This is a genomic window from Streptomyces sp. NPDC053367 (genome assembly GCF_044545925.1).
GTDB lineage: Bacteria > Actinomycetota > Actinomycetes > Streptomycetales > Streptomycetaceae > Streptomyces.
In genome coordinates this window covers 893,420-950,905 of sequence record NZ_JBITYN010000001.1, presented here as the reverse complement: position 1 = coordinate 950,905, position 57,486 = coordinate 893,420, and the positions used below count along the sequence as shown (strand labels likewise).

At 72.1% G+C, this 57,486-nt stretch carries 49 protein-coding genes and 2 tRNA genes (2 of these 51 only partly in view); 43 read left to right on the top strand and 8 right to left on the bottom strand.

The window, feature by feature from the left end; all coding sequences use genetic code 11:
* From obgE to ACIGXJ_RS04360, 8 genes are all read left to right on the top strand, one after another.
* Positions 1 to 793, top strand: partial view of a GTPase ObgE gene (gene obgE, locus ACIGXJ_RS04395; RefSeq protein ID WP_399641469.1) — the 3' portion only. 653 nt of this gene lie to the left of the window's left edge; only the last 793 of its 1,446 coding nucleotides appear in the window; its start codon lies beyond the left edge, outside the window; it ends in the stop codon at positions 791 to 793.
* Positions 794 to 1,312: 519 nt separating this feature from the next.
* A complete protein-coding gene (locus ACIGXJ_RS04390) occupies positions 1,313 to 2,812 on the top strand; it encodes an SDR family NAD(P)-dependent oxidoreductase (RefSeq protein ID WP_399641466.1) in 1,500 nt (499 codons plus the stop codon).
* Positions 2,813 to 3,010: 198 nt separating this feature from the next.
* Complete coding sequence (locus tag ACIGXJ_RS04385) at positions 3,011 to 5,191, top strand: hypothetical protein (RefSeq protein ID WP_399641465.1); 2,181 nt, start codon at positions 3,011 to 3,013, stop codon at positions 5,189 to 5,191.
* A 367-nt stretch (positions 5,192 to 5,558) separates the two neighbouring features.
* On the top strand, positions 5,559 to 6,686 hold the full coding sequence (gene proB, locus ACIGXJ_RS04380; protein WP_399641463.1) for a glutamate 5-kinase: 1,128 nt from the start codon (positions 5,559 to 5,561) through the stop codon (positions 6,684 to 6,686).
* Positions 6,687 to 6,882: 196 nt separating this feature from the next.
* On the top strand, positions 6,883 to 7,320 hold the full coding sequence (locus ACIGXJ_RS04375; RefSeq protein WP_399642140.1) for a hypothetical protein: 438 nt from the start codon (positions 6,883 to 6,885) through the stop codon (positions 7,318 to 7,320).
* A gap of 127 nt (positions 7,321 to 7,447) precedes the next feature.
* On the top strand, positions 7,448 to 8,734 hold the full coding sequence (locus ACIGXJ_RS04370; RefSeq protein WP_399641461.1) for a glutamate-5-semialdehyde dehydrogenase: 1,287 nt from the start codon (positions 7,448 to 7,450) through the stop codon (positions 8,732 to 8,734).
* Positions 8,735 to 8,839: 105 nt separating this feature from the next.
* Positions 8,840 to 9,505 (top strand): hypothetical protein, encoded by a 666-nt coding sequence (locus tag ACIGXJ_RS04365; RefSeq protein WP_399641459.1) that lies wholly within the window; start codon positions 8,840 to 8,842, stop codon positions 9,503 to 9,505.
* Positions 9,506 to 10,120: 615 nt separating this feature from the next.
* Complete coding sequence (locus ACIGXJ_RS04360) at positions 10,121 to 11,194, top strand: hypothetical protein (RefSeq protein ID WP_399641457.1); 1,074 nt, start codon at positions 10,121 to 10,123, stop codon at positions 11,192 to 11,194.
* A gap of 73 nt (positions 11,195 to 11,267) precedes the next feature.
* Here the strand turns inward: ACIGXJ_RS04360 and ACIGXJ_RS04355 are convergent, their stop codons facing one another.
* Positions 11,268 to 12,458 (bottom strand): M48 family metalloprotease, encoded by a 1,191-nt coding sequence (locus ACIGXJ_RS04355; RefSeq protein WP_399641455.1) that lies wholly within the window; start codon positions 12,456 to 12,458, stop codon positions 11,268 to 11,270.
* 130 nt (positions 12,459 to 12,588) lie between these two features.
* On the opposite strand from ACIGXJ_RS04355, the gene ACIGXJ_RS04350 reads away from it, so the two are divergent.
* The 7 genes from ACIGXJ_RS04350 to ACIGXJ_RS04320 all read left to right on the top strand — a co-directional run bounded on the left by ACIGXJ_RS04350 (position 12,589) and on the right by ACIGXJ_RS04320 (position 17,106).
* Entirely contained in the window at positions 12,589 to 12,750 is a 162-nt protein-coding gene (locus ACIGXJ_RS04350; protein WP_399641453.1) for a hypothetical protein, read from the top strand.
* 164 nt (positions 12,751 to 12,914) lie between these two features.
* Positions 12,915 to 13,079: a hypothetical protein gene (locus ACIGXJ_RS04345; RefSeq protein WP_399641451.1), complete on the top strand. Its 165-nt coding sequence runs from the start codon at positions 12,915 to 12,917 to the stop codon at positions 13,077 to 13,079.
* Positions 13,080 to 13,158: 79 nt separating this feature from the next.
* Entirely contained in the window at positions 13,159 to 13,863 is a 705-nt protein-coding gene (gene nadD / locus ACIGXJ_RS04340; RefSeq protein WP_399641449.1) for a nicotinate-nucleotide adenylyltransferase, read from the top strand.
* 16 nt (positions 13,864 to 13,879) lie between these two features.
* Positions 13,880 to 15,712: a LytR C-terminal domain-containing protein gene (locus ACIGXJ_RS04335; protein ID WP_399641447.1), complete on the top strand. Its 1,833-nt coding sequence runs from the start codon at positions 13,880 to 13,882 to the stop codon at positions 15,710 to 15,712.
* 101 nt (positions 15,713 to 15,813) lie between these two features.
* Entirely contained in the window at positions 15,814 to 16,260 is a 447-nt protein-coding gene (rsfS, locus tag ACIGXJ_RS04330; RefSeq protein ID WP_399641445.1) for a ribosome silencing factor, read from the top strand.
* On the top strand, positions 16,257 to 16,928 hold the full coding sequence (locus ACIGXJ_RS04325; RefSeq protein WP_399641443.1) for a histidine phosphatase family protein: 672 nt from the start codon (positions 16,257 to 16,259) through the stop codon (positions 16,926 to 16,928). The genes rsfS and ACIGXJ_RS04325 overlap by 4 nt, the downstream gene beginning before the upstream one ends.
* Positions 16,929 to 17,033: 105 nt before the next feature.
* Positions 17,034 to 17,106: transfer RNA gene (locus ACIGXJ_RS04320), tRNA-Ala, on the top strand.
* A gap of 72 nt (positions 17,107 to 17,178) precedes the next feature.
* Here the strand turns inward: ACIGXJ_RS04320 and ACIGXJ_RS04315 are convergent.
* Entirely contained in the window at positions 17,179 to 18,033 is an 855-nt protein-coding gene (locus tag ACIGXJ_RS04315) for a helix-turn-helix transcriptional regulator (RefSeq protein WP_399641441.1), read from the bottom strand.
* A 231-nt stretch (positions 18,034 to 18,264) separates the two neighbouring features.
* On the opposite strand from ACIGXJ_RS04315, the gene ACIGXJ_RS04310 reads away from it, so the two are divergent.
* The 4 genes from ACIGXJ_RS04310 to ACIGXJ_RS04295 all read left to right on the top strand — a co-directional run bounded on the left by ACIGXJ_RS04310 (position 18,265) and on the right by ACIGXJ_RS04295 (position 20,352).
* Entirely contained in the window at positions 18,265 to 19,629 is a 1,365-nt protein-coding gene (locus ACIGXJ_RS04310; protein ID WP_399642139.1) for an MFS transporter, read from the top strand.
* A gap of 69 nt (positions 19,630 to 19,698) precedes the next feature.
* Positions 19,699 to 19,875, top strand: coding sequence for a hypothetical protein (locus ACIGXJ_RS04305; protein WP_399641439.1), 177 nt, complete (start codon positions 19,699 to 19,701; stop codon positions 19,873 to 19,875).
* A gap of 3 nt (positions 19,876 to 19,878) precedes the next feature.
* On the top strand, positions 19,879 to 20,112 hold the full coding sequence (locus ACIGXJ_RS04300) for a hypothetical protein (RefSeq protein WP_003976229.1): 234 nt from the start codon (positions 19,879 to 19,881) through the stop codon (positions 20,110 to 20,112).
* Between the two features lie 167 nt (positions 20,113 to 20,279).
* Positions 20,280 to 20,352 (top strand) — tRNA-Ala (locus ACIGXJ_RS04295).
* 59 nt (positions 20,353 to 20,411) lie between these two features.
* On the opposite strand, the gene ACIGXJ_RS04290 is transcribed toward ACIGXJ_RS04295, so the two are convergent.
* Both ACIGXJ_RS04290 and ACIGXJ_RS04285 read right to left on the bottom strand, forming a co-directional pair.
* A complete protein-coding gene (locus ACIGXJ_RS04290) occupies positions 20,412 to 22,025 on the bottom strand; it encodes an NADH-ubiquinone oxidoreductase-F iron-sulfur binding region domain-containing protein (RefSeq protein WP_399641437.1) in 1,614 nt (537 codons plus the stop codon).
* Entirely contained in the window at positions 22,022 to 23,302 is a 1,281-nt protein-coding gene (locus ACIGXJ_RS04285; RefSeq protein ID WP_399641435.1) for a cytochrome b/b6 domain-containing protein, read from the bottom strand. Before ACIGXJ_RS04285 ends, ACIGXJ_RS04290 begins: the two co-directional genes overlap by 4 nt.
* A 401-nt stretch (positions 23,303 to 23,703) precedes the next feature.
* Here ACIGXJ_RS04285 and leuS point away from each other — a divergent pair, with 401 nt between their 5' ends.
* From leuS to ACIGXJ_RS04240, 9 genes are all read left to right on the top strand, one after another.
* On the top strand, positions 23,704 to 26,586 hold the full coding sequence (gene leuS / locus ACIGXJ_RS04280) for a leucine--tRNA ligase (RefSeq protein WP_399641433.1): 2,883 nt from the start codon (positions 23,704 to 23,706) through the stop codon (positions 26,584 to 26,586).
* 434 nt (positions 26,587 to 27,020) lie between these two features.
* On the top strand, positions 27,021 to 27,779 hold the full coding sequence (locus ACIGXJ_RS04275; protein ID WP_399641431.1) for a hypothetical protein: 759 nt from the start codon (positions 27,021 to 27,023) through the stop codon (positions 27,777 to 27,779).
* Between the two features lie 71 nt (positions 27,780 to 27,850).
* Entirely contained in the window at positions 27,851 to 28,696 is an 846-nt protein-coding gene (locus tag ACIGXJ_RS04270) for a DegV family protein (protein WP_399641429.1), read from the top strand.
* Positions 28,697 to 28,881: 185 nt separating this feature from the next.
* The gene (locus ACIGXJ_RS04265; RefSeq protein ID WP_399641427.1) at positions 28,882 to 30,027 is read left to right on the top strand and encodes a helix-hairpin-helix domain-containing protein; all 1,146 of its coding nucleotides are present in this window, start codon (positions 28,882 to 28,884) and stop codon (positions 30,025 to 30,027) included.
* Positions 30,024 to 32,684: a ComEC/Rec2 family competence protein gene (locus ACIGXJ_RS04260; protein WP_399641426.1), complete on the top strand. Its 2,661-nt coding sequence runs from the start codon at positions 30,024 to 30,026 to the stop codon at positions 32,682 to 32,684. The genes ACIGXJ_RS04265 and ACIGXJ_RS04260 overlap by 4 nt, the downstream gene beginning before the upstream one ends.
* Positions 32,685 to 32,688: 4 nt before the next feature.
* A complete protein-coding gene (locus ACIGXJ_RS04255; protein WP_399641424.1) occupies positions 32,689 to 33,522 on the top strand; it encodes an arylamine N-acetyltransferase in 834 nt (277 codons plus the stop codon).
* Positions 33,523 to 33,638: 116 nt separating this feature from the next.
* Entirely contained in the window at positions 33,639 to 33,884 is a 246-nt protein-coding gene (locus ACIGXJ_RS04250; protein ID WP_399641422.1) for a hypothetical protein, read from the top strand.
* 104 nt (positions 33,885 to 33,988) lie between these two features.
* Complete coding sequence (gene holA, locus ACIGXJ_RS04245) at positions 33,989 to 34,975, top strand: DNA polymerase III subunit delta (RefSeq protein ID WP_399641421.1); 987 nt, start codon at positions 33,989 to 33,991, stop codon at positions 34,973 to 34,975.
* Between the two features lie 412 nt (positions 34,976 to 35,387).
* Positions 35,388 to 35,783, top strand: coding sequence for a nuclear transport factor 2 family protein (locus ACIGXJ_RS04240; protein ID WP_399641420.1), 396 nt, complete (start codon positions 35,388 to 35,390; stop codon positions 35,781 to 35,783).
* A 255-nt stretch (positions 35,784 to 36,038) separates the two neighbouring features.
* Here the strand turns inward: ACIGXJ_RS04240 and rpsT are convergent, their stop codons facing one another.
* Positions 36,039 to 36,305 (bottom strand): 30S ribosomal protein S20, encoded by a 267-nt coding sequence (gene rpsT / locus ACIGXJ_RS04235; RefSeq protein ID WP_399641418.1) that lies wholly within the window; start codon positions 36,303 to 36,305, stop codon positions 36,039 to 36,041.
* Between the two features lie 238 nt (positions 36,306 to 36,543).
* On the opposite strand from rpsT, the gene lepA reads away from it, so the two are divergent.
* The 5 genes from lepA (at position 36,544) to ACIGXJ_RS04210 (ending at position 44,615) form a co-directional block, all read left to right on the top strand.
* Complete coding sequence (lepA, locus tag ACIGXJ_RS04230) at positions 36,544 to 38,412, top strand: translation elongation factor 4 (RefSeq protein WP_399641416.1); 1,869 nt, start codon at positions 36,544 to 36,546, stop codon at positions 38,410 to 38,412.
* A gap of 236 nt (positions 38,413 to 38,648) precedes the next feature.
* Positions 38,649 to 40,523 (top strand): AMP-dependent synthetase/ligase, encoded by a 1,875-nt coding sequence (locus ACIGXJ_RS04225; protein ID WP_399641414.1) that lies wholly within the window; start codon positions 38,649 to 38,651, stop codon positions 40,521 to 40,523.
* Between the two features lie 245 nt (positions 40,524 to 40,768).
* On the top strand, positions 40,769 to 42,577 hold the full coding sequence (locus ACIGXJ_RS04220; protein WP_399641412.1) for a SpoIIE family protein phosphatase: 1,809 nt from the start codon (positions 40,769 to 40,771) through the stop codon (positions 42,575 to 42,577).
* A 130-nt stretch (positions 42,578 to 42,707) separates the two neighbouring features.
* Complete coding sequence (gene hemW, locus ACIGXJ_RS04215; protein WP_399641410.1) at positions 42,708 to 43,940, top strand: radical SAM family heme chaperone HemW; 1,233 nt, start codon at positions 42,708 to 42,710, stop codon at positions 43,938 to 43,940.
* A 102-nt stretch (positions 43,941 to 44,042) separates the two neighbouring features.
* A complete protein-coding gene (locus ACIGXJ_RS04210) occupies positions 44,043 to 44,615 on the top strand; it encodes a Uma2 family endonuclease (RefSeq protein ID WP_399641408.1) in 573 nt (190 codons plus the stop codon).
* Here ACIGXJ_RS04210 and ACIGXJ_RS04205 read toward each other — a convergent pair.
* Both ACIGXJ_RS04205 and ACIGXJ_RS04200 read right to left on the bottom strand, forming a co-directional pair.
* Positions 44,599 to 45,405 carry a DUF3097 domain-containing protein gene (locus ACIGXJ_RS04205; RefSeq protein ID WP_399641406.1) on the bottom strand — a complete coding sequence of 269 codons (807 nt, stop codon included), beginning with the start codon at positions 45,403 to 45,405 and terminating at the stop codon, positions 44,599 to 44,601. The two genes, ACIGXJ_RS04210 and ACIGXJ_RS04205, sit on opposite strands and share 17 nt — an antisense overlap.
* Positions 45,406 to 45,437: 32 nt before the next feature.
* Positions 45,438 to 46,169, bottom strand: a complete 732-nt coding sequence (locus ACIGXJ_RS04200) for an MBL fold metallo-hydrolase (RefSeq protein ID WP_399641404.1) — start codon at positions 46,167 to 46,169, stop codon at positions 45,438 to 45,440.
* A 160-nt stretch (positions 46,170 to 46,329) separates the two neighbouring features.
* On the opposite strand from ACIGXJ_RS04200, the gene hrcA reads away from it, so the two are divergent.
* The 10 genes from hrcA to ACIGXJ_RS04150 all read left to right on the top strand — a co-directional run bounded on the left by hrcA (position 46,330) and on the right by ACIGXJ_RS04150 (position 57,441).
* Positions 46,330 to 47,346, top strand: coding sequence for a heat-inducible transcriptional repressor HrcA (hrcA, locus tag ACIGXJ_RS04195; protein ID WP_399641402.1), 1,017 nt, complete (start codon positions 46,330 to 46,332; stop codon positions 47,344 to 47,346).
* Positions 47,347 to 48,486 carry a molecular chaperone DnaJ gene (gene dnaJ / locus ACIGXJ_RS04190; RefSeq protein ID WP_399641400.1) on the top strand — a complete coding sequence of 380 codons (1,140 nt, stop codon included), beginning with the start codon at positions 47,347 to 47,349 and terminating at the stop codon, positions 48,484 to 48,486.
* Between the two features lie 226 nt (positions 48,487 to 48,712).
* Positions 48,713 to 49,801 carry a nitronate monooxygenase gene (locus tag ACIGXJ_RS04185; protein ID WP_399641398.1) on the top strand — a complete coding sequence of 363 codons (1,089 nt, stop codon included), beginning with the start codon at positions 48,713 to 48,715 and terminating at the stop codon, positions 49,799 to 49,801.
* Positions 49,798 to 50,535, top strand: a complete 738-nt coding sequence (locus ACIGXJ_RS04180) for a 16S rRNA (uracil(1498)-N(3))-methyltransferase (protein ID WP_399641396.1) — start codon at positions 49,798 to 49,800, stop codon at positions 50,533 to 50,535. Before ACIGXJ_RS04185 ends, ACIGXJ_RS04180 begins: the two co-directional genes overlap by 4 nt.
* A 78-nt stretch (positions 50,536 to 50,613) precedes the next feature.
* Positions 50,614 to 51,006 carry a VOC family protein gene (locus ACIGXJ_RS04175; RefSeq protein WP_399641394.1) on the top strand — a complete coding sequence of 131 codons (393 nt, stop codon included), beginning with the start codon at positions 50,614 to 50,616 and terminating at the stop codon, positions 51,004 to 51,006.
* 240 nt (positions 51,007 to 51,246) lie between these two features.
* Positions 51,247 to 51,786 (top strand): hypothetical protein, encoded by a 540-nt coding sequence (locus ACIGXJ_RS04170; protein WP_399641392.1) that lies wholly within the window; start codon positions 51,247 to 51,249, stop codon positions 51,784 to 51,786.
* Between the two features lie 46 nt (positions 51,787 to 51,832).
* Entirely contained in the window at positions 51,833 to 55,042 is a 3,210-nt protein-coding gene (locus ACIGXJ_RS04165; protein ID WP_399641391.1) for a S41 family peptidase, read from the top strand.
* 97 nt (positions 55,043 to 55,139) lie between these two features.
* Positions 55,140 to 55,493 carry a histidine triad nucleotide-binding protein gene (locus ACIGXJ_RS04160; protein WP_399641389.1) on the top strand — a complete coding sequence of 118 codons (354 nt, stop codon included), beginning with the start codon at positions 55,140 to 55,142 and terminating at the stop codon, positions 55,491 to 55,493.
* A 6-nt stretch (positions 55,494 to 55,499) separates the two neighbouring features.
* A complete protein-coding gene (locus ACIGXJ_RS04155; protein ID WP_399641387.1) occupies positions 55,500 to 56,405 on the top strand; it encodes a ribonuclease Z in 906 nt (301 codons plus the stop codon).
* Between the two features lie 46 nt (positions 56,406 to 56,451).
* Entirely contained in the window at positions 56,452 to 57,441 is a 990-nt protein-coding gene (locus ACIGXJ_RS04150; protein ID WP_399641385.1) for an adenosine deaminase, read from the top strand.
* On the opposite strand, the gene ACIGXJ_RS04145 is transcribed toward ACIGXJ_RS04150, so the two are convergent.
* Positions 57,438 to 57,486, bottom strand: the 3' end of a protein-coding gene (locus tag ACIGXJ_RS04145; RefSeq protein ID WP_399641383.1) for an MFS transporter. Its footprint extends 1,142 nt past the window's final position; only the last 49 of its 1,191 coding nucleotides appear in the window; its start codon lies off the right edge, out of view; the stop codon is at positions 57,438 to 57,440. The genes ACIGXJ_RS04150 and ACIGXJ_RS04145 overlap by 4 nt on opposite strands.

Here is a 57,486-nt window from a genome sequence, read left to right as displayed (position 1 = left end):
GGGCGCCAGCCAGGGCAAGGGCCTGGGCCTGGAGTTCCTGCGGCACGTGGAGCGCTGCTCGGTGCTGGTGCACGTGCTGGACACCGCGACGCTGGAGTCCGACCGCGACCCGGTCTCCGACCTGGACGTCATCGAGGCGGAGCTCAGGCAGTACGGCGGGCTGGACAACCGGCCGCGGATCGTCGTGCTGAACAAGATCGACGTGCCGGACGGCAAGGACCTCGCCGAGATGGTGCGGCCGGACCTGGAGTCGCGCGGCTACCGCGTCTTCGAGGTCTCCGCGGTCGCGCACATCGGCCTGAAGGAGCTGTCCTTCGCGCTGGCCGACCTGGTCGGCCGGGCGCGTGCCGCGAAGCCCAAGGAAGAGGCGACCCGGATCGTCATCCGGCCCAAGGCCGTGGACGACGCGGGCTTCACCGTCGTACGCGAAGAGGTCGGCGGCGAGCCGCTGTTCCGGGTGCGCGGCGAGAAGCCGGAGCGCTGGGTGCGGCAGACCGACTTCAACAACGACGAGGCCGTCGGTTACCTCGCCGACCGGCTCAACCGCCTCGGTGTCGAGGAGGAGCTGATGAAGGCCGGTGCCCGCTCGGGCGACGGCGTCGCCATCGGTCCCGAGGACAACGCGGTCGTCTTCGACTGGGAGCCGTCGGTCATGGCCGGCGCCGAGATGCTGGGCCGGCGCGGTGAGGACCACCGCCTCGACACGGCGCGGCCCGCGGCGCAGCGGCGCCGGGACAAGCAGGCCGAACGCGACGAGGCGCAGCAGGAGTTCGACGACTTCGAGCCCTTCTAGAGGCCTCGGCGTGTCGGGCGGTCCGCGTTCTGCGCGGGCCGCCCGTTTTCGTCGCCCGGACCGGCCGCGGGGGGACGCGGACGGGCCCGGCGTGCGGTGCGGGTCGGGTGAGCCGTACGGGCGACGTGGACCTGTGAGCCGTACGGGCGACTTCCCGGTCGGCGGGGGCGTCGTACGAGAAGTCGAATGCGGTGGAATCGAGTTGCAGAATTCCGCGGGAATCGCCCGTACGGGCGCGCCGCGTTCTCGGCATGTACGCAACGAACCGGTGCGGTATATGAAGAACACCTGCACCGGGGCGCCATGGAGTGAAGATCCGTTTCCGCCAAGGGGAGTGGAGTAACTCACAGGAATTCCATGGCCTTCGCTCGGTAATGATCCGCCGGACCGTCAATCGCCGTGAGCCCAAGGTGAATGGCAGGTTGCGTGTGCATATGAGCTGAAGGACACCCGCCTTGCATCGCGGTGACGGAGAGTGGGACGATTTCGAAGTCCCTGTCGCCCCGAGGTAGGTCACCTGTGTCCCAGCCGCTAGCCAAACCCCGTACGACCGCCGTCATCCTCGCCGGTGGTACCGGTCAGCGCGTGGGTCTGTCGATCCCCAAGCAGCTGTTGAAGATCGCCGGCAAGGCGGTCATCGAGCACACCCTGACCTCCTTCGAGAAGGCGGATTCCGTCGACGACGTCATCGTGCTGATGGCGCCCGGCTATGTGCCCGACGTCGAGCGGATCGTCGCCAAGGCCGGCTTCCGGAAAGTCCGCCGGATCATCGAGGGCGGCGCCACCCGCAACGAGACCACCGAGCGCGCCATCGCGGCCCTGGGCGAGGGGCTGGCCGAGGGCGAGGACCTCAACGTCCTGTTCCACGACGCCGTACGCCCGCTGCTGTCACAGCGCGTCATCGACGACTGTGTCGCCGCGCTGGAGCGCTACCAGGCCGTCGACGTCGCGATCCCGTCCGCGGACACGATCATCGTGACGCGTACGCACGGCGAGGACGGCGAGTTCATCACCGAGATCCCGGACCGTTCCCGGCTGCGCCGCGGCCAGACCCCGCAGGCGTTCAAGCTGTCCACGATCCGCCACGCCTACGAGATCGCCGCGGGGGACCCGCACTTCCAGGCCACCGACGACTGCTCCGTCGTACTGAAATATCTGCCGGACGTGCCCATCCACGTCGTGGCGGGTGACGAGTACAACATGAAGGTCACCCAGCCCGTCGACGTCTTCATCGCCGACAAGCTCTTCCAGCTCGGCTCCACCGCCGCGCCCGAGCCGACCGGCGAGGACGCCTACCGCGAACTGCTGACCGGCAAGACCGTCGTCGTCTTCGGCGGTTCCTACGGCATCGGCAGGGACATCGCCGAGCTCGCCGGGTCCTACGGCGCCCAGGTGTACGCGCTCGGCCGCTCCACCACCGGCACCCATGTGGAGAACCCCGAGGAGGTGGACGACGCGCTGTCCAAGGCGTACGCCGAGACCGGGCGCGTCGACTACGTCGTCAACACCGCGGGCGTCCTGCGCATCGGCAAACTCGCCGAGACCGACAACGCCGCCATTCAGGAGGCCCTGCGGGTGAACTATCTCGCCCCGGTGCAGATCGCGCGGTCGGCGTACAAATACCTCGCCGAGACCAAGGGGCAGCTGCTGCTGTACACCTCCAGCAGTTACACCCGCGGCCGCGCCGAATACAGCCTGTACTCCTCCACCAAGGCGGCCATGGTGAATCTCACCCAGGCGCTGGCGGACGAGTGGGCCGTGGACGGCGTCCGGGTCAACTGCATCAACCCCGAGCGCACCGCCACGCCGATGCGGACGAAGGCTTTCGGGCAGGAGCCGGCGGACAGTCTGCTGTCCCCCGAGGCCGTCGCCCGCACCTCCCTCGACGTGCTGCTGTCCGAGCTCACGGGGCATGTCATCGACGTCCGGCAGCAGGATCCGACGGCCGCCGCGGGCAAGGCCTCCGGCTTCGAGCAGGCGCTGGCCAGCGTCCTCGATCGCCAGGACGGCGTGGCATAATCGAGATCAATTAGCCTTCTTTCATTTCAGGCCTCTGTGATGTCCGTTCGGGAGTCGTTCGGAAAGCATTCGCAGGGGCCTGAATCCGTAAATTTCGGGAAAGTCCACCTCATGTTTTTCCGATTTTACGGAGGCCGGCGGAAGTCGGTCGACGGACGCAGGATTTTTACAACAGGTACCCCACAGAGCAGGTTCTCCGTGATAACCACCGCTATTCGCGTAGCCCGGGTCGGCAGCGCGGCCGAGCTGGCCGCAGCGGTCCTCCTGACGCTGGCCTTCCCGGCACTGATGGTGGCCGCGCTCGTGCCGAGCGTGCCCGCCTTCGTCGCCGCGGCCGCCGTGACGTACCTGGCGGACCACTATCTGCACCGCAAGGGCAGCTATCTGGTCAACCGGCTCAGCAAGGTGCGCGCGGGTCTGTCGATCCGGTTCCTGATCCGGCAGCTGCTCCTCGTCCTGCTGCTGTCCCGGCTGGACCTGTCGGACAGTGTGATCTTCTACAGCACGGTCGCCTGCTTCATCGCGTTCTACGGCCTCCAGGCCCCGCACGGCGCCCTGGTCACCCTGATCCGCAACCGCCGCCGGCTGCCGGTCGCCACCCGCAACGTCGACCTCGCCTCGCGCATCCGCATCCCCGACGCCCCGCCGCGCGTCCTGCTGCACCGCTCCGCGGAGAAGGTGCTCCACCTCGACCTGTTCGCGGTCGTCGGGATACTGCTCGCCGCGGGCACCGGGAACACCACGGTCGGCGTCATCGGCATCGTCCTCACGCTGGTGCTGGCCGCCGCCTACGACCTCGCCCTCGCGCCGTACGTGCGCGGCGAAAGGATCCCGCCGAACGCCGAGAAGGTGCTGGCCGCCGTCGACGACTGGCTGCGCGAGTACCGGCCCGGGACGGTGCTGTACTTCTCCGGCTCCAAGGACTCCGCCTACCAGGTCAACATGTGGCTGGAGACCATGGAGCAGCTGGACTCCACCCCGCTGATCATCCTGCGTGAGCGCACGATAATGGAGCGTCTCGCGCCCACCACCGTGCCCGTGATCTGCGTGCCCGGCGGGGTTCATCTGATGAACATGGACCTGTCGAGCGTGCGGGTCGCGCTGTACGCGGCGAACGTCGGCAAGAACATCCACATGCTCCGCGTGCCCACCATGAAGCACGTCTTCATCGGGCACGGCGACAGCGACAAGATCGCCAGCGTCAACCCCTTCAGCAAGGTCTACGACGAGGTGTGGACCGCCGGACGAGCGGGCCGCGACCGCTATGCCATAGCGGATGTCGGCGTACGCGACGACGACATCGTCGAGGTCGGCCGCCCCCAGCTCGCGCCCATCCGGACCCGGCAGGGCGTGCCGGACGGCCGTATGCCCACCGTCCTGTACGCACCCACCTGGGAGGGCTGGGACGACAACCCCGGCAACACCTCGCTCGTGCTGGCCGGCGAGAACATCGTCAGGGCGCTCGTGCAGGCCGACCCGCCGGTCCGCGTCCTGTACAAGCCGCACCCCTTCACCGGCATGGTCAGCCCCCAGGCCAAGGCCGCCCACCAGCGCATCACCGCCCTCGTCGAGCAGGCCGCCGCCGAGCGCGCGGCGGCCCTCGCCGTCGACGCCGCCGCGGAGGCCACCGCGGAGGCGCAGGCGCACGCGCGTGCCGAGCTGGCCCGCATCGAGGCCCGCCTCGCCGAGCTGACCGGCTCCACCGAGGCCCGCGACGAGGCCGAGGCCACGCGGGACGGACTCGTCGACGTCGAGCGGCACCAGGAGATCGCCCGGCTGCGCACCGAGTGGAACGCCGCGTACTGGAGATCCTTCCCCGCCTGGGAGCACCGGGTCATCTCGGGCGCCGAGCCGCCTCTGTACGACTGCTTCAACGTCTCCGACGCGATGGTCTCCGACATCTCCTCCGTCGTCTCCGACTTCATCGCCAGCGGCAAGCCGTACGCCGTCACCGACTCGGCGGGGCTCGGCGCGGAGGAGTTCAAGCGGCAGAACACCGCCGTGCGGGCCGCGGTGATCCTCTCCAACAGCGCCGCCGAGCTGGGCGCCCTGCTGGACGCCGTACGCGATCCGGCGGCGGACCCGCTGGCCGAGGAGCGGGCCGAGCTCAAGCGGTACCTGCTCGGACCGGACGAGCCGAGGTCCATCGACCGGTTCAACACCGCCGTGGCGAACCTCGCGCTGAAGGCGGAGAGCCGGAACCTGGGACAGACCGCTCGGGCCGCCGGTGCGGGGGCGGATGTCGAGGCCGGCGCTGAGGTCGACGCCGAGGCCGAGGTCGAGGCCGGGGCTGCGGCCGGGGTCGACGCCGAGGTGGTGACGGAGATGGCCGATGTCCTTCCCGGGCAGCCGGAGGGACAGGGGCCGGTGGCCGGCTGAGGCGGGCTGGTCCCTCGCGCGGCTCGGACTCGGGCTGAGGTGGCGCGGGTTGCGCGGGTTGCGCGCCTGTGGGCCGGTCGGGGGTGGTGCGGGCTCGGTCGGGGGTGGTGCGGGCTCGCTGTGGGGGCCTAGGGCTCGGCTGCGGGCCGGCCGGGGGCGGCCGTAGGTTGGATACGGGCCGACGGCGGTATGCGGGCCGAACGTGCGTGGTCGGCGGGCTGGAACGCGCGTCGTCGGCGGGCTGGACGGTGTGTCGGCTGCCGTCGCCTGGTGGTTTCGCAGGGTGGAACTCCCGCGCGTGCGTCGTTCCCCTTCGCGTACATTGCGGGCGGAGTGATCCAAGAGCTGTGAGGGGACGGAAAAGCGAGTGTCAGGGGCAAGGCAGGCCGTGCGCGAGGCCCACAGGATCGTCGTCAAGGTGGGCTCCTCCTCGCTGACCACCGCCTCCGGCGGGCTCGACGCCGACCGGGTCGACGCGCTCGTCGACGTCCTCGCCAAGAGCCGCAGCGGGGGTGAGAAGGAGATCGTGCTGGTCTCCTCCGGTGCCATCGCCGCCGGGCTCGCCCCGCTGGGACTGCGCCGCCGGCCCAAGGACCTCGCGCGGCAGCAGGCCGCCGCCAGCGTCGGCCAGGGCCTGCTGGTCGCCCGGTACACCGCCTCCTGCGCCCGCTACGGCATCCGCGTCGGCCAGGTGCTGCTCACCTCCGACGACATGAGCCGTCGCGCCCACCACCGCAACGCCTCCCGCACCCTGGACAAGCTCCTGGCGATGGGCGCGCTGCCCATCGTCAACGAGAACGACACCGTCGCCACGGACGAGATCCGCTTCGGCGACAACGACCGGCTGGCCGCCCTCGTGGCCCACCTGGTGCGCGCCGACCTGCTGGTGCTGCTGTCCGACGTGGACGGGGTGTACGACGGCGACCCGAGCAAGCCCGGCACCTCGCGGATCGCCGAGGTGCGCGGGCCCGCCGACCTGGAGCACGTCGAGATCGGCAGCGCGGGCAAGGCCGGCGTCGGCACCGGCGGCATGGTCACCAAGGTGGAGGCGGCCCGCATCGCCGCCGCGGCCGGCATCCCCGTCGTCCTCACCAGCGCCGTCCACGCCGCCGACGCCCTCACCGGGCAGGACACCGGCACCTACTTCCACCCCACCGGCAAGCGCTCCGCCGACCGGCTGCTGTGGCTCCAGCACGCCTCCGCCCCGCAGGGCGCGCTCACCCTCGACGACGGGGCCGTACGGGCCGTCGTACAGGGCCGCAAGTCGCTGCTGCCGGCCGGTATCGCCGCCGTCGAGGGCGACTTCAGCGCCGGTGACCCGGTCGAGCTGCGCGACGGGCGCGGACACGCGGTCGCCCGCGGGCTCGTCAACTTCGACGCCAAGGAGATCCCCCGTCTGATCGGCCGGTCCACGCACGAGCTGGCGGCCGAGCTGGGACCGGCGTACGAACGCGAGGTCGTACACAGGGACGACCTCGTCGTCCTGCACCCGTAAAAGAGCCGAATCCTCCGCCCCCGGCGGGGGACGTTCCGCAAAACCGCCCCACAGAGGCTTGCGGCCTGCTCAACTTTGTGTGAGGGACGCGTTCCGGGAGCAGTTTCGCCCGGGCGCGGCATGGGCCCGTCGGGCGAAGCCCGGTCGTTTCCGGGCGGCCCCGGCACTGCGGAGTAAGGAGGCCGTCGTGAGACGAGTGCGCCCTGGGGCGGCGGCGTCCCGCGCGGCCGGCGAGGAGCGCGCCCTGACCAGCGTGGCGGCGGGCGACCGGTACGAGGGGGAGCAGGCCGACCTGCCCAGGCTGTGGCACGTCACCCTCAGCGTCTCCGGCGAACCCGCCCCGCTGAAGGAGGTGCGCAGGGCGCTGGAGCAGCTCGCCCACGATCACCCCTTTCTGCTGACCAGCCGGTACGCCGACGACCACGCCGAGATCCGGTACTGGGAAGAGGCCCGCGATCTGCACGACGCCGCGGCGGTCGCGCTGCGCCTGTGGGGCGAGCACCGGCAGACCGCGGGGTTGCCGCCCTGGGAGATCGTGGGGCTCGAGGTCATCGACCGGGACACGTACCACCAGCGGATCTCGGAGGGATACGGGCCGCGGCCGGCCACGCCGGTGGGAGTGCACCCCTACTGACCCCGACAGGGTTCGCGAGACCGATGCGACGGCGCCCGGGGGCGCTGGGGCACATCCGGCGCGGACCCGTGTCTCGGGCTGTGGGACATCACGTGGAAGGGCGCTCGCGGCGCACTACCCTTTCTGCATGACCACGCTCTCCCCGTACGACTCCATGTCCCCGGTCACCCAGGCCGCCTACCGGGCCAAGGCCGCCGCCGCCACGCTCGCGCCGCTGCCGCGGGCGGACAAGGACGACGCGCTGCTCGCCGTCGCGGACGCGCTGGAGGTCCGCACGAGCGAGATCGTCGAGGCCAACGCCCTGGACCTCGCCAAGGCCCGTGAGAACGGCATGAGCGAGGGCATGATCGACCGGCTCACCCTCACCCCGGAGCGGGTGCGGGCCATCGCCGCCGACGTGCGCGACGTCGCCGCCCTGCCCGACCCGGTCGGCGAGGTCGTCCGCGGCTCCACCCTCCCCAACGGCATCGACCTGCGCCAGGTCCGCGTACCCCTCGGTGTCGTCGGCATCATCTACGAGGGCCGCCCCAACGTCACCGTCGACGCCGCCGCCCTGTGCCTGAAGTCCGGCAACGCCGTCCTGCTGCGCGGCTCGTCCTCGGCGTACCAGTCGAACACCGCCCTGGTGCGCGTCCTGCGCGACGCCGTGGGCGGGGCCGGGCTGCCCGCCGACGCCATCCAGCTGGTGCCCGGCGAGAGCCGCGACAGCGTACGCGAGCTGATGCGCGCCCGCGGCCTGGTCGACGTGCTGATCCCGCGCGGCGGCGCGTCCCTGATCAACACCGTCGTCCAGGAGTCCGTCGTCCCGGTCATCGAGACCGGCACCGGCAACTGCCACGTCTACGTCGACGCCCAGGCCGACCTCGACATGGCCGTCGACATCCTGATCAACTCCAAGGCCCAGCGCGTCGGCGTCTGCAACGCCGCCGAGACCCTCCTGGTCCACCAGGACATCGCCGCCGAGTTCCTGCCGCGCGCCCTGGACGCCCTCGCCGACGCCGGGGTGACCGTGCACGCCGACGAGCGCGTCATGGCCTACGCCAAGGACTCCCGCGCCACCGTCGTCGAGGCCACCGCGGAGGACTGGGAGACCGAGTACCTGTCCTACGACATCGCCGCCGCGGTCGTCGACTCGCTCGACCGGGCCGTGGAGCACATCCGGCTGTGGACCTCCGGCCACACCGAGGCCATCGTCACCACCTCGCAGCAGGCCGCCCGCCGCTTCACCCAGTTGGTCGACTCCACCACGGTCGCCGTGAACGCCTCCACGCGCTTCACCGACGGCGGCCAGTTCGGCTTCGGCGCGGAGATCGGCATCTCCACCCAGAAGCTGCACGCCCGTGGCCCGATGGGCCTGCCGGAGCTCACCAGCACGAAGTACATCGTGACCGGCGACGGACACGTACGGCGCTGATCGGGGCACATCCCTCTGCGCCCGGGCGGACCCGTCCGGGCGCATCGGGACGGACCCGTCCGGGCGCATCAGGACCGCGGAGAATTTCCGTACCGTCTGCCCAAAATGACCCCCCAGGTCTACTCTGGACCCGTGCCGGAGGACGTGGGGGGCACGCCGTTTCCCGACGGCTGGGAGCCCGACGACGACCACGACCGCGGGGTGTCGGACGAAGAGTTCGCCTCCGTGGTCTTCGACGAGGCCTTCGTGCAGGCGGCCGAGGTACATGAGCCGTCCGCCGTCGAACGCCTCCTGGCCGCCGCGCAGGCCAGAGCCGAGGCATCCGAGGCCGAGGCCGCTCGCCGAGCCCATGGCGGCAGCGAGCACTACGACGACGCCTACGGTTACGGCTACGGCCCCGACGGCCGGCCCTACCGCACCGGATTCGGCCATGATCCGGACCTCGACGATCTGGACGACCCGGACATCCTCGACGGCCGCCACGGCTTCGCCGGGCCCTTCGGCCGCTACGCCCGCTGGCACCGGCCCGTCGCCTGGGTGCTCGCGCTGGTGATGGGCATCGGCATGGTCGTCCTGGCCTTCGCGGCCGTCTACCGGGGTGCCTCCTCCGGCCGCCAGGACCAGGTCCCGCCACCCGCCACCACCGAGCTGGACCAAGGCGGCGCGCTCCCCCGCCTGGACCAGGGCGGTGCGGCCCCACCGTCCGTGTCCCCGCCCACTTCCACCGAGCCGTCCCGGCCGGCCGTGTCGCTGGCCCCGCGCACACCCTGACCTTCGCCCTCCACAGGGTTGGGCCGGCCGGTGGTCGCCGGCCCAGGGCTCGTCGGAGCCTGGCCGTGTGGGCCGGCGGGAGTCGTCGGGGGCTGTCGGGCACCCATCCACGGACCTCTGTGTCCTGTTCAAGGCCGTCCGGAGGGCGTCCGAGGGCCCGTCTGGCGGCCGTCTGGGGGTTTTCCGGGCTCTCGCGCAGCCGTCCGGGTTTCCGGTCGGCGGACGGTCGTCCTGGCGTCCTCGTGCTGGGGCGCCGAACAGCGGGGTGGGCCTGGGGACGTCGGACGCGGGGTGGGCCTGGGGGCGTCGGACGCGGGGTGGGCCTGGGGGCCTCGGACAGCGGGGTGGGCCTGGGGACGTCGGACAGCGGGGTGGGCCTGGAGGCGCCGAACAGCGGGTGGGCCTGGGCGCTCGGGCCCTCGCGCAGGGGCCGTCTGACGTCTCCCTGGCATGACCCCGTCCGGGTCCCGCCGTCGTCCGCCCGACCGCCCTTGCGAGCCCCGCGCGGGGCCTGCGCGAGCGGCCGTCCGGGCCGGGCAGACCCGATGAGGAGCTGTCAAAAGTTGTCGTGTACCTGGGCGTTTACCGGGCCTCCCGGAGACCTACCCTGAAGGTATGGGAGGGCCTGGAGAGCCACCGGAGGGGACACCCGACGGCGCCCCCGGCGGTGCGGACGACGAGTACCGGTCCGTCGTGTTCGACGAGTCCTTCGTCCGTGCTGCCCGCCTTCAGGAGTTCTCCGCCCAGGAGCGCATGGCCGACCACGCGCCCGCCGTGCGCAGCCGCCCCCCACTGCGCCGCGGGCTGCCCCGGCAGGCGCTCTTTCTCGTCCTGCTGATCGCCCTCGCCTTCGGCACCGCGATCTACATGGGGGTACGGCACCCCTACCAGGCGTCCCGCGCCGCCTCCCGGCCCACCGAGCCGCTGCGGATGACGGTCGTGCCGCTCGCCCCGCACGGCAAGGTCCCCGGCTCCGCCGACCCCGCGGAGCTGTTCGCCCGCAGCCCCGCCGCCCCCTACCGCGTCGGCGCGGAGGGCATCCCGCTGCCGGCCTCCCGGCGCACGGCGAACTTCTCCGACAGCCAGGTCGTCACCGCCCTGACCACTGCCAAGGACTACATCGTCCGCTCCTCCCTGTATCCCGAGGTGATCACCGGGCAGCAGGTCCGCCCGGTGCGCGTGCTCCTGGCTCCCGACCAACTGGCCCAATTCGACGCTAGCTTCGACCATCCTTCCGCCGACGGTCTGCACGCCCCCACCGGCTGGCTGATCCGCTTCGACCCCTCCGACACCGAGCTCGCCGACCGCGGAATCCGGGTCCGTGGCACACTCCACGCCGTCGAGGCCGACTCGTCCACGCTGGAGGTCACCGCCGACCACACCTTCGTCTACGCCCTGCGACCCGCCGGTGCCGGGGCCGGCGCCCAGGCGTCGCTGTTCACCGTGCGGCGTGAGCTGCGCTTTCGCTTCGACCGCGACGACCTGCGGCTGCACCAGGCCCACCTGGCCCTCTCCTCCGTCCAGGCCGGGCCGCTGTCCTGCGCCGAGGACTCCACCAACCACCTGCGCCCGCTCCTGGCCGGCCAGACGGCCAAGCAGGGCGGCCCGGCGGGGACCAACCCGTACACCAACGGCGGGACCGCCGCGCTGTGCGGGACGCTGGCGGACGAGGCGCAGCCGAAGGTGTGAGGGCAGAGGCGGAGGACGGGAGCCTCGGCCCCTCCGGCCGAGAGAGGGTGCCGGGTGCCCGGAGGGTTCCGGGTCAGTTGTCGTCGCGCGGGCGCTCGTCCCGCGGGGGCTGGTCCTTCGGAGGTGTGCCGTTCGGAGGTGTGCCGTTCGGAGGGGCGTCGCTCGGCGGGGTGTCGTTCGGCGGGGTGTCCGAGGGACCGTTCGCTCCGGCGGAGCCGGGGCTCGCGCCGAAGCCGCCGAAGCCCCGCCGCACCCGGCTGCCGAGGTCCCCGGCCCCGCCGGCTATGTCGGTGACCAGCTTCATCAGGGGATCCCGGGAGTTCCGCACGTGCCCGGCGTAGTGCGCCGCCGACTCGCGGAAGGAGTCGGAGACCGAGGTGTCCTTGTCCTCGCTGCGCCGCGGGTAGTGGCCGTCCATGATCCGCTGGTAGTCGCGGCTGGCGGCCCACTTCTTCAGCTCGGCCGCGCGCACGGTGGCGAACGGGTGGGAGCGCGGCAGCACGTTGAGGATCTTCAGCACCGAGTCGCGCAGGTCACCGCCCGCCTCGTACTCCTCGGCCTGCTCCAGGAACGCGTCCACGTTCATCTCGTGCAGGTGGTTGCCGCCCGCGAGCTTCATCAGGCCGCGCATCGACGCACGCAGGTCCTGGCCCACCAGCAGCCCGGCCCGGTCGGCGGACAGCTCGGACTTGCGGAACCACTCCCGCAGCGCCGTCACGATCGCCATGACCGCCACATTGCCCAGCGGGATCCACGCCACCCGCAGCGCGAGGTTGGTCAGGAACAGCAGCACGGTCCGGTAGACGGAGTGCCCGGACAGGGCGTGGCCGACCTCATGGCCGATCACCGCCCGCATCTCCTCCTCGTCGAGCAGCTCGACGAGGCCGGTGGTGACCACGATGATCGGCTCGTCCAGGCCGATGCACATCGCGTTGGGCTGCGGGTCCTGGTTGACGTACATCGGCGGGACCTTCTCCAGGTCCAGGATGTAACAGGCGTCCCGCAGCATGTCGTTGAGGTGCGCGAACTGCCGGTCGGAGACCCGTACCGAGTCGGACAGGAACAGCAGCCTCAGGCTCCGCTCGGGCAGCAGCCCGCTGAGTGCCTTGAAGACGGTGTCGAATCCGCTCAGCTTGCGCAGCGCCACCAGCGCGGAGCGGTCCGCGGGGTGCTCGTACGCACGCGAGGAGATCTCCGGAAAGCGCCTGCGCTGCCTGCTGGGCACCTGCTCGTGCCCGGTGTGCTGGTGGCCGTCGTCGGACATGTCTTCCCCCATGTGCGTATGAGTGCCGTGCTCTGGAGCGCTGTGCCGTGCCCTCCGCGCCCCCCGGGGCCGGGCCCAGCCTAGGCCGGGTTACCGTGGACGGGCAGTACAGCGAACGGAGTGCAGCGCCATGGAGCACAATCCCGCAGCCGCCTGGCTCGCCCAGGCCGCCGTTGCCGCAGAGCAGCAGGGAGCGGGAAATCTGCTCCGGGTCGTACTGATCGTGATGGTCGTGGGCTGTGTGTTGACCGCGTGGCTGCTGCTTCGCGGCTACAAGAGGAAAGACGACTGACGGCGGCGCCGAGTTCCTCTCCGAGCCCCGTACGACCCCGACCTTTCACCTAGGGGTTCCCCCGGACGTCCCCAACGGCGGAGTCGGCGTGAGCCGCGTGGAGCCGCCCGCTTACGATGGGCCGACATCTTTATCCCGCCCACACCGGATAGGTCCTGCCGAAGATGAGCTTCCACAGCGCTGCTGCCCAGTTGGTCACCCTCGCCGCCGAGGGCGAGGAGCACGGTGGCAACCACGAAAGCATCAACCCCCTGGTCACCGGAGGCGGCGCGTTCATCATCCTGCTGCTTCTGCTCTGGGTCACCACCCGCTTCAACCGCGACCGCTGAACCCGGTACGAGCCCGCAGCACGGGCAGCGGGGAACCGTCGGCCGGCGCCCACAGGCCGGGCCGGTAGGGTCTGCACGCATGGGAGAGCAGGACATGCCTACCGGTCCGGCGCATGAAGCGGCCGACGCCCCGGACGCCCGGCACCGCCCGGCGCAGGCACGCATAGACGGCCCCGGGCAGGGCCCGGCCCGCACCGGCAAGCGCCGGCTCGGCGTCATGGGCGGAACCTTCGACCCGATCCACCACGGCCACCTCGTGGCGGCCAGCGAGGTCGCGGCCCAGTTCCACCTGGACGAGGTGGTGTTCGTCCCCACCGGCCAGCCCTGGCAGAAGTCCCACCGCACGGTCTCCGCCGCCGAGGACCGCTATCTGATGACGGTCATCGCGACCGCCGAGAACCCGCAGTTCTCCGTCAGCCGCATCGACATCGACCGCGGCGGCCCCACGTACACCGTGGACACGCTGCGCGACCTGCGCGCGCTCAACCCGGACACGGACCTGTTCTTCATCACCGGCGCCGACGCCCTCGGCCAGATCCTCACCTGGCGCGACACGGAGGAACTGTTCTCCCTCGCGCACTTCATCGGCGTCACCCGCCCCGGCCACCACCTGGCGGACCCCGGACTGCCGGAGGGCGGCGTCTCCTTCGTCGAGGTCCCCGCCCTCGCCATCTCCTCCACGGACTGCCGTGCGAGAGTCGCCAAGGGCGACCCGGTCTGGTATCTGGTGCCGGACGGAGTCGTGCGCTACATCGCCAAACGAGAGCTGTACCGCGGCGAGTGAGCCGAGAGGGGCACCGGTGAACGACCGATACGACGCTGGCCACGGGGGCGACCAGTACGAGCTCGTCGGCTACGACGAGTACGGCCGACCTGTGTACCAGCAGGTCGCCCAGCCGCAGCAGGCACCCGGAGGGGCCTACGACCCCTACGGCCGGCAGGGCTACGGCTACGACCCGTACGCGACCGGCACCCAGCAGCCGGTCCCCCCGTACGACGCCTACGACACCGGCGACCAGCAGCCAGCCCCCTCCTACGACCCGTACGACCCCTATGGCACGGGCACGGGCACGGCACCCGGAGCCGCCTACGACCCGTACGGCCGGACCGCGCCCGAGGCCAGGCAGCCCCGCGTCGCGGAGCAGACCGCCTACATCCCGCAGCAGGCGGCCCCCGCCCACGAGCCGCAGGCCCCCGCCCACCAGGACCACACCGGCACCTGGGGCGGCCAGGACGGCGGCGCCTGGGGCGACGCCCAGGGCCAGGCGCCCCAGAGTGAGCGCGACGACGACCGCGACTACCGCGGTGAGCGCGACGACGACCGCGACTACCGCGGTGAGCGCGACGACGACCGCGACTACCGCACCGAACAGTTCGCCTTCGTGGAGGAGCCCGACGGTGACTCCGAGGACGTCATCGACTGGCTGAAGTTCACCGAGAACCGCACCGAGCGCCGCGAGGAGGCCAAGCGCCGCGCCCGCAGCCGGGTCGTCGCACTCGTCGTCGTGCTCGCGCTGGTCGCGGCCGGCGGCGTCGGCTACCTCTGGTACGCCGGGAAACTCCCCGGCCTGTCCTCGTCGGACACCGACAGCGGCGGCGGCACCTCCGTGGCCGCCCAGCAGCGCGACGTCGTCGTCCTGCACCTGCACGACACCAAGAAGGGCGGCACCTCCACGGCGCTGCTCGTCGACAACACCACCACCAAGCAGGGCACCACCGTCCTGCTGCCCAACTCCCTCGCCCTCACCGCGGACGACGGCACCGCGACCACACTCGCGAAGTCGGTCGACGACGACGGCTCCTCCGGCACCCGAGAGGCACTGGACACCGTCCTCGGCACCCGGATCCAGGGCACCTGGCGTCTGGACACGCCCTTCCTGCAGAACCTCGTCGACCTGGTCGGCGACATCGACATCGACACCGACACCGACGTGCCCGACCCGGCCGCGAAGTCGAAGAAGGCGCCCCCGCTCGTCCACAAGGGCGAGAACCAGACCCTCAGCGGCAAGATGGCCGTCGCCTACGCCACCTACCGCGCGTCCGGCGAGGACGACAACGCCCAGCTCCAGCGGTTCGGGCAGGTCATGCAGGGCGTGCTGCGCAAGATGTCGTCCGACCCGCAGGGCGCGACCGTCACCGTGCAGACGCTGGCCCAGATCCTCGACCCGTCGCTTACGGACAAGGACCTCGGCACCTTCCTGGCCAGGCTGGCCGACCTGGCCAAGGGCGGCGACTACAAGACGGCGCTGCTGCCCGTCCAGGCCGACGGCACGCTGAACGCCGAGGCCAGCGCCGGTGTGGTCAAGGACATCCTGGGCGGCACCGCGAAGAGCCCCGCCGAGGGCGCCGCCGTCCGCGTGTCCGTGCGGAACGCCACCGGCACGAAGGACCGCACCGAGAAGGCCCGCGTCGTGCTGCTGAACGGCGGTTTCACCTTCCTCGACGCCGGCTCGGCCACCGGCACCGAGTCCGAGTCCCGGGTCGTCTACGCCGACGCCGCCGACAAGGAGGACGCCACCGAGGTCGCCAAGACGCTCGGCCTGCCCGCAGGCTCCGTCACCAAGGGCGAGGTGTCCTCGAACGCGGACGTCACCGTGATCCTCGGCGAGGACTACACACCGGCGTCCCCCTAGGCGCCGGCCGGCCGGAGCGGTGCCCGGTTTATTCGCGTGGGGTGCCGTCGGCGGTCCGTGAGACCCTTGAGGTCCAGTGACCGCCGACGGAAAGCCATGTAGTGACCGCCACTGACCGCTCTCTCGAGCTCATCACCACCGCCGCGCAGGCGGCAGCCGACAAGCTCGCCCACGACGTCATCGCCTATGACGTCAGCGACGTGCTGTCGATCACGGACGCCTTCCTGCTGGCGTCCGCACCCAACGACCGCCAGGTCAAGTCGATCGTCGACGAGATCGAGGAACGCCTCCAGAAGGAACTCGGCGCCAAGCCGGTGCGCCGCGAGGGCGACCGCGAGTCCCGCTGGATCCTGCTCGACTACGTCGACATCGTCGTCCACGTGCAGCACAGCGAGGAGCGCGTCTTCTACGCCCTGGAGCGGCTGTGGAAGGACTGCCCCGAGCTCGAGCTGCCCGAGGACGCCAAGGCCACCCGCGGCAAGGCCGCGGAGCACGCCAAGTCGCAGGCCGCCGAGGAAGCGGCCGAAGCGGGTGGTGAGTGGCGATGACCACACCGGGTGCCGGGTCCGACCGGACGCCCGGTCGCGGCCGCCGCATCATCCTCTGGCGGCACGGCCAGACCTCCTGGAACGTGGAGCGCCGCTTCCAGGGCACCACGGACGTCGACCTCACCGAGACCGGCGTGGCCCAGGCCCGCCGCGCCGCCCGGCTGCTCGCCTCCCTGCGCCCCGACGCGATCGTCTCCTCCGACCTCAGGCGGGCCGCGGACACGGCCGCCGAGCTCGCCGCGCTCACCGGCCTGGACGTCTCCCGCGACGAGGCGCTGCGCGAGACGTACGCGGGCGTCTGGCAGGGCCTGACGCACGACGAGATCATCGCCCGGCACGGCGAGGAGTACGCCGCCTGGAAGCGCGGTGAGCCGGTCCGCCGCGGCGGCGGCGAACTGGAGACCGAGGTCGCCGACCGGGCCGCCCCCGTCGTGCTGCGGCACGCCGAGAAGCTGCCCGAGGACGGCACCCTCGTCGTCGTCAGTCACGGCGGCACCATCCGGACCACCATCGGCCGCCTGCTCGGCCTGGAGGCCCACAACTGGGAGAGCCTGGGCGGGCTCTCCAACTGCTGCTGGTCCGTCCTCGGCGAGGGCGCCCGCGGCTGGCGCCTGCTCGAGCACAACGCCGGCACCCTGCCCGAGCCGGTCCTCGGCGACGACGACTGAGCCCGCGCACCACGGCCCGCGACCCCGCCGGGACCCGGATTTCACTTTCCGGCAGGTCGCAGGCTAAAGTTCTTCTTGTTCGCCCCGCCGAGCGGGAAGAAACAAGGGGCTATAGCTCAGTTGGTAGAGCGCCTGCATGGCATGCAGGAGGTCAGGAGTTCAATTCTCCTTAGCTCCACAGAACGACACTCTGTCGAGTTGTCAAAGAGCAGTGATGAGGATCCCGTCCCCGGTCAGGGGGCGGGATTTTTCATTGCCGCGCGAGCGGCTCCCGACGGCACCGCTCCCGCAGCACCGCCATCCCGCGCACCGTCTCCTCGTCCTCCGGCGTGTAGACGACGATCCGGCACTCCGGCACCCCGTCGATCGACAGCGACTGCGACGTCATCCGCAACTCGCCCACCAGCTCGTGCCGGAACGTCTTCACACGGCGCCCGGGCAGCTGCACGTCGCCGGACTCCCACAGCCGCGCGAAGAGCGGGCTGACCGCCGACAGCCGGCGTATGAACTCCTCCCAGGCCGGCTCCCCGATGTGTGTCCCGTACGCCGCGCGCAGGGTGGCCACCATGACCGGCAGCTCCTCCTCGCGGAACAGCACCGGGCAGGTCTCCTCCGGCTCCTGGAAGAGGGTCCACAGCGCGTTGGGTGTCGCGGGGAGCCGCCGGTCGGCGAAGAACAGGTCGAGGTAGGCGGCGTTGGTCGCCAGGACGTCGTAGCGCGCGTTGTAGACCACCGCGGGGCGTGGGTCGAGCGCGTCGAGGATGCCCTGGATCTCCGGGCCGACCGCCCGCACGACAGCCCCCGCCGCGGGTACGTACGGCACTTCGGCGAGGTGGTACAGATGCTCCCGCTCCGGCGCGTCCAGCCGCAGCGTGCGCGCGACGGCGTCCAGGACCTGCGCGGAGGCGTTGATCGGACGCCCCTGCTCCAGCCACGTGTACCAGGTCACCCCGACCCCCGAGAGCTGGGCGACCTCCTCGCGGCGCAGCCCCGGAGTGCGGCGCCGCAGGCCCGGCGGCATCCCCACGTCGGCCGGGGTCACCCGGGCGCGCCTGCTGCGCAGAAAGGCGGCCAGCTCGGGCCGGCGGCGCTGTGCGGTCGCCATGTCGTCACGTCCCCCCAGTCGTCACGTGTTCATCGTCGGCGGCGGTCGCCGGCGTTTCCAGGTGCTGTCAGTACCAGCATCGGCGGGCTCTCGGCACCCGTATCGGAGCGGCGTCAGGCTCCAGGCATGACGACGACTCCTCGTACGGGCCCGACTCCGGCGCCCGTCTCAAGTCCTGTGGCCAGTAAAGCGCCTGGCACTGACAACGGGTCCCGGTCGCTGCTCGCGGTGGTGCTCGCGGCCATGTTCATGGCGCTGCTCGACGTCTTCATCGTGAACGTGGCCGCCCCGACCGTCGGTTCCGACCTGGACGCCTCGGGTGCCGAGCTCCAGCTGGTGATCGCCGGCTACACCATCACCTACTCCGTGCTGCTCATCACCGGTGCCCGGCTCGGCGACCGGCTGGGCCACGGCCGGGTCCATCTGGCGGGGCTCGCGCTGTTCACGGCCGCCTCGCTGGCCTGCGGCCTGGCGCAGGGGGCCGGTCAGCTGATCGTGTTCCGGCTCGTGCAGGGTGCCGGGTCGGCGCTGATGATCCCGCAGGTGCTCAGCCTCATCCAGCGCACCTTCACCGGCGAGGCCCGGGTGCGGGCACTCGGCGCCTACTCGGCCGTCCTCGCGGTCGGCGCGGCGTCCGGCCAGATCGTCGGCGGCGTCCTGGTCAGCGCCGACCTGTTCGGCACCGGCTGGCGGCCGGTGTTCCTGGTGAACGTGCCGGTGGGCGTCGCGCTGCTGGTCATCGGCCGGCGTGTGCTGCCGAGCGGTGGGGCACCGGCCGCGGAGCGGGCCCGGCCGCTCGACGTGCCCGGGCTGGTGCTGCTCGGCGCGGCGGTGTCGCTGTTCACGGTGCCGCTCGTGCTCGGCCAGGAGCTGGACTGGCCGTGGTGGTCCTGGCTGTCGCTCGGCGCCTCGGTGGTGGTCTTCGCGCTGTTCTGCGGCTACGAGGCGCGGCTCGCGCGGCGCGGCGGAGCCCCGCTGATCGCGCCCCGGGTTCTGCGGCATCAGGGTATGGCCCTGGTCGTCGTACGGATCCTGGCGGTGATGGCCGTCAACGCCGGGTTCCTGTTCATCCTCACCCTGCATCTGCAGGGCGGCCTCGGGCAGAGCGCCCTGCGGACCGGGCTCACCTTCGCGCCGACCGCCGTCGTCTTCGGCGTGGTCGGGCTGACGTGGAGCAAGTGGCCGGCCTCCTGGCAGCGGGTGCTGGTACCGGCGGGGTTCGGGCTCGCCACGACGGCGCTGGTCGGGGTCGGCTGGGCGCTCGAGGGCGGCGGCGACGGGGGAGTGGCGGTGTTCGGGGCGTACGGCGCGCTGGGCGTGGGGCTCGCGCTCGCTTACAGCCCGACCCTGACGCGGGCGCTGGCCACGGTGCGGCCGCAGGACGCCGCGGACGCCAGCGGGCTGCTGGCCACCGTCACTCAGCTCGGGCAGCTGATCGGGGTCGCGGCCTTCGGCACACTGTTCCTCAACCGGCTTGAGTCGCTCGGGGCCCCGGGGGCGTATACCTCTGCGCAGGCGCTGTGGGTCGGCATGTGCGCGCTGGCCGGGACGGCATTGGTGGGTGCCGTGTCCGGACTGGTACCACGGCGTCGCTGACCGTATTGGTCCGGCCGTGGCAGAATCAAACGGCCGGAAGGGGGCGCGGCCCGACGGGAGGGAGTAGCGATGCCTGCGAGCATCCTCGAGGAGGTCGGCCACCTCCTCGGCGAAGCAGCGTTGACACGGAACACAGCCACCCGGCTCAGCTGCCCTTCCTGCGGTTCCGCGCATGTCGCCCAAGTGCTCGGCGACAACGGCGGGATCTCCTACGTGTGCACGGCCTGCGGCCACAGCTGGAGCTGATCGATGGGTGCACACAGGCGGAAGTGCGACTGGTGCGGCAGCGGTACGCCGATCGTCCGGGACATGGAACCGGTGAACCCCGACTACCAGTACTGGTGCGAGGAATGCGCGCGGGCGCTGATCATAAAAGGCGACCCGATCGAGACCTACCGCGAGCTGGAGGGCGAGCCGATCTACGGCCGGCTCCTGGAGGAGCACTGCACCCTCAAGCGGTTCTACTCGTTCGTCACGGCCTGACGCCGGACCCGGCGGTCCCGCGTCGGGCCCCTGCGTCATACCGGACATCCGGTGATCCAGTGGTGCAGGGCGGAAACGATTTTTGTTCCGCCGGGAGGACCGTGTAATGTTCTCTGTGTCGCCGCGAGGGGGCCCGAGAGGGAAACGAAGCGGACGACACACCGCAAGGGGCTATAGCTCAGTTGGTAGAGCGCCTGCATGGCATGCAGGAGGTCAGGAGTTCAATTCTCCTTAGCTCCACAGACAAGATCCCGCCGGACCGATCGGTCCGGCGGGATCTTTCGTTTCCGCTACGGCGCTCAGCGCCCGAGGGCGCGCCGGCCGCGGCCCTGCGACAGCACCGGCAGGGTGTTGCGGGCCGGCGGCTGCGCGCGCGTGTCCTCCTCGATCCGCAGCGCCAGCGCCGGGCAGCGGCGTACCGCGCGCAGCGCCTTCGCCTCGGCGTAGCGGGGCACCGCGGCCTGGGCGACGGTGGGGAAGCCGTCCGCGCCCAGCTCGAAGACCTCCGGCAGGATGTCCGCGCACAGGCCGTGGCCCCGGCACAGCGTCCAGTCGACGTAGATCTTCTGGCGGCTGGGACCGCTCTCCTGGGCCTCGCCGCCGCCCGGGATGCCCGTGGGGGCCCTGCCGCCCTCGAAGAGCGGCAGAACGCCGTGCACGGGCCGTCCGCAGCCGTTGCCGAGGACATGCGCGGCGAGGTCGTCGGTGAACGCCTTGATGGTCGACTCCAGGAACATCGCCGAGCCGTCCGGGTGCGAGCACGCACCGCGCCTCTTCACGTTCCTGGCGACCTGCTTCACCGCCTCCAGCGCCGCCGGGCCGCCGCCGCTCAGGATGTCCTCCAGCCCGCGCGCGGCGGCGGGCAGTCCGAGGTAGCAGGGGCCGCACTGGCCGGCGCTCTCCTCCGCGAGCCACTGCGCGACCCGCAGCGACTCGCCCAGGGCGCAGGTCTCCTGACTGATCGGCAGGATCGCACCGGCGCCCAGTGAACCGCCCACCGCTTCCAGGGAGTTGCGGGAGACGATCGCCTCGTTCACGGTCGCCGCGTCGATCCACTTGCCGTGGTAGCCGCCGGTCAGCACCCCCTGCGGCACCGGCGGGGCGCCAGCCAGCTGCAGGACGTAGCGCAGCGGCACACCCGTGGGGACCTCGATCACCATCGGCCGCGCGACCGCGCCGGAGACCGTCAGCATGACCGTGCCCGGCTCGTCGTACAGGCCCGTATTGCCGTACCGCTCCGGGCCGATGCGGGCGGCGATGGCCAGCTGGGCGAACGTCTCGGCGTTCGACAGCAGGGTCGGCGCGCCGCCGACGCCGCTCTGCGAGGCGCTGATCTTGCGGCCGGGCGGGATCGCCGGGCCGCCGTCGATGGAGCGGATCAGCGAGGCCGCGGCACCGGTGACCATGCGCACCGGATTGCGCTGCACGCGCGCGCGTAGAGCCGATCTTCGCCCGTTGCTCAGGCCGCGCTCGGCGAGCGCGGCCTCCATCGAGCGCTGGGTGGACTCGCGGGTGACCCCGATGACGAGCGTGCGGGCGCCGAGCGCCTCGGCGCACAGCAGCGCGCCGTCCAGGATCAGATGCGGGGCACGGTTGATCAGCACCGTGTCCTTGCGGCAGGCCGGTTCGTCCTCACTGCCGTTGACGACGACGACCGGCCTGACGCCGCGGCGGATCGCCGACTCGGCGACCGACCGCAGCTTCTTGTGGAAGGGGAAACCCGCGCCTCCGCGGCCCCTGAGGTTGATGCGTTCGGCGAGCTGGGCGAGCTGCTCGCCGGCCATCGGTTCGAGCGGCCCGTGCACCTTCAGGTGCATGGGCAGGTCGAGCCGTTCGACAAGGTCGAAGCCAGACGTGAGCTGCGGAAGTCCGACGACGCGGACTTCCGGGACGTCGGGCAGGGCCTCGTTCACTTAAAGCCTCCGGAAGGCGTGTTCCAAGGTTCGCCCGAACCCGGTGCCTCGTAGTCGTAGGAGGCACCGGGGAATGGTTCAGTGGCGGGACCGCTGTTGTACGTGTCACTCGGGTTGTACGTGCCGTACAGGGGGTTTGACTCAGTGGTGTCGTACACATCACTCGAACCGTAGGTTTCGGCGCCCGAATTGCCATAGGTGGGGACGGTGTATCCCGTGTCGGCGAGCGGGTCGTACGCCGACGGCGGGGCCTCGCCGACCGGCGGCGGCGACGGGATCGGCCAGGAGCCGGAGGTCGAGGAGGGGCCGTCCGTGTGCGGAAGGGACTGGGTGCTCTGGAAGTCGGGCAGGTCCATCCGCGCGGTCTCGTCGGCCGTGAACGACTGTCCCGCGCGGGGGCGCCGCGACACCGCGCGGTAGGCGGCCGCGAAGCCGCCCGCGGGCTCGGCGGGAGCCTCGTGGGAGCCGGCCGCCGTGCGCCGGCCGACGCCTGCCGGGTAACCGGCCTCGGTGTTCCTCCCGTATCCGGGCAGCGCGGAGTCCGCCGCCCTGCCGCGGTCGTCCGCCGGTTCCTCACGGCCGGGCCTGTCCTCCGTGCCGAGCAGCGCGGTGATCCGGTCGGCGACCCTGCGCTTGACCGGGCGGGGCGCGGAACGCAGGGCCAGGGCGGCGATCACGGCCACCAGGGACAGGCCGTAGAGGAAGACGAAGACCGGCTTCGCCTCGCGTCCGGCGTACAGACCGTGCAGCAGGGCGGCGCACCAGGCCGGGTAGGCGAGCATGTGCATGGCCCGCCAGCGTGCGGCGACCGGGGCGGGGGAGGCGAAGGCGCCGCGCAGGGCGCCGGTGACGCCCACGAAGATCATCAGCAGGCCGGCCAGGCTGCCCAGGCCGATCAGCCCCGCGCTGCCGGTGACGCCGAGCGAGAAGGGGATCACCGCGGCGACCAGTTCGACGTGGTCGAGGGCGATCTTGGTCGTGATGTGCAGCAACAGGAAGGCGATCGAGGCGACCGCGGTGGTCCGGTGCACCGCCTGGCCGACGATCCGCTGGCGCGTGTTCAGGAAGATCCGGTCCTGGGCGACCAGGCCCCAGATGACCGAGCAGCTCAGTGACACCAGGGACAGGACTCCGGCGCCGAAATTCAGGAAGTCCCGGAACGCGTCACCGCCGACCAGCACGAGCAGGGGTATGAGGATCAGAGCGGCAGCCGTCGCCGCTCCATAGGCCGAGCGGCCGGGTTGGGGGAGCGAGGCGGACTTACGTCGAGGGTTCATGGGGGCAACTCCGAGCGGTTCGGGAAAGCGGTCCCGCCGACGCACTCTAGGTCGCGCCATACCGGCGAGTACGAGGTTTGAGTTATTGCGCTGTTATCAAATGACAATGGGCTCGTTGTGATGCCCCTTAGTGGCTGTTACGCGAAGTAACCATTGACCGATGTTCAACGCCCGCCGTGGAACGCCCGCCGTGGAACGCCGTCGCGGGCCGCTCGACCGCTGCGGTACCCTGACGCCATGCGTGCCGTACGCCTTCTGCTTAGCGAGCCGCGCTGATCAGTCCCGGCCACGGGTGAACGGAGTGGCCGGAATCGGCGCGGCGTCCCCTCCTGTGCGAGGGGATTTTTCGTTTCCCGAGTGACACGCCGCTGGCAGAGACGATCGATGGAGCTTTGAGGATCATGAGCGAGACGAACCCCGCTGCCGCCCCCGGCATGACGGCGGATGCCGCGCCGCACCGCTACACGGCCGCCATGGCCGCGGACATCGAGGCACGCTGGCAGGACTTCTGGGACGCCGACGGCACCTACGAGGCGCCGAACCCGAGCGGTGACCTGGCGGGCGACCCCGAGCTGGTCGCCAAGCCCAAGAAGTTCATCATGGACATGTTCCCCTACCCCTCCGGTGCCGGCCTGCACGTGGGCCACCCCCTGGGGTACATCGCCACCGACGTCACCGCCCGCTTCCAGCGGATGACCGGCCACAACGTCCTGCACACCCTGGGCTTCGACGCCTTCGGCCTGCCCGCCGAGCAGCACGCCGTCCAGACCGGCGAGCACCCTCGGATCACCACCGAGGCGGCCATCAACAACATGAAGTCCCAGCTGCGCCGGCTGGGCCTGGGCCACGACAAGCGCCGGTCGTTCGCCACGATCGACCCGGACTACTACAAGTGGACCCAGTGGATCTTCCTGCAGATCTTCAACTCCTGGTACGACGACGAGGCCCGCAAGGCCCGCCCGATCGCCGAGCTGATCGCCCGGTTCGAGTCCGGTGAGCGTCCCGTACCCGGCCACACGCGCGCGTGGAACGAGCTGACCGCCGCCGAGCGCGCCGACGTCCTGGGCGAGTTCCGCCTGGCCTACGCCTCCGAGTCCCCGGTCAACTGGTGCCCCGGCCTGGGCACCGTACTGGCCAACGAGGAAGTCACCGCCGACGGCCGCTCCGAGCGCGGCAACTACCCCGTGTTCAAGGCCAAGCTGCGCCAGTGGAACATGCGCATCACCGCCTACGCGGACCGCCTGCTGGAGGACCTGGAGGAGCTGGACTGGCCCGAGGCCATCAAGCTGCAGCAGCGCAACTGGATCGGCCGCTCCGAGGGCGCCCGCGTCGACTTCCCGATCGACGGCGAGCGCATCACCGTCTTCACCACCCGCCCCGACACCCTGTTCGGCGCGACGTACATGGTGCTGGCGCCCGAGCACCCGCTGGTCGACAAGTTCACCCCGGACGCCTGGCCCGAGGGCACCCACCAGGTGTGGACCGGCGGTCACGCCACCCCCGCCGACGCCGTCGCGGCCTACCGCGCGCAGGCCGCCTCCAAGTCCGACGTCGAGCGCCAGGCCGAGGCCAAGGACAAGACCGGCGTCTTCATCGGCGCGTACGCCACCAACCCGGTCAACGGCCGGCCGATCCCCGTCTTCATCGCCGACTACGTCCTGATGGGCTACGGCACCGGCGCCATCATGGCCGTCCCCGGCCACGACACCCGCGACTTCGAGTTCGCGCGCGCCTTCGAGCTGCCGATCCAGTGCGTCGTCGAGCCGACCGACGGCCGCGGCACCGACACCTCCACGTGGGACGACGCCTTCGTCTCCTACGAGGCCAAGATCGTCAACTCCTCCGGCGCGGACGTCTCCCTGGACGGCCTGGGCGTCGTCGAGGCCAAGGCCCGCATCACCGAATGGCTGGAGCGCGAGGGCATCGGCGAGGGCACCGTCAACTTCCGCCTGCGCGACTGGCTGTTCAGCCGCCAGCGCTACTGGGGCGAGCCCTTCCCGATCGTCTACGACGAGGACGGCGTCGCCCACGCCCTGCCCGAGTCGATGCTGCCGCTGGAGCTGCCCGAGGTCGAGGACTACTCCCCCCGTACCTTCGACCCGGACGACGCCGACACCAAGCCCGAGACGCCGCTGTCGCGCAACGAGGACTGGGTCAACGTCACCCTGGACCTGGGCGACGGGCCGAAGAAGTACCGCCGCGAGACCAACACCATGCCCAACTGGGCCGGTTCCTGCTGGTACGAGTTCCGCTACCTGGACCCGCACAACGACCAGAAGCTGGTCGACCCCGCCATCGAGCAGTACTGGATGGGCCCGCGCGCGGGCCGGCCGCACGGCGGCGTCGACCTGTACGTCGGCGGCGCCGAGCACGCGGTGCTGCACCTGCTGTACGCGCGCTTCTGGTCGAAGATCCTGTTCGACCTGGGCCACGTCTCCTCGGCCGAGCCGTTCCACAAGCTGTTCAACCAGGGCATGATCCAGGCCTACGTCTACCGCGACAGCCGGGGCATCGCCGTGCCGGCCGCCGAGGTGGAGGAGCGCGACGGCGCGTTCTACTACCAGGGCGAGAAGGTCTCCCGCCTGCTGGGCAAGATGGGCAAGTCCCTGAAGAACGCCGTCACTCCTGAGGCGATCTGCGCCGAGTACGGCGCCGACACGCTGCGCCTGTACGAGATGGCGATGGGCCCGCTGGACGTCTCCCGCCCCTGGGACACGCGCGCGGTGGTCGGCCAGTTCCGGCTGCTGCAGCGGCTGTGGCGCAACATCGTCGACGAGACGACCGGCGAGGCCACCGTCGTTGACGCCGAGCCCGACGAGGACACGCTGCGTGCCCTGCACAAGGCGATCGACGGCGTCCGCGGCGACCTGGAGGGCATGCGCTTCAACACCGCCATCGCCAAGATCACCGAGCTGAACAACCACCTGACCAAGACCGGCGGGGCCGTGCCGCGGTCCGTGGCCGAGGCCCTGGTGCTGCTGATCGCGCCGCTGGCGCCGCACATCGCCGAGGAGCTGTGGCGCAAGCTGGGCCACACCGACTCCGTGGTGCACCGGGACTTCCCCGTCGCCGACCCGGCGTACGTCGTGGACGAGACCGTCACCTGTGTCGTCCAGGTCAAGGGCAAGGTCAAGGCCCGCCTGGAGGTGCCGCCGGCCATCTCCGACGAGGAGCTGGAGAAGGTGGCCCTGGCCGACGACAAGGTCGTCGCCGCGCTGGGCGGTGCCGGGATCCGCAAGGTGATCGTGCGGGCGCCCAAGCTGGTGAACATCGTCACGGCGTAGCTGCGGCCGTCGGGCTCACACAGGGCCGGGGCCGGCCGTCGGTACGGTGCTGACGTGGGTGTTCGCGTCGCCGTGGCAAGGTCGGCCCCGGTGTTCTGCGGGGCCGTGGCGAGGTCGGTCTGGGTGTTTGCGTGGCTCGGTCTGGGTGTTTGCGTGGCTGTGACGAGGTCGGCCCGGGTTCCGCGGGGCTGTGACGAGGTCGGCCCGGGTTCCGCGGGGCTGTGACGAGGTCGGCCCGGGTTCCGCGGGGCTGTGACCAGGTCGGCCTGGCTGTTTGTGCGGCTGTGACCAGGTCGGCCCGGCCTTCGGCCGGCGACTCGGGGTAGTCCCCTACGGGCAGGTTCGGGGTTCTTCTGGAACTCCGGGCCTGGCTGTTGCGTTTACCGTTTGAGTGCGGCGCGGAGCGTGCCGCGACAGCGCGGAGGAGGAGCGTCGTGGAAGCGGTGGTCGCAGTGGTCGTCCTGCTCTTCGCGCTGCTCCTGGCACTGGGCGCGTACGCCACGGTGAAGGTCGTCGGCGCCGCCAAGCGCGGCGTGGACCGCACCCTCACCCAGGCCCGCCGCACCGTCGAGGACCACACCCTGCGGGCCAAGTCCTTCGCCCAGCCGGGCCCGGCGGGCGAGATCGCCCAACTACGACTGGCGCTGCGCACATCGATGCGCGCCACGCAGGACGCTCTGCACGCGGGCGTGGCCGACGACGAGTCCCTCAAGGAGTCCCTCGGCCTCTTCGAACGCCTCAGCGCCCACGGTCACGAGCTGGACGCCGACCTACGGCGCCTGGAGTCGGAGCCGGACCGGACCGCGCTCGCCGAGCGGCTGCCCGCACTGCGCGAACGCACCGAGCGCATCACACGCTCGGCGGACTCCCTCCGCTGGGCCGCCCGCGACCGGGCACGCCGTTTCGCCGACGACGACCTGGACGCGCTGAGCTCGCAGATCGACCTGGAGGCGGGCGCCCTCCGGCACTGGACGACCGCCGAATCCGCCGAGTCCACCGCACCGCCGCCCCCGTGGCCCGCGGCACCCGGCGCCGACGGTGCGCCGTCCCGACAGGCTTCGCCGAGAAACACCCCCGCGCAGGGCCGGCCGGCCGAGGAGGCCGAGGAGTCGGCGCGGCAGGCCATCACCCCGCCCGGACAGCGTCCCGTCCACCCCTGGCAGAAGAAGCCCCGACCCGAAAGCACCACCTGAGGACACCGCTGCGGCCCTGGTCAGCGGGCCCGGACTGCCGCGCGGGCGCTACGCCAGGTAACCTCCAGCTCATGTCCCGCCATGTCGCGATCGTCACGGATTCCACGGCCTACCTGCCGCAGCGGACGATGGAGCGTCACGGCATCACCGCGGTCCCGCTGACCGTGGTGCTCGGCGACCAGGCGCTCGAAGAGGGCACCGAGATCTCCACCCGGTCGCTGGCCCAGGCCCTGCAGAAACGACGCCCCGTCACCACTTCGCGCCCCGGCCCCGAGGTCTTCGCCCAGCACTACCGCAAGGTCGCCGAGTCCGGCGCCACCGGCATCGTCTCGCTGCACCTGTCCGCGGAACTGTCCGGCACCTACGACGCGGCGGTGCTCGCGGCCCGCGAGGCACCTGTTCCGGTGCGGGTGGTGGACACCGGCATGGTGGCGATGGCGCTCGGCTTCTGCGCGGTCACCGCGGCCGAGACCGCCGAGTCGGGCGGCACGGTGGACGACGCCGTCACCGCCGCGGAGAAGCGAGCCGCCGGCACCTGCGCCTACTTCTACGTCGACACGCTCGACTTCCTGCGCCGCGGCGGCCGGATCGGTGCCGCACAGGCGCTCTTCGGCTCCGCGCTCGCCGTGAAGCCGCTGCTCCAGCTGGAGGACGGCCGCATCGGCCCGCTGGAGAAGGTCCGCACGGCGTCCCGGGCGATCGCCCGCCTGGAGGAACTGGTCGTCGACCGGGCCGGCGCCGCACAGGTCGACATCGCGGTGCACCATCTCGCCGCCCCCGACCGGGCCGGCGCGTTGGCGGACCGGCTGCGTGAGCGGGTGCCGGGGCTGGGCGACCTGCATGTCAGTGAGGTCGGGGCGGTGATCGGGGCGCACACGGGGCCTGGGCTGCTCGGGGTCGTGGTGTCGGCGCGCTGAGGGGCCGTGGGGCGCGCTGCTTCCGGCTTCGGCCGGACTGTGAGTGCTGCCCGCTGCGGCGAGGTGAAGTGGGATGAGAGAGCGGAGTCACTCGTTCGGGTGGCGGAGTTATCCACAACTCGGCGGTGTTCCACGGAACTTGAGCGGGCACGTCCTGGGGCTTCGATCTGCGTGATGCTCGGGGCATGGCACTTCGATCACATCCACGTACGCCGTCCGCGACGAGTGGGCCCGGTCGGGCCCCGTCCTCCGACGGCCGCATTCGACACCGTCACCGCCGCCGGCCCGTCCGGGCCAGGCAGGGCCACCACCGGTCCGCCGATGAACTGCGACGCCGCGCTGAGGCGCTGTTCGTGCAACGGCCCGCACAGCGCAGGGAGGTGGGAGCCGGGCCACCCCGGGCGGTGGAACGGGGCTCCCCGCCGACGTGGCCGAAGGAGGCGGTGGAGGAAGAGGAGCCGGCACCCGACGGGGAGACCGGCGGAGAGGCGGCCGGTGCCGTTCCCGCCGCCCGCGGTGACGGCCATGGCTTACGGGGCCGGGCCGGGCTCGCGCTGCGGGAGCGGATGCCGGTGTGGCTGCAGGCCAGGTGCGGGCTGGAGCGGCGGAGCGTGGCCGCGCTCGCGGTGGTGCTGGTCGTGGCGGCGGGACTTGCGGTGCAGCACTTCTGGAGCGGACGCACCCAGCCGGTCCGGGCGCCCGAGATCGTGCGCGCGGCCGGTTCGTACGAGGAGCAGCAGCCGGGTGAGGCCACCGGGCCGGGTTCCCCACCGGTCAGCGCGCCGGTAGAGGGTTCGGATGGGGCGTCGGCCGTGGGGGCGGCGGGGGCGCCGGCCGAGATCGTCGTGGACGTCAGCGGCAAGGTCCGGGAACCCGGTGTCCACCGGCTGCCGGCCGGGTCGCGGGTCGCGGACGCGCTGCGGGCGGCCGGAGGGGTGCGGCCCGGCACGAACGTCGACGGACTCAATCGCGCCCGCTTCCTGATGGACGGGGAGCAGGTGATCGTCGGCGGCCCGGCCGTGGCGGGCACCGGCACCGCCATCGTCCCTGGCTCCGGTTCCGCTTCCGGCTCCGGCCCCGGCTCCGGGGGAACGGTCGGCGGGGTGCCACCGGGTTCCGGCGCTCTGGCCGGGCCCATGGCGCCTGTATCCCTCACTACCGCCACGATCGAGCAGTTGGACGGCCTGCCCGGGGTGGGCCCTGTGCTCGCCCAGCACATCGTCGACTACCGCACCCAGCACGGGGGTTTCCGCTCGGTCGACGAGTTGCGTGAGGTCAACGGCATCGGGGAACGCCGCTTCGCCGATCTGCGCGACCTGGTGCGGCCATGAGCGCGGGGGCTCCCGACTCCCTGGCCTCCGGTGCGCGCCGGGCAGTGCACAGCGCGTCCGGTAGACGCCTGGGGGCCGCCCACCCCCGGCAGGAGGCACCGGCCGATCTGAGGCTCGTCCCGCCGGCGGTGGCGGCCTGGGTGACGGCCGCACTCATGCTCGGCGCGTCGCCGGAGTGGGGGACCGGTGTGACGATCGGCTGCCTGGCCGTGGCAGGGGTGCTGCTCCGGATGTGGGGGCGGGGGATGCGCCGGGGAGGCCGGGATCCCGGCCGGCGTGGGTGGTCGTTCGGGGCGGTGGCGGCTGTGCTGCTCTGTGTCGCCGCGGCTGCCGCCTCCGCGGGGCTGCACGGGGCCGACCTGCGGCGCGGCCCTGTGCCGGGACTGGTGCGGCAGTTCGCCACGGTGACGGCGGAGGTCGAGGTCACCTCCGATCCGCGGCTGTCCAGACCTCGGGTCAGGGGGAACCGCATGGCGCCGGGTGTAGTGCTGATCCAGGCGGAGGTGCGCAAGGTCGAGTCACTGGGCGGGGCGGAGTCCGTGACGCGGACGCCCGTGCTGCTGATGGTCGACGCTCGGGAGCACGAGGGCGCGTCCGCCACGGCGGCGAGCCCGGTGTCGTCGCCTTGGCTGGGTCTGCTGCCCTCGACGCGGCTGCGGGTGACCGGACGGCTCGCGCCGGCGGTGATGGGGGGTGACCGGATCGCCGGGGTGCTGCGGGTGCGGGGCTCCTGGGCGCCGGAGGTGGTGGGCCGGCCGTCGGGGGCGCAGCGTCTCGCGGGCCGGTTGAGGGCGGGGCTGCGGGAGGCGACCGAGGGGTTGTCCGCGGATGCGCGGGCGTTGTTGCCCGGGCTGGTCGTCGGGGACACCTCGCGGATCACGCCGGAGCTGGACGAGGCGTTCAAGGAGACCGACCTGGCGCATCTGCTGGCGGTGTCGGGAAGCAACCTCACGATCGTGCTGGCCCTGTTGCTCGGCCCTCCGGGCCTGGCGCAGCGGGTCGAGCGCCGCGGGCTCGCGCCGCGCCTGGGCATCTCGCTGCGGACGACGGCCGTGCTGGGCGGGGTGCTGACGCTGGGGTTCGTGGTGGTGTGCCGGCCGGACCCGAGCGTGCTGCGGGCCGCCGCCTGCGGGTCGGTCGCGCTGCTGGCGCTGGTCACCGGACGCCGTAGATCGCTGATCCCGGCGTTGGCGACGGCAGTTCTGCTGCTGGTGCTGTACGACCCCTGGCTGGCTCGCAGTTACGGGTTCCTGCTGTCGGTGCTGGCGACGGGCGCTCTGTTGACGGTCGCGCCGCGCTGGAGCGCGGCTCTGCGGCGGCGCGGGGTTCCGCCGCGGGTGGCGGAGGGGCTGGCGGCGGCCGGGGCGGCTCAGGCGCTGTGCGCGCCGGTCGTGGTGGTGCTGTCGGCACGGGTCAGCCTGGTGGCGGTGCCGTGCAACCTGTTCGCGGAGTTCGCGGTGGCACCGGCGACGGTACTGGGCTTCGCCGCGCTGGCGGTGGCGCCGGTGGCGATGCCGGTGGCCAAGGGGCTGGCGTGGCTGGCGGGTTGGCCGGCGGGGTGGATCGCGGACGTGGCTCGTGCCGGGGCGGCGCTGCCAGGTGGGGGTGTGGACTGGCCGGAAGGCTGGGCTGGAGCGGCGTTGCTCGCGCTCGTCACGGTGGGGGTGTTGTTCGTCGGGAGGCGGTTGCTCGGTCGGCCGTGGCTGTGCGCGGTGTGCGGGGTGCTGCTGTTGCTGGTGGTGGTGCAGCCGCCGCCGTTGGCCGGGGTGATCAAGGGCTGGCCGCCGCCGGGCTGGCGGCTGGCGATGTGCGATGTGGGGCAGGGCGATGCGCTGGTGCTGGCGGCGGGGGCGGGCAGTGGGGTCGTGGTCGACGCGGGGCCCGATCCGGAACCGGTCGACCGCTGTCTGCGGACGCTCGGTGTCACCAAGGTACCTCTGGTGGTGCTGACGCACTTCCACGCCGACCATGTGGCAGGGCTGGCGGGGGTGTTGCGGGGCCGGTCGGTGGGGGAGATCCAGACGACCGGATTCGAGGAGCCCGCGGAGCAGGTGGAGTTCGTGCGCAGGGAGGCGGCCGCGCGGCGGATCCCGGTCACCCGGGCCGTGGCGGGTGAACGGCGGCGCACGGGTGAGCTGACGTGGCAGGTGGTGTGGCCGCCGGCGTCCTGGAGCCCGGGTGGTGGCGCGGCCGGGTCGGTGGCGGGGAGCCGGGGTGGTGGCACGGCCCCGCCGGTGCCTTGGAGCCGGAGCGGTGGTGTGGCCCCGCCGGTGCAGATGAGGGAGCCCGAGGGGCCGAACGACGCGAGCGTGACGCTGTTCGTGCGGTCGGCGGGGCTGCGGATGCTGCTGCTGGGGGATCTCGAACCGCCCGCGCAGCGGGCCTTGTCGAGGTCGCCCGCGGCCCGGCTGTTCGGGGAGGTGGACGTGCTGAAGGTCGCCCATCACGGCTCGGCCTACCAGGACCCGGACCTGATACGGCGGGTGGCGCCGCGGCTCGCGCTCATCTCCGCTGGGGCGGACAACCCGTACGGGCATCCGGCCCCTGGCACGGTCGCCGCGCTGCGGGCCGGGGGCGCGGTGGTGCTGCGGACGGACGCCGGTGGGGCGGTCGCGGTGACCGGGGCGGGGGAGGAGATGCGGGTGGCGCGAGACTGAGGGTATGAACTCCGCACAGATCGAGGCCTATCTCCGCCGTATCGGAGCCGAACGTCCCGACCGGCCCACCGTCGGCGCCCTGCGGGAGCTGCATCTGCGGCATCTGCGGACCGTGCCCTTCGAGAACCTGTCGATCCACCTGGGCGAGGAGATCGCGCTGGAGGAGAAGGCGCTGCTGGACAAGGTGGTGGGGGCGCGCAGAGGCGGCTTCTGCTACGAACTCAACGGCGCTTTCGGGGCGTTGCTGGCCGCGCTGGGGTACGACGTGACGTACCTCGCGGCGCGGGTGTACGGGGACGAGGGGAGGACGGGGATTCCGTACGACCATCTCGCGCTGCGGGTAGGGACGGTGGACGGTGGTGAGTGGCTGGCGGACGTCGGGTTCGGGGCGCACAGCCATCTGCCGCTCGATCTGGGGGCGCGGGGTGAGCAGGTCGACCCGGGAGGGGTGTTCCGGATCGTCGAGTCCGGGCCGGATGCCGTGGGGGAGCGGGGTGGTGCGGTCGGCTTCGTCGATCTCGACGTGGTCAAGGACGGGCGGGCCGAGTACCGGCTGGAGACGCGGCCGCGGCTGTTCGACGACTTCGTCGTCGGGGCGTGGTGGCACAGCACCTCGCCGCGGTCGCACTTCCAGCGGTCGCTGGTGTGCTCGCGGATCACGGAGGACGGCGGGCGGATCACGCTCAGTGGACGGAGCCTGACGGTGACCGCGCCTGGAGGTGCGCGGGAGGTGACGGAGCTGGGGTCGGAGGAGGAGGTGCTGGCGGCGTATCGGGAGCGGTTCGGGATCGTGCTGGAGCGGGTTCCGGTGGTGCGGGGGGCTCAGAGTGCGGGGTAGCTGTCGCGCCGGCCGCCCTCGGGGACCTCGGGCCGGGCGGCTCACAGTGCGGGGTGGCTGTCGCGCCGGCCGCCCTCGGGGACCTCGGGCCGGGGGTGTGGCGGAAAATGGTCGGCGTGAGTGATGTGAGACATGTGCTGGTGCTGCCCGATCGTGATGCCGCGGAAGAGGTGGCCGAGGCGCTGGGGCGGCGGTTCGGCATCGATGAGGAGCCTCGGCTGCTGCGGGACGCGCTGGCCGGTGAGGACGATGCGGAGGACGCGCAGTGGCTGGTCGTGCTGCGGGACGAGGAGGGGCGGCTCGATCCTCGGGAGCTCGATGAGTTCGCCGGGGAGTGGGACGGGTGGCGCGAGGAGCCGTAGACCGCGCCACCCGACCCGGGGAATGAGGCAGGAGCCGGCTGTGCGCCGTGGGGCCGGCTCGCTCGCGGGGTTCGTTGTCGGTGGGGCGTGACATGCTTGGGGCGATGGCCAGGAAGACTGCGAATGACGACCCTCTTGCCCCGGTGACGGTTGCCGTGGGGCAGGAGGACCTTCTGCTGGACCGTGCGGTGCAGGAGGTGGTGGCCGCGGCGAAGGCCGCCGACGCCGACACGGACGTACGGGATCTGACCCCGGACCAGTTGCAGCCCGGCACGCTCGCGGAGCTGACGAGTCCGTCGCTCTTCGCCGAGCGCAAGGTCGTGGTCGTACGCAACGCGCAGGACCTGTCGGCCGACACCATCAAGGATGTGAAGGCGTATCTCTCCGCGCCGGCGGAGGAGATCACGCTGGTGCTGCTGCACGCCGGTGGCGCCAAGGGCAAGGGGCTGCTGGACGCCGCGCGCAAGGTCGGGGCGCGGGAGATCGCCTGCCCGAAGATGACCAAGCCGGCCGACCGGCTGGCGTTCGTGCGGCAGGAGTTCCGGGCGAAGGGGCGGTCCGCGACGCCCGAGGCATGCCAGGCGCTCGTCGACGCCATCGGCAGTGATCTGCGGGAGCTGGCCTCCGCCGTGTCGCAGCTGGTCGCGGATGTCGAGGGGACCATCGACGAGGCCGTCGTCGGGCGGTACTACACCGGCCGTGCCGAGGCGTCGAGCTTCACGGTCGCCGACCGGGCGGTGGAGGGCAGGGCTGCCGAGGCGCTGGAGGCGCTGCGGTGGTCGTTGTCGACCGGTGTGGCCCCGGTGATGATCACCAGTGCGCTCGCGCAGGGTGTGCGGGCGATCGGGAAGCTGTCCTCCGCCCGAGGAGGCCGGCCCGCCGATCTCGCTCGTGAGCTGGGCATGCCCCCCTGGAAGATCGACCGGGTGCGCCAGCAGATGCGCGGCTGGACACCCGACGGGGTGGCCGTCGCGCTGCGCGCCGTGGCCGAGGCCGACGCCGGTGTGAAGGGCGGCGGCGACGACCCCGAGTACGCCCTGGAGAAAGCCGTGGTGATCATCGCCCGAGCGGCCCGCTCCCGAGGCCGCTGAGCCCTCCGGGCGGCGCGGGCGTTACCAAGAGGGCCCTCCTGGAAGCGCCCTCCACGAGGCCGAGCCCTTCGCGCGCGCAGGCCGTCCCCGGGCACGCCGGCATTCCGTAACGCCGCAGGCTCATCGCCTCCGCGCCGGGACCCCGGGACGCCGCTGGCTCATCGCCTCCGCGCCGGGACCCCGGCAGGGACGCCGCAGGCCCATCTCCTCCGCGCCGGGACCCCGGAACGCCGCAGATCCGCCTCCGGACGCCCAGCTCCCGCCCGCAGAGGGGCCCTCAGGACGCCGCGTCCTCCCGGCTCGCGCTCCGCCCTCGCATCCCTCCCCGCTCCCGCAGGACGCCGTCCTCCCCGCGGAGGAAAATCGAGGGTGGCAGCCATCCAGTGCCGGAAGAGGAGAGGTGGCGGTCGTCATGGCGGAGCATCCCCATGTGCAACTGGTCCGCAAGGGCTATGAGGCGTTCCAGCGGGGGGACATGGACGCGCTGCGGGAGTTGATGACGGCGGACTGCACGCAGCATGTGCCCGGGAGCCACCGGCTCTCGGGTGACTACAAGGGGCAGGACGCGATCGTCGGGCTCTACGGCAGGCTGTTCGAGGAGACCGGCGGCAGTCTGCGGGTGGAACTGCGCAATGTGCTGGTGGACGGGCGCGGACATGCCGTCGCGGTGCACCGCACGACGGCCCGGCGCGGAACCAAGAGCGTCGAGATGGACGGGTGCCTGGTCTTCCGGATCGTCGGGGACAAGGCCACCGACATCGACGAGTGCCTGGACGACATCGAGAAGGCCGACGAGTTCTGGACGTGATCGCGGGCAGCGGCCCCTGGACGTGGTCGCGGGCAGGCGGCCCCTGGACGTGATCGCGGGGCAGGCGGGCCCGCGCGCGCCGAAGGCCCCGGTCGCCCGTCCTGGGGAAGGAGGGGGACCGGGGCCTTCGGTTCAAGCTGCTGGGTCCGCGCCCGCGTGGCGAACGCAGGCCGCGCGCGAACCCGGTTGTGCTGGTCGGGAGCGGATGAGAGAGGGCCCGCTCTGGGTCCTTCCAGCGGTCAGATCAGAAAAGGGTCAGCCCTTGAGGGAAACGACCTTGGAAGCAAGCGCCGACTTCTTGTTGGCGGCCTGGTTCTTGTGGATGACGCCCTTCGAGACGGCCTTGTCGAGCGCACGCGACGCGGCGCGCTGGTACTCGGTGGCCTTCTCGACGTCACCCGCGGCAGCGGCCTCGCGGGCCTTGCGGATCGCGGTCTTCAGGGAGGACTTGACGGCCTTGTTGCGCAGCCGAGCCTTCTCGTTGGTCTTGATCCGCTTGATCTGGGACTTGATGTTCGCCACGAATGAGCCTTTTCAGGTTCAGGCACAGGGCCGTGGGGGCCGAGCGGCCCCTGGATCCCGTACCGAGTGATTTCTTGATGACGTGCCTCGTGCTGAGAGGGCATGAGACACAGCCACCCAGGCTACCAGTGCCCCCGCGGCCAGCCCAAACCAGCCGCCGGTCGCCGCCCGTGGGACCATGGAGGCTACGTATCGATCCGACCCGAGGCATAAGGCGCCTCAAGAGACAGGACCCTGCGTGCCCGCGACCCCTAACAATGTGCCCGAGCCGAGCCGTACCGACCCGGCTCTGATCCGCAATTTCTGCATCATCGCGCACATCGACCACGGCAAGTCCACGCTCGCCGACCGGATGCTCCAGCTGACCGGTGTGGTCGAGCAGCGGCAGATGCGCGCTCAGTACCTCGACCGCATGGACATCGAGCGCGAGCGCGGCATCACGATCAAGTCCCAGGCGGTGCGTCTGCCGTGGGCCCCGACCCACGACAAGAGCAACACGCACATCCTCAACATGATCGACACCCCCGGGCACGTCGACTTCACCTATGAGGTCTCGCGGTCGCTGGCCGCCTGTGAGGGGACCATCCTCCTCGTCGACGCCGCCCAGGGCATCGAGGCCCAGACCCTCGCCAACCTGTACCTGGCGATGGAGAACGACCTCACGATCATCCCCGTACTGAACAAGATCGACCTGCCGGCCGCGCAGCCCGAGAAGTTCGCCGAGGAGCTCGCCAACCTGGTCGGGTGCGACCCGTCCGACGTGCTGAGGGTGTCCGCGAAGACCGGTGTCGGTGTGGACGCGCTGCTCGACAAGGTCGTCGCCGAGGTGCCGGCGCCGGTCGGCGTCAAGGACGCGCCCGCGCGCGCAATGATCTTCGACTCGGTGTACGACTCGTACCGGGGCGTCGTGACGTACGTCCGTGTCATCGACGGTCAGCTCAACAAGCGTGAGCGGATCAAGATGATGTCGACCGGTGCGACGCACGAACTGCTGGAGATCGGCACCAACTCGCCCGAGATGCTCGGCGCCGACGGCCTCGGCGTCGGTGAGGTGGGCTATCTGATCACCGGTGTGAAGGACGTCCGCCAGTCCAAGGTCGGTGACACCGTCACCAGTCAGCACAAGGGCGCGACGGAGGCCCTCGGCGGGTACAAGGACCCCAAGCCGATGGTGTTCTCCGGGCTCTATCCGCTGGACGGCTCCGACTACCCCGAGCTGCGCGAGGCCCTGGACAAGCTCCAGCTCAACGACGCCGCGCTCGTCTACGAGCCGGAGACCTCCGCGGCCCTCGGCTTCGGCTTCCGCGTCGGCTTCCTGGGGCTCCTGCACCTCGACGTGATCCGGGAGCGGCTGGAGCGCGAGTTCGGGCTCGACCTGATCGCGACCGCGCCGAACGTGGTCTACCGCGTGGTGATGGAGGACGGCAGCGAGCACACCGTCACCAACCCGAGCGAGTTCCCCGAGGGCAAGATCAACGAGGTGTACGAGCCGGTCGTGCGGGCCACGATCCTCGCGCCGACCGAGTTCATCGGCTCGATCATGGAGCTGTGCCAGACCCGGCGCGGCACCCTCCTCGGCATGGACTACCTCTCCGAGGACCGGGTCGAGATCCGCTACACGCTGCCGCTCGCGGAGATCGTCTTCGACTTCTTCGACCAGCTGAAGTCGAAGACGCGCGGTTACGCGTCCCTCGACTACGAGCCCACCGGTGAGCAGACCTCCAGCCTGGTGAAGGTCGACATCCTGCTGCACGGCGACAAGGTCGACGCCTTCTCGGCGATCACGCACAAGGACGCGGCGTACGCGTACGGCGTGCGGCTCGTCGCCAAGCTGCGCGAGCTCATCCCGCGGCAGGCGTTCGAGGTGCCCATCCAGGCCGCCATCGGCTCGCGGGTCATCGCCCGCGAGACCATCCGCGCCATCCGCAAGGACGTCCTCGCCAAGTGCTACGGCGGTGACATCTCCCGTAAGCGGAAGCTGCTGGAGAAGCAGAAGGAAGGCAAGAAGCGGATGAAGATGGTGGGATCGGTGGAGGTTCCGCAGGAGGCCTTCATCGCGGTGCTGTCCAGCGATGACAGCGCGGGGTCGGGCAAGGCCAAGAAGTAACCGCCGGGGACGCCCGCAAAACGGACATCGAGGGGCTCGTCGTACGAAAGTGCGGCGGGCCCTTCGCAGGTGGCGGGTATGTGTCTGTAGGAAGTGACAGGGCGCGGGCCCTTACGCAGCGGGCGGCCGGGCTCTACCCTGTCCCTGCTCGATAGTTACTCACGAGTTAAACAACGGCGCGTGAGTGAAAACAGCCACTGAGCCAGCCGCACCGTCGCGGGCCCCCGGAGGATGTCGTGAGCGACACACAGACCCTGATCGAGAACCGTCCGCCCTCCGTGGCAGGCCTCTTCCTGGAGCGCGTGGCGGCGACGCCGGATGCCGAGGCGTACCGCTACCCCGTACCCGCCGCCTCCGGCCAGGGCCCGGACGACTGGAAGTCGCTGAGCTGGGCCCAGGCCGCCGAGCGGGTCTACGCCGTCGCGGCCGGACTCATCGAGCTGGGCATCCAGCCCGAGCAGCGCGTCGCCCTGGCGGCCGCCACCCGCATCGAGTGGCTCCTCGCCGACCTGGGCATCATGTGCGCCGGCGCGGCCACGACCACGGTCTACCCGCAGACCAACGCGGACGAGGCGGCGTACATCCTCGCCGACTCGGGCAGCCGGGTGCTCATCGCGGAGAACGCCGAGCAGCTCGCCAAGGCCGTCGAGAAGCGCGCCGAGCTGCCCGAGCTCACCCATGTCGTGGTGATCGACGCCGAGGGCGTGGAGACCGGCGACTGGATCCTCTCCCTCGCCGAGCTGGAGAGCCGGGGCGCGGCCCGGCTGGAGAAGGACCCCGAGCTGATCAAGGAGCGGGTCGGCGCGATCACCAGCGACCAGCTCGCCACCGTCATCTACACCTCCGGCACCACCGGCCGCCCCAAGGGCGTGCGTCTGCCGCACGACAACTGGTCCTACATGGCCAAGGCGATCGCCGCGACCGGTCTGATCACCGCCGACGACGTGCAGTACCTGTGGCTGCCGCTCGCCCACGTCTTCGGCAAGGTGCTCACCTCCGGGCAGATCGAGGTCGGTCACGTGACCGCCGTCGACGGCCGCGTCGACAAGATCATCGAGAACCTGCCGGTCGTCCAGCCGACCTACATGGCCGCCGTGCCGCGCATCTTCGAGAAGGTCTACAACGGCGTCGCCGCCAAGGCCCGTGCGGGCGGCGCCGCCAAGTACAAGATCTTCCAGTGGGCGGCCGGGGTCGCCCGCGAGTACGCCAAGGTCACCCAGGACAACTTCCGCCGCACCGGCACCGCCACCGCGCCGTTCGGCCTCGCCGCCAAGCACAAGGTCGCCGACACGCTCGTCTACTCCAAGATCCGCGAGGCCTTCGGCGGCAACCTGCGTGCCTGCGTCTCCGGCTCGGTCGCGCTCGCCCCGGAGATCGGCTACTTCTTCTCCGGCGCCGGCATCCACATCCTGGAGGGCTACGGCCTCACCGAGACCTCCGCCGCCTCCTTCGTCAACCCCGGCGAGGCCTACCGCACCGGCACCGTCGGCAAGCCGCTGCCCGGCTGCGAGGTGCGCATCGCCGACGACGGCGAGATCCTGCTGCGCGGCCCCGGCATCATGGAGGGCTACCACAACCTGCCCGACAAGACCGCCGAGGTCCTGGAGGCCGACGGCTGGTTCCACACCGGCGACATCGGCGAGCTCTCCCCGGACGGCTACCTGCGCATCACCGACCGCAAGAAGGACCTGTTCAAGACCTCCGGCGGCAAGTACGTCGCGCCGACCGAGATCGAGGGACAGTTCAAGGCGGTCTGCCCGTTCGTCTCCAACATCCTCGTCCACGGCGCCGACCGGAACTTCTGCACCGCGCTCATCGCCCTCGACGAGGCCGCCATCGCCGGCTGGGCCGAGGAGAACGGCCTCGGCGGCAAGTCGTACGCCGAGATCGTCGCCGCGCCCGCGACGGTGGCCATGGTGGAGGGCTACATCCAGGAGCTCAACGCCGGGCTCCAGCGGTGGCAGACCATCAAGAAGTTCCGGCTGCTGCCCCGGGACCTCGATGTGGAGCACGGGGAGATCACGCCGAGTCTGAAGCTGAAGCGGCCGGTGGTGGAGCGGGAGTACCGGCACCTGCTGGAGGAGATGTACGAGGGGACGCGCGAGGCGTAGGGGCGGCGCGGGTCGTGCGGCGGCTGCGGCTTCGCCGTGGTTCGTCGCACGGTTCCCGGCGCCTCTGGGGACGTGCCTCCAGGGGCGCGTCCCCAGGGGCGAGCCCCGCAGATAACGCGTCAAAACGGTCGTGCGTAGCACAGTTGTCGCCCCTCGTGGTCCACTTCCGTAACTCCTTGCTTCCGGACATGCTCCGTCTGTCACTCTGACGGCAGACCGAGGTCAATACGTCCGGGGAGTTGTCCATGAGGGCCATTCCGGTGCAGCGGGAGACCGCTGCCTCCGCGCGACCCTCCGAGCTCCGCACGAAGCTGGCCGGAGGCCCGCTCACGCCCGGGACCGCGCGGGCGCTGGCGCGGGCCGCGTTCCAGGAGTGGGTGCCGGACGGGGAGCGGCAGGTCGCCGACGCGCTGGTCGTCGTCAGCGAGCTGGTCACCAACGCCGTCGTCCACGCCGGCACGGACGTCGAGCTGTACTGCCGGCTGGAGGACGGCTGCGGGGCCCTCGTCGTCGAGGTCACCGACCGGCACCCGGCCCGCCCACCGCGGGACACGCCCACCGAGGCACACGAGTACGGGCGGGGCCTGCGCCTGGTCGCGGGGCTCGCCGAGGCGTGGGGCGTCACCTACCGCAAGGGCGCCAAGACGGTGTGGGCTCGGCTGACCCCCGAGGACAGCGGCGGCTGTGCGCCCGAGGGCGCGCTGGACGCCGCGGCCCTCCTCGCGCCGGAGGGCCGCTGCGCCGAGCACGACGGGGACTGGCTCGGCCGCGGCGCGCTGTCCTTCCTCGCCGAGGCCTCCGACCTGCTCGCCGGGCAGCTCGACGAGAACCTGGTCGCCGCCCTCACCGGGCAGCTGCTCGTGCCACGGCTGGCCGACTGGTGCGCGATCTGGCTGGAGGACGAGGTCACCGGACGCGGCTGGAGCGAGGGCGGCGGGCTGCCCGGGCCGCGCCTCGGCCGGGTCTGGCACGGCTGCGAGGACCGTATCGAGGAACTGCGCGAGGCCCTGGAGAAGGAGCCGCCCCGCCCCTCCGACGGCCTGCGCTCGGGGCCCGAGGCATACCCCTGGCCCGGCGCCGCCCTCGCCCCCGGCGCCCCGCACGGCTCCGCGCTCGCCTACCGGCTGATCGCCGGCGGACGCCCGCTGGGCACCCTCGTCATCGGCCGCGCCGGCATCCTGCGCTTCCCCGACGAGATCACCGGCCTGGTCGAGGACCTCGCCCGCCGGGTCGCCCTGGCGATCGGCGCGGCCCGCCAGTACGCCCGCCAGGCCACCATCAGCGCCGTCCTCCAGCGCGGCCTGTTGCCCGGCGCGGTCGCGGAGATCCCGGGGGTGCGCAGCGCGCTCGTCTACGAGCCGTGCGACAAGGGCGGCCCGAGCGGGGACTTCTACGACCTCTTCCCGGCCGGGCACGGCCGCTGGTGCTTCGCCGTCGGCGACGTCCAGGGCAAGGGACCCGAGGCGGCCGTCGTCATCGGCCTCGCCCGGCCCTGGCTGCGGCTGCTGGCCCGCGAGGGCTACCGCGTCGCCGACGTCCTGGACCGCCTCAACCAGCTCCTCCTCGACGACGCCACCGAGGCCGCCGACGCCGCCGCCCGCGCCCTCGCCGGACCCGCCGTGCCCGGCGACGGGCCGCAGACCCGGTTCCTGTCCCTCCTCTACGGCGAACTCGTGCCGTTGGAGGGCGGCGGGGTCCGCTGCACCCTGGCCTCCGCCGGCCACCCGCTGCCCCTGCTGCTGGGGCGGGACGGCGGCGTCCGTACGGTGGCGCGGCCGCAGACCCTGCTCGGGGTCGTCGAGGACGAGACGTACACCAGCGACACCTTCGAGCTGCGGCCCGGCGACAGCCTGCTGTGCGTCACGGACGGGGTCACCGAGCGGCGCGACGGCATCCGCCAGTTCGACGACGGCGACGGCCTCGCCACCGCCCTCACCGGGTGCGCCGGGCTGGAGGCGGAGCTGATCGCGGAACGCATCCGCCGGCTCGTCCACGACTTCGGCGACCAGCCGCCCGAGGACGACCTGGCGCTGCTGGTGCTGCAGGCCGAATAGAGCCGGCCGCACAGAGCCGGCCGCACAGAGCCGGCCGCACAGAGCCGGCCGCACAGAGCCGGCCGCACAGAGCCGGCCGCACAGAGCCGGCCGCACAGAGCCGCCACGGACATGGGGGACACTGGAGGACATGCCTTCCGCACTCCCCGACGGCGAGCCCGTCCCCGCCGACGGCGCGCTGCCCGCGTCCGCGCTCGCCGGGGCGGCCGACCGACCCCTCGGCTTCTACCTGCACGTCCCGTACTGCGCGACCCGCTGCGGCTACTGCGACTTCAACACCTACACCGCGACCGAGCTGCGCGGCAGCGGCGGAGTGCTGGCCTCCCGCGACAACTACGCCGAGACCCTGGTCGACGAGATCCGCCTGGCGCGCAAGGTCCTCGGCGACGACCCGCGCGAGGTCCGCACGGTCTTCGTCGGCGGCGGCACGCCGACCCTGCTGGCCGCCGGTGATCTCGTACGGATGCTGGGGGCGATCCGTGACGAGTTCGGCCTCGCACCCGACGCGGAGGTGACCACGGAGGCCAACCCGGAGTCGGTCGACCCGGCGTATCTCGCGGCGTTGCGCGAAGGCGGCTTCAACCGGGTCTCCTTCGGCATGCAGAGCGCCCGGCAGCACGTGCTGAAGGTCCTGGACCGCACCCACACCCCCGGGCGCCCCGAGGCGTGCGTGGCCGAGGCCCGCGCGGCGGGCTTCGAGCACGTCAACCTCGACCTGATCTACGGCACCCCCGGCGAGTCCGACGACGACTGGCGGGCGTCCCTGGAGGCCGCGCTGGGCGCCGGCCCGGACCACGTCAGCGCGTACGCGCTGATCGTCGAGGAGGGCACCCAGCTCGCGCGCCGCATCCGGCGGGGCGAGGTCCCGATGACCGACGACGACGTCCACGCGGACCGCTACCTCATCGCGGAGGACATGCTCACCGCGGCGGGCCTCGACTGGTACGAGGTCTCCAACTGGGCCGCCTCCGAGGCGGGCCGCTGCCTGCACAACGAGCTCTACTGGCGCGGCGCCGACTGGTGGGGCGCGGGCCCCGGCGCCCACAGCCACGTCGGCGGGGTGCGCTGGTGGAACGCCAAGCATCCGGGAGCGTACGCCGCCGCCCTCGCGGAGGGCCGCTCCCCGGGCGCGGGCCGTGAGCTGCTGTCCGAGGAGGACCGCCGGGTGGAGCGGATCCTGCTGGAGCTGCGGCTGCGGGAGGGAGTGCCCTTGTCACTGCTGCGGGAGCAGGGGCTGGCGGCTTCCCGGCGGGCGCTGACCGAGGGACTGCTCCAGCAGGGGCCGTACGACGAGGGGCGCGCGGCGCTGACCCTGCGGGGACGGCTGCTGGCGGACGCGGTGGTGCGGGACCTGGTGGACTGATCACTCCCGCGAGTGAATCCCCCCTGAACGCCGGTTCGGTCCCTAACCTGGTTCATGGGCTGCCGCCGTACACGCGGCGGCGGAGAGCGGAGGGCCACGGAGATGACCGCTGTGGATGATCGCCGGGTGCATGAGGCCTTCGAGAACCTGGAGGTTCCCGAGGGCTTCAAGGCTGAGCTCATCCGGGGGGAAATCGTGATGATGGCCGGGCCCGACAAGGTCCATAACCGCATCGTGCAGTCGGTGCAGGACCAGATCCCTGCGCACCGGTGGGAGCGGCTGCAGACTCAGGACGTGGCCTTCCCGAGCGAAAGCAGTGAACCGCAGCCCGACCTGGTGGTCATGGAGATCGGCGCGGACGACAGCCCTGGGCGGCTCGTGCCCGCTCCGGCGGTGACGATGCTGGTCGAGGTCGTCTCCAGGACGAGCGTGCACAGGGACTATGTCGAGAAGCGGTCCGTCTATGCGGCGGGCGGCGTCCCCGTGTACCTGATCATCGATCCCTTCCAGGCGAAATGCCTGGTGCTGAGCGAGCCGGTCGGCAGCGGGACAGCGGCCGACTATCAGTCCGAACGGACCCGGAAGTTCGGTGATCCCGTGCCGCTGCCGATCGTGGACGTCACCCTCGACACGAGTACGTTCGGGACCCTCCCGCCCCTCACGGCTGCACCGTGACGAAGTCGATCAGCTCCTCCACCCTCCCCAGCAGATCCGGCTCCAGGTCCTTGTAGGAGCCCACCCGCTTCAGGATCGCCTGCCACACCGCGCCCGTGTTGTCCGAGGGCCAGCCCAGGGCCCGGCACACGCCCGTCTTCCAGTCCTGGCCGTGCGGGACCTTCGGCCACGCCGCGATGCCCAGGGACGACGGCTTCACCGCCTCCCAGATGTCGATGTACGGGTGGCCCACGACCAGGGCGTGCTCGCTGGTCACCCGCTGCGCGATGCGCCACTCCTTCGAGCCCGGCACCAGGTGGTCCACCAGCACCCCCAGCCGCGCGTCCGGGCCCGGCGCGAACTCCTCGACGATCCCCGGCAGGTCGTCGACGCCCTCCAGGTACTCCACGACCACGCCCTCGATGCGCAGGTCGTCGCCCCAGACCTTCTCGACCAGCTCCGCGTCGTGGCGGCCCTCCACGTAGATGCGGCCGGCGCGGGCCACGCGGGCCCGGGCGCCGGGGACCGCGACCGAGCCGGACGCCGTACGGGTGGGCCGTACGGGCGCGGCGGACGGTCGTACGAGCGTCACCACCCGGCCCTCCAGCAGGAAGCCGCGCGGCTCCAGCGGGAACACGCGGTGCTTGCCGAAGCGGTCCTCCAGGGTCACCGTGCCCGCCTCGCAGCGGATCACCGCGCCGCAGAAGCCGGTGCCGGGCTCCTCGACCACCAGACCGGGCTCGGCCGGGACCTCGGGGACGGGCTGCGGCTTCTTCCAGGGAGGTGTCAGGTCGGCGGAGTACTGGCGCATTCGGATGACGATAGGAACAAGCGCGGGGGCCTTCAGGGCGACACGCCGAAGCGGGCCGCCAGCTCGTCGCGCTGACGCCGTACGAAGGCCGCGTCCACGACCGCTCCGTGGCCGGGCACGTACAGCGCGTCCTCGCCGCCGAAGGCCAGGAGGCGGTCCAGGGCGTCGGGCCAGCGGGCCGGTACCGCGTCCGGCCCCGCCTGGGGTTCGCCGGACTCCTCGACCAGGTCGCCGCAGAACACCACCTCGGGGGAGCCGGGCACCAGGACCGCGAGGTCGTGGGCGGTGTGGCCGGGGCCGACGTTGGCGAGCAGGACCTGGCGGCCGCCGCCGAGGTCCAGCGTCCACTCGCCGGTGACGTGGTGGCCGGGCGCGCTCAGGGCGTCCGCCGCCTCGGTCGCGGCCTCCTCGTCCAGGCCGTTGCCGACCGCGTCCGCGCGCAGCTCCTCGCGGGCGTGCCGGGACGTCAGCGCCGCGGCCACGCCCACCGCGCCGAACACCTCGGTGCCGTCGAGGGCCGCCGCCCCGAAGACGTGGTCGAAGTGGGGGTGCGTCAGCGCGAGATGGGTCACACGTCCGCCGAACAGCCACTCGGCGCGGGCCCGCAGCTCCGCCCCCTCCCGCAGGCTCGAACCCGCGTCGATCAGCAGCGCCGCGCCCTCCCCGACGACCAGCCCGGCCGTGCAGTCCCAGCGCGGCAGGCGGCACCGGCCGACCCCGGCCGCCAGCCGCTCCCAGCCCAGCTCTTCCCAAGTCACCGTCATACGGCGACGCTATCGGTGGCACCGTCACCTGGCGCGGCGGTGCGGTACCTGCCTTGCCGGAAGCCCGCCCGACCGCCGTACACTGGGCCGGTAAGGCTGGCACTCGAATGCTCAGAGTGCCAGGGGAAGCGCCGAGGTGACGACTTCTGGAGGTGTGCGCATGCTCAGTGAACGAAGGCTCCAGGTGCTGCGCGCCATCGTCCAGGACTACGTCGGCACCGAGGAGCCGGTCGGTTCCAAGGCGCTCACCGAGCGGCACAACCTGGGCGTGTCCCCGGCGACCGTGCGCAACGACATGGCGGCCCTGGAGGACGAGGGCTACATCGCGCAGCCGCACACCAGCGCCGGGCGCATCCCCACCGACAAGGGCTACCGGCTCTTCGTCGACAAGCTCGCCGAGGTCAAGCCGCTCACCGCGCCGGAGCGGCGCGCGATCCAGAACTTCCTCGACGGCGCCGTCGACCTCGACGACGTCGTGGCCCGCACGGTGCGGCTGCTGGCGCAGCTCACCCGGCAGGTGGCCGTCGTGCAGTACCCGTCGCTGACCCGGTCCACGGTCCGGCACGTGGAGCTGCTGTCGATGGCCCCGGCCCGGGTGATGCTGGTCCTGATCACCGACACCGGGCGGGTCGAGCAGCGGATGGTCGACTGCCCGGCGCCGTTCGGCGAGGCCTCGCTCGCGGATCTGCGGGCGCGGCTGAACAGCCGGGTCGCGGGCCGTCGCTTCACGGACGTGCCGCAGCTGGTGCAGGATCTGCCGGAGGCCTTCGAGCCGGAGGACCGCGGTACGGTCCAGACGGTGCTCTCCACCCTCCTGGAGACACTCGTCGAACAGACAGAGGAGCGGCTGATGATCGGCGGCACCGCCAATCTGACCCGCTTCGGACATGACTTCCCCCTCACCATCCGTCCCGTCCTGGAGGCCCTGGAGGAGCAGGTCGTGCTCCTCAAGCTCCTGGGCGAGGCGAAGGATTCGGGCATGACCGTGCGCATCGGTCACGAGAACGCCCATGAGGGACTCAACTCCACGTCGGTGGTGTCGGTCGGCTACGGTTCGGGCGGCGAGGCAGTCGCCAAGCTCGGCGTGGTCGGACCGACCCGCATGGATTACCCGGGAACGATGGGAGCGGTACGCGCAGTGGCACGGTACGTCGGACAGATCCTGGCGGAGTCGTAAGTGGCCACGGACTATTACGCCGTTCTCGGCGTGCGCCGCGACGCGTCGCAGGAAGAGATCAAGAAGGCCTTCCGCCGGCTCGCTCGCGAGCTGCACCCGGACGTCAACCCCGATCCGAAGACCCAGGAGCGGTTCAAGGAGATCAACGCCGCTTACGAGGTGCTGTCGGACCCGCAGAAGAAGCAGGTCTACGACCTCGGCGGCGACCCGCTCTCGCAGTCCGGCGGCGCCGGCGCGGGCGGCTTCGGGGCGGGCGGCTTCGGCAACTTCTCCGACATCATGGACGCCTTCTTCGGTACGGCGTCCCAGCGCGGGCCGAGGTCGCGGACGCGGCGCGGCCAGGACGCGATGATCCGGATCGAGGTCGAGCTGGACGAGGCGGCCTTCGGCACGACCAAGGACATCCAGGTCGACACGGCCGTCGTCTGCAACACCTGCAACGGCGAGGGCGCCGCGCCCGGCACCTCCGCGCAGACCTGTGACATGTGCCGCGGCCGCGGTGAGGTCTCCCAGGTCACCCGGTCCTTCCTTGGCCAGGTCATGACCTCGCGGCCCTGCCCCCAGTGCCAGGGCTTCGGCACCGTCGTGCCGACCCCGTGCCCGGAGTGCGCGGGCGACGGCCGGGTCCGCTCCCGGCGCACCCTCACGGTCAAGATCCCGGCCGGTGTGGACAACGGCACCCGCATCCAGCTCGCCGGCGAGGGCGAGGTCGGCCCGGGCGGCGGCCCGGCCGGTGACCTCTACGTCGAGATCCACGAGCTGCCGCACTCGCAGTTCCAGCGCCGCGGCGACGACCTGCACTGCACGGTCACCCTGCCCATGACGGCGGCGTCCCTCGGCACGAAGGTGCCGCTGGAGACGCTGGACGGCATGGAGGAGGTCGACATCCGGCCCGGCACCCAGTCCGGCCAGTCGATCCCGCTGCACGGGCGCGGCGTCACCCACCTGCGCGGCGGCGGCCGGGGCGACCTGATCGTCCACGTCGAGGTCCAGACCCCGACCAAGCTCGACCCGGAGCAGGAACGCCTGCTGCGCGAGCTGGCCAAGCTCCGCGGCGAGGAACGGCCCCAGGGGCAGTTCCAGCCGGGGCAGCAGGGGTTGTTCTCTCGGCTGAAGGACGCGTTCAACGGGCGGACCTGAGGGGGCTGGGGCCGGGGGTCCGGGGGTTGGCCCCCGGGTGGGCGCAGTCGGCCGGGGCAGCAGGGGTTGTTCTCTCGGCTGAAGGACGCGTTGAGCGGTCGCTGACGGGGGCTGGGGTGTGCCGCCCACAGTCGCCGAGTGGTCCGGGTCGGCCCGGGAAATGTTGGCTTATGCCAAGGGGAAGGGCCGATTCGGACTTGTTCGGAGGACGTGACAACATGCGGTCATGTCCTCCGCGCTGACCGGTCTCCTCTCCTGTCCGATCGTGCAGGCCCCCATGGCGGGCGGCGTCTCCGTGCCGCGGCTCGCCGCCGCCGTGTCCGAGGCCGGCGGGCTGGGGTTCCTGGCCGCCGGGTACAAGACGGCCGACGGCATGTACCAGGAGATCAAGCAGCTGCGGAGCCTGACCTCCCGGCCCTTCGGCGTGAACCTCTTCCTGCCGCACCCGGAGTACGCGGACCCCGCGGCCGTCGGCGTCTACGCCCACCAGCTCGCCGGTGAGGCCGCCTGGTACGAGACCGAGCTGGGCGACCCGGACAGCGGCCGCGACGACGGCTTCGACACCAAGCTGGCCGTCCTGCTCGACAACCCGGTCCCGGCGGTCTCCTTCCACTTCGGCGTGCCCGCCCCCGAGGCGCTCCAGGCCCTGCGCCGGGCCGGGACGGTCACCCTGGTGACCGCGACCAGCGTCGACGAGGCGCTCGCGGTGGAGCGGGCCGGCGCCGACGCGGTGATCGTCCAGGGCGTCGAGGCCGGCGGGCACCAGGGCACCCACCGGGACCTGCCCGACACCGACGGGTCGGGCATCGGGCTGCTGGCCCTTCTCGCGCAGGTCCGCGAAGCCGTCTCCCTGCCGCTCGTCGCCGCCGGCGGCATCATGCGGGGCGGCCAGATCGCCGCCGTCCTCGCCGCGGGCGCGAGCGCCGCCCAGCTCGGCACCGCGTTCCTCCCCACCGACGAGTCCGGAGCGCACGCCCTGCACAAGCAGGCCCTGACCAACCCCCTGTTCGTGCGCACCGAGCTGACGCGGGCGTTCTCCGGGCGCCCGGCGCGCGGCCTGGTGAACCGATTCCTGCGGGAGCACGGCCCGTACGCGCCCGCCGCCTACCCCGACGTCCACCACCTCACCGCGCCGCTGCGCAAGGCCGCCGCCGCGGCGGGCGACGCCCAGGGCATGGCGCTGTGGGCGGGACAGGGCCACCGCCTGGCGCGCGCGATGCCCGCGGGGCGGCTGGTGGAGGTACTGGTGGCCGAACTGGCCGCCGCGTGCACAACGTTGTCGGACCTGCCCCTGCAAGGAGGAACCCAGCGATGACGGCTCCGGTGTTCGTGGTCGAGCAACTCGGTCACGGGGGACCCGAGTTCGTGCTCGACGGCCCCGAGGGACGGCACGCCGTCTCCGTGAAGCGGCTGCGGCCCGGCGAGGACGTCGTCCTCACCGACGGGCACGGCCGCTGGGCCGAGGGCGTGGTCAGGGCCGCCGAGGGCAAGGACCGGCTGGTGGTGGATCTCGGCGCAGTCCAGGAGGAGCCCGAGCCGCGGCCCCGGATCACGGTCGTGCAGGCCCTGCCGAAGGGCGACCGCGGTGAACTCGCCGTGGAGACCATGACGGAGACCGGCGTCGACGCGATCGTGCCGTGGGCGGCCTCCCGGTGCATCACGCAGTGGAAGGGCGACCGCGGTCTGAAGGCCCTCGCCAAGTGGCGGGCCACCGCACGGGAGGCGGGCAAGCAGTCCCGCCGGGTGCGCTTCCCGGAGGTCGCGGACGCCGCGAGCAGCAAGCAGGTTGCCGCACTTCTCGCCGAAGCCGACTTCGCCGCCGTGCTCCACGAGAGCGGTGAGGAGCCCCTCGCCACCGTCGAACTGCCCACCGAGGGCGAGATCGTGCTGGTCGTCGGCCCGGAAGGGGGCGTTTCCCCCGAGGAGTTGGCCCTGTTCGCGGAGGCGGGCGCCAAACCGTATGTCCTCGGGCGTACGGTGCTGCGGACATCGACCGCGGGGACCGCGGCGGTGGCCCTGCTGCTCGGGCGCACCGGCCGCTGGTCCTGAGCGACGTACTGCACAACGTCCTGACCGACGTCCTGACCGACGTCCTGACCGACGTCCTGACGACAGGGGGAGTACGCCATGGAACTCGCACAGGTCCGGCTGCTGGTCAGCGACTTCGCCGCCTGCTACCGCTTCTACGCCGACGTCCTCGGCCTCAAGCCGCAGTCGGGCGCCGTCGACGGGCCGTACGAGAAGTTCAGCCCGGCCACCGGCTCGGCCGGCATCGCGCTGCAGGACCGCGCGATGATGGCCGAGGTGCTCGGCGAGCTGGGCGACGCGGCGAGCGGGCACCGGTCGCTGGTGGTGCTGCGGGTGGACGACCTGGGCGCGTACTGCGAGGAGATCACCGGGCGCGGCGCCGAGCTGCTGCACGGCCCGGCCCCCATGTCGGACCGGCTGCGGGTGGCCCACCTCAAGGACCCGGAGGGCAATCTGGTGGAGCTTCAGCAGTGGCTGCTGCTGCGCGGCTGACGACTGCGGCGGGCAGCAGCTCCCAGCCGTCCGACTCCCCGCCTGCGGGCAGCAGTCCGCGCCGTACGGCCTCGTCGACGAGCGCGCGGACGCAGCCGGGCTCGTTGATGTTGAGCCCGCTGCCGCGCCGGCTTCCTGACCCGGCGTCCGCTGCTCATCCGCTCAGGCCGGGACGGAGACCGCCACGAGTGGCCGTATCCGCTCTACCGCGACGGCCGGGACAGTGGGAGGCTGCCCTCCATGGGGGCATTGCGACGTATTTGGGAAGCGACGAACCGGCCGCGGGGCCGACGGGCGGCGGCCGCGTCGGTGCTGGCGGTGATCTCCGTGGCGGGCGTCGCCGCCTGCGACCCCGCGGGCGGGCTGAACGGCGCGACGGTGGCGTACACCACCGACCATCTGGTGACGGCGGAACTGGAGCGGCAGAAGGCCGACGTGCGCTGGCTGACGTGCACCGCGTCCGTCGACGACGGTGACGGCGCGTCCCCGTCCGCCACGGCCGACGACCTCGCCGCCGTCGACTGCCAGGGCGAGACCGGCGACGGCAAGGACATCACCGTCACCGGCCGCGTCACCCGGGCGGTCAGCGGCGCGTGCGTACGCGGTGACCTCACCGCGAAGATCGACGGCAGACAGTGGTTCCACGTCCAGGGCCTCGGCAACTGCGACGCCACCACCGCGCCGCCCGCGGGCGGACCCCGCCCCGCCGTCACGGTGACGGTGACCCAGACCGTGTGGTGCGACGACTTCCCACAGTGCAGGCCGGTCGAGGGCAAGTGATCCGAACGCCCCGCCCCGAACGGCCGCTCTGCATAGGCTTGACCGGGTGACGCAGCCCTCTTCCTCCGCCATACCGGCGTACCTCCGCTTCCCGCACGTGCACGGCGAGTCGGTCGCCTTCACCGCCGAGGACGACGTCTGGCTCGCCCCCCTCGACGGGGGCCGGGCCTGGCGGGTCAGCGCCGACAACGTGCCCGTCTCGCACCCCCGTATCTCGCCCGACGGCACCACCGTCGCCTGGACGTCCACCCGCGACGGCGCCCCCGAGGTGCACGTCGCCCCGGCCGACGGCGGACCCGCCAGGAGGCTGACGTACTGGGGCAGTTGGAAGACGCAGGTGCGCGGCTGGACCCCCGGCGGCGAGGTCCTGGCGCTGAGCACGTACGGCCAGGCCAGTCTGCGCCGCAGCTGGGCGCGCGCGGTCCCGCTCGACGGCGGCCCGGCCACCACACTGCCCCACGGACCCGTCGGCGACGTGGCGTTCGGCCCGGCGACGGTGCTGCTGTCCGCGCCGATGGGCCGCGAGGCCGCCTGGTGGAAGCGCTACCGGGGCGGCACCGCGGGCAAGCTGTGGATCGACCCCGACGGCGACGGCGAGTTCGTCCGCCTGCACGCCGACCTCGACGGCAACATCGAGCACCCCTGCTGGGTGGGGGAGCGCCTCGCGTTCCTGTCCGACCACGAGGGCACCGGCGCGCTGTACTCCTCCCTCGCCGACGGCTCCGACCTGCGCCGCCACACCCCCCTCGACGGCTTCTACGCCCGCCACGCCACCAGCGACGGCACCCGGGTCGTGTACGCGAGCGCGGGCGAACTGTGGCTGCTGGACGACCTGGAGGGGGCCGAGCCGCGCCGCCTGGACATCCGGCTCGGCGGACAGCGCACCGACCGCCAGCCGCACCCCGTCGACGCCGCCCGCTGGTTCGGCTCCGCCTCCCCCGACCACGCGGCCCGCGGCAGCGCGGTCAGCGTGCGCGGCGCCGTCCACTGGGTCACCCACCGCGCGGGGCCGGCCCGCGCCCTCGCCGCCGAACCGGGCGTACGGGCCCGGATGCCGCGCACCTTCCGCGTGGAGGGCGAGGAATGGGTGGTGTGGGTGACCGACGCCGAGGGCGAGGACGCCCTGGAGTTCGCGCCCGCCACCGGACTCGCGCCGGGCGCGACCCCGCGCCGTATCGCCGCCGGACGGCTCGGCCGGGTCCTCGGCCTCGCCATGTCCCCCGACGGCAGCCGCGCCGCGGTCGCCGCGCACGACGGACGCGTCCTGCTCGTCGAGCGGGAGAGCGGCGAGGTCCGCGAGCTCGACCGCAGCGACCAGGGCGACGTCTCCGGCCTCACCTTCTCGCCCGACTCCGGCTGGCTGGCCTGGTCCCACCCCGGCCCGCACCCGCTGTGCCAGCTCAAGCTCGCCAACACCACCGACCTCACCGTCACCGAGGCGACCCCGCTGCGCTTCCAGGACTACGCGCCCGCCTTCACCCTCGACGGCAAGCACCTCGCGTTCCTGTCCAACCGCTCCTTCGACCCGGTCTACGACGAGCACGTCTTCGACCTCGCCTTCGTCACCGGCTCCCGCCCCCATCTGATCCCCCTCGCGGCGACCACGCCCTCGCCCTTCGGGCCGCAGCGGCACGGCCGCCCCTTCGAGGTGTCCGACAAGGACGAGACCCCCGACAGCGAGGGCACCCCGACCACCCGGATCGACCTCGACGGCCTCGCCGACCGGATCGTGCCCTTCCCGGTCGAGGCCGGCCGCTACTCCAACCTGCGCGCCGCCAAGGACGGCGTCCTGTGGCTGCGCCACCCCGTGCGCGGGGTCCTCGGCGTCTCCCGGGCCACCCCCGACGCGCCCGACCCGCACACCGAGCTGGAGCGCTACGACCTCGCCCAGCAGCGCATCGAGCACCTCGCCGCCGACGCCGACCACTTCGAGGTCAGCGGCGACGGCAAGCGGCTGCTGCTGTGGACCGACGGGCTGCTCAAGGTGGTGCCCAGCGACCGGCGGGCCTCCGCCGACGCCGACAGCGACAGCAACGTCACCGTCGACCTCGCCCGGGTGCGCCGCCTGATCGACCCGGCCGCCGAGTGGCGCCAGATGTTCGACGAGACCGGCCGCATCATGCGGGACAACTTCTGGCGGGCCGACATGAACGGCGTCGACTGGGACGGCGTCCTCGACCGCTACCGCCCCCTCCTCGACCGTGTCGCCACCCACGACGACCTCGTCGACCTGCTGTGGGAGGTCCACGGCGAACTGGGCACCTCGCACGCCTACGTCATGTCCGGCGGCGGCTACGGCCACGGCGACCGGCAGGGCCTGCTCGGCGCCGACATCTCCCGCCACGAGGACGGCACCTGGCGCGTCGACCGCATCCTGCCCGCCGAGACCTCCGACCCCGAGGCCCGCTCCCCGCTCGCCGCGCCCGGCGTCGCCGTCCGCCCGGGTGACGCGATCGTCGCCGTGGCCGGCCGGCCCGTGGACCCGGTCACCGGCCCCGCGCCGCTGCTCGTCGGCACGGCCGGCCACCCGGTGGAGCTGACCGTCTCCCCGTCCGGCGGCGGCGAACCCCGCCACGCCGTGGTCGTCCCCCTCGCCGACGAGGAGCCCCTGCGCTACCACGCCTGGGTCGCCGACCGCCGCGCCTACGTCCACCGGGTCTCCGGCGGCCGCCTCGGCTATCTGCACGTCCCCGACATGCAGGCGCCCGGCTGGGCCCAGATCCACCGCGACCTCAGGGTGGAGGTCGCCCGCGAGGGCCTCGTCGTCGACGTTCGCGAGAACCGCGGCGGCCACACCTCCCAACTGGTCGTCGAGAAGCTGGCCCGCCGGATCGTCGGCTGGGCCGTCCCGCGCGGTATGCAGCCCTACAGCTACCCCCAGGACGCCCCGCGCGGCCCCGTCGTCGCCGTCGCCAACGAGTTCTCCGGCTCCGACGGCGACATCGTCAACGCCGCCGTCAAGGCCCTCGGCCTCGGCCCCGTCGTCGGCACCCGCACCTGGGGCGGGGTCATCGGCATCGACAGCCGCTACCGGCTCGTCGACGGCACCCTGATCACCCAGCCCAAGTACGCCTTCTGGCTGGAGGGCCAGGAGTGGGGCGTGGAGAACCACGGCGTCGACCCGGACGTGGAGGTCGTCCGACGCCCCCAGGACTGGGCGGCCGGTAGGGACCCGCAGCTGGACGAGGCGATCAGGCTCGCCCTGGAGGCACTGGAGCGGCAGCCTGCGAAGACACCGCCGAGGGCGATGCCCTGAGGGGCGCGGGGAACGCCGCGAGCAACCCGCGATCACCCGCGGTGAACGACGATACGATGCGATCCGAGACAGATCATCTTTCCCCGGAGGAGGCCGCATGGCAGGCGAACCCCAGGACGACTGCCTGTTCTGCAAGATCGTCGCGAAGCACATCCCGGCGACGATCGTCCGCGAGACGGAGACGACGGTCGCCTTCCGGGACATAAACCCCCAGGCCCCCACCCACGTCCTGGTCATCCCCAAGGTGCACTACGCCGACGCCGCCGAACTCGCCGCCGGGGCACCGGAGGTGGCCGCGGACCTCCTGCGCGAGACCCAGGCCGTGGCCGACGAGGAGAAGCTGGACAGCTACCGCATCGTGTTCAACACCGGCAGCGGCGCCGGCCAGACGGTGTGGCACGCCCACGCGCATGTCCTCGGCGGCCGCGGCATGCAGTGGCCCCCCGGGTGATTCACCGTGTCCGTACGTGAATTGGTCGTGCTCGGCACCGCCAGCCAGGTCCCCACCCGGCACCGCAACCACAACGGCTATCTGCTGCGCTGGGACGGCGAGGGCCTGCTGTTCGACCCCGGCGAGGGCACGCAGCGTCAGATGCTGCGCGCCGGGGTCGCGGCCCACGACCTGAACCGGCTCTGCGTCACGCACTTCCACGGCGACCACTCCCTCGGCCTCGCCGGGGTGATCCAGCGCGTCAACCTCGACCAGGTGCCGCACCAGGTCACCGCGCACTACCCCGCCTCCGGACAGCGCTTCTTCGACCGCCTGAGGTACGCCACCGCCTACCGCGAGACGGTCCCGCTCACCGAGGCGCCGATCGCCGGGGACGGTGTCATCGCCGCCACCCGCGACTACGTCCTCGAGGCGCGCCGCCTCTCCCACCCCGTCGAGTCCTTCGGCTACCGGCTGACCGAGCCCGACGGCCGCCGCATGCTGCCCGAGCGGCTCGCCGCGCACGGCATCGAGGGGCCGGACGTGGGGCGCATCCAGCGCGACGGCGTCCTGAACGGTGTCGAGCTCGCGGAGGTCAGCGAGGTGCGGCGCGGACAGCGGTTCGCGTTCGTCATGGACACCCGGCTGTGCGAGGGCGCGTTCGCGCTCGCCGAGGGCTGCGACATGCTGGTCATCGAGTCGACGTTCCTCGACGAGGACGAGCGACTCGCCGTCGACCACGGCCATCTGACGGCCGGCCAGGCGGCGCGGGTGGCCCGGGAGAGCGGTGTGCGCCACCTCGTGCTGACCCACTTCAGCCAGCGCTACGCCGAGCCGGAGGAGTTCGAGCGCCAGGCGCGCGCCGCCGGCTACGAGGGCGAGCTGACGGTGGCGTACGACCTGATGCGAGTGCCGGTCCCGAAGCGCCGTTGACCGAGCCCCTTCTGAAACGACGGCAATCCGGTCGTAAGATGCCGTAATGCCCCTCCCCAAAGCAGAACTGCACCTGCACATCGAAGGCACCCTGGAGCCGGAGCTGGCTTTCGAGCTGGCCGCGCGCAACGGCGTGGAGCTGCCGTACGAGGACACCGAAGCGCTGCGCCGGGCGTACAGCTTCGACGACCTCCAGTCGTTCCTGGACCTGTACTACGAGCTGACGGCCGTGCTGCGCACCGAGCAGGACTTCGCCGACCTGGCGAACGCCTATCTGGCCCGTGCCGCGGCCCAGGGCGTGCGGCACGCGGAGATCTTCTTCGACCCGCAGGCCCACCTCGCGCGGGGTGTGGGCATGGGCACGGTCGTCGAGGGCCTGTGGCGCGCGCTCGGCCGCAGCGAGGAGGACCACGGTGTCTCCACCCGGCTGATCATGTGCTTCCTGCGCGACGAGTCCGCCGAGTCGGCGACGGCGGCCCTGGAGGCCGCGAAGCCCTATCTGCACCGCATCACCGGTGTCGGACTGGACTCGGCCGAGGTCGGGCATCCGCCGGTGAAGTTCCGCGAGGTGTACGAGGCCGCCGCCGGGCTCGGGCTGCGCCGGGTGGCGCACGCCGGTGAGGAGGGCCCGCCGGAGTACATCACCGAGGCGCTGGACGTCCTCGGCGTCGAGCGCGTCGACCACGGTCTGCGCTGCATGGAGGACCCGGAGCTGGTGGCCCGGCTGGTCCGCGACCGTGTGCCGCTGACGCTGTGCCCGCTGTCCAACGTCCGCCTGCGGGCCGTCGCAGCCCTGGCCGAGCACCCGCTGCCCGCGATGCTCGACGCCGGCCTGCTGTGCACGGTCAACTCCGACGACCCCGCCTACTTCGGCGGCTACGCGGGCGACAACTTCGACGCCGTACGCCGTGCCCTGCACCTCACCGACGAGCGGCTGCGCGAGCTGGCCCGCAACTCCTTCCTCGCCTCCTTCCTGGACGACGACGAGGAGCGGCGGGCCCGGTACCTCGCGGAGGTCGAGGCGTACCGGTTCTAGGCCGCCGTCGCGGTCTGCGGGGCGGGCGTCTCCACCGGGATCTCG

What these genes read in the sequence shown, in the direction of transcription:
- ACIGXJ_RS04365 (WP_399641459.1), top strand. Translation starts at nt 8,840, where the DNA reads ATGACCCCCCAGGTCTACTCTGGACCCGTGCCGGAGGACGTGGGGGGC.
- nadD (WP_399641449.1), top strand. Translation starts at nt 13,159, where the DNA reads ATGGGAGAGCAGGACATGCCTACCGGTCCGGCGCATGAAGCGGCCGAC.
- ACIGXJ_RS04325 (WP_399641443.1), top strand. Translation starts at nt 16,257, where the DNA reads ATGACCACACCGGGTGCCGGGTCCGACCGGACGCCCGGTCGCGGCCGC.
- ACIGXJ_RS04300 (WP_003976229.1), top strand. Translation starts at nt 19,879, where the DNA reads ATGGGTGCACACAGGCGGAAGTGCGACTGGTGCGGCAGCGGTACGCCG.
- ACIGXJ_RS04265 (WP_399641427.1), top strand. Translation starts at nt 28,882, where the DNA reads ATGGCACTTCGATCACATCCACGTACGCCGTCCGCGACGAGTGGGCCC.
- ACIGXJ_RS04270 (WP_399641429.1), top strand. Translation starts at nt 27,851, where the DNA reads ATGTCCCGCCATGTCGCGATCGTCACGGATTCCACGGCCTACCTGCCG.
- ACIGXJ_RS04315 (WP_399641441.1), bottom strand. Translation starts at nt 18,033, where the DNA reads ATGGCGACCGCACAGCGCCGCCGGCCCGAGCTGGCCGCCTTTCTGCGC.
- hemW (WP_399641410.1), top strand. Translation starts at nt 42,708, where the DNA reads ATGCCTTCCGCACTCCCCGACGGCGAGCCCGTCCCCGCCGACGGCGCG.
- ACIGXJ_RS04185 (WP_399641398.1), top strand. Translation starts at nt 48,713, where the DNA reads ATGTCCTCCGCGCTGACCGGTCTCCTCTCCTGTCCGATCGTGCAGGCC.
- ACIGXJ_RS04285 (WP_399641435.1), bottom strand. Translation starts at nt 23,302, where the DNA reads ATGAACCCTCGACGTAAGTCCGCCTCGCTCCCCCAACCCGGCCGCTCG.
- ACIGXJ_RS04255 (WP_399641424.1), top strand. Translation starts at nt 32,689, where the DNA reads ATGAACTCCGCACAGATCGAGGCCTATCTCCGCCGTATCGGAGCCGAA.
- holA (WP_399641421.1), top strand. Translation starts at nt 33,989, where the DNA reads ATGGCCAGGAAGACTGCGAATGACGACCCTCTTGCCCCGGTGACGGTT.
- ACIGXJ_RS04360 (WP_399641457.1), top strand. Translation starts at nt 10,121, where the DNA reads ATGGGAGGGCCTGGAGAGCCACCGGAGGGGACACCCGACGGCGCCCCC.
- ACIGXJ_RS04170 (WP_399641392.1), top strand. Translation starts at nt 51,247, where the DNA reads ATGGGGGCATTGCGACGTATTTGGGAAGCGACGAACCGGCCGCGGGGC.
- ACIGXJ_RS04355 (WP_399641455.1), bottom strand. Translation starts at nt 12,458, where the DNA reads ATGTCCGACGACGGCCACCAGCACACCGGGCACGAGCAGGTGCCCAGC.
- ACIGXJ_RS04370 (WP_399641461.1), top strand. Translation starts at nt 7,448, where the DNA reads ATGACCACGCTCTCCCCGTACGACTCCATGTCCCCGGTCACCCAGGCC.
- ACIGXJ_RS04345 (WP_399641451.1), top strand. Translation starts at nt 12,915, where the DNA reads ATGAGCTTCCACAGCGCTGCTGCCCAGTTGGTCACCCTCGCCGCCGAG.
- ACIGXJ_RS04180 (WP_399641396.1), top strand. Translation starts at nt 49,798, where the DNA reads ATGACGGCTCCGGTGTTCGTGGTCGAGCAACTCGGTCACGGGGGACCC.
- ACIGXJ_RS04240 (WP_399641420.1), top strand. Translation starts at nt 35,388, where the DNA reads ATGGCGGAGCATCCCCATGTGCAACTGGTCCGCAAGGGCTATGAGGCG.
- ACIGXJ_RS04150 (WP_399641385.1), top strand. Translation starts at nt 56,452, where the DNA reads ATGCCCCTCCCCAAAGCAGAACTGCACCTGCACATCGAAGGCACCCTG.
- ACIGXJ_RS04210 (WP_399641408.1), top strand. Translation starts at nt 44,043, where the DNA reads ATGACCGCTGTGGATGATCGCCGGGTGCATGAGGCCTTCGAGAACCTG.
- ACIGXJ_RS04350 (WP_399641453.1), top strand. Translation starts at nt 12,589, where the DNA reads ATGGAGCACAATCCCGCAGCCGCCTGGCTCGCCCAGGCCGCCGTTGCC.
- ACIGXJ_RS04305 (WP_399641439.1), top strand. Translation starts at nt 19,699, where the DNA reads ATGCCTGCGAGCATCCTCGAGGAGGTCGGCCACCTCCTCGGCGAAGCA.
- hrcA (WP_399641402.1), top strand. Translation starts at nt 46,330, where the DNA reads ATGCTCAGTGAACGAAGGCTCCAGGTGCTGCGCGCCATCGTCCAGGAC.
- ACIGXJ_RS04200 (WP_399641404.1), bottom strand. Translation starts at nt 46,169, where the DNA reads ATGACGGTGACTTGGGAAGAGCTGGGCTGGGAGCGGCTGGCGGCCGGG.
- ACIGXJ_RS04160 (WP_399641389.1), top strand. Translation starts at nt 55,140, where the DNA reads ATGGCAGGCGAACCCCAGGACGACTGCCTGTTCTGCAAGATCGTCGCG.
- leuS (WP_399641433.1), top strand. Translation starts at nt 23,704, where the DNA reads ATGAGCGAGACGAACCCCGCTGCCGCCCCCGGCATGACGGCGGATGCC.
- ACIGXJ_RS04175 (WP_399641394.1), top strand. Translation starts at nt 50,614, where the DNA reads ATGGAACTCGCACAGGTCCGGCTGCTGGTCAGCGACTTCGCCGCCTGC.
- ACIGXJ_RS04205 (WP_399641406.1), bottom strand. Translation starts at nt 45,405, where the DNA reads ATGCGCCAGTACTCCGCCGACCTGACACCTCCCTGGAAGAAGCCGCAG.
- ACIGXJ_RS04220 (WP_399641412.1), top strand. Translation starts at nt 40,769, where the DNA reads ATGAGGGCCATTCCGGTGCAGCGGGAGACCGCTGCCTCCGCGCGACCC.
- ACIGXJ_RS04260 (WP_399641426.1), top strand. Translation starts at nt 30,024, where the DNA reads ATGAGCGCGGGGGCTCCCGACTCCCTGGCCTCCGGTGCGCGCCGGGCA.